This window comes from Pseudomonas sp. SORGH_AS_0199 (genome assembly GCF_031453735.1).
In the GTDB taxonomy this organism is placed as follows: Bacteria; Pseudomonadota; Gammaproteobacteria; order Pseudomonadales; family Pseudomonadaceae; genus Chryseomonas; species Chryseomonas aestiva.
Window position 1 is genome coordinate 3,854,823 of the sequence record NZ_JAVJAE010000001.1, and the last position, 57,671, is coordinate 3,912,493.

The window sequence follows — 57,671 nt, forward strand, 5'->3', positions numbered from 1 at the left end:
GCCTACTTGAGCGGCGGTCGCCTGCTCACACGACTGGACAAGGCCCTGGCCAGCATGTCGCGGCTGGAGCGTCATCGCCGCCACTTCTACAACTGGTACGACACCCAGACGCTGCAACCGCTGCCACCGCGTTACGTGTCTACGGTGGACAGCGGCAATCTGGCTGGCCTGCTACTGACGCTGCGCTCCGGGCTTTATGAATTGCCGCACGCGCCACTGCTCAGCGCAGATTGGTGCAATGGCCTGGCGGACTGCCTTGCCGTACTGCGAGAGGCAGTACGGGCGAGCGAACTGGATGAGCACCTGCTCGACGGTGCGCTTAGCGAATTGGCGTCCGCCCACACGCTTGAAGGTCTGCACGAGATCAGTACCGTCCTGCAGCGCCTCATTGTTTGGGCCGAAGCTCTGAAACCCGCACTGGAAGTGGCTCCCGAAGCCGACTACTGGCGCCAGGCGCTGTTTGCGCAATGCCAGGATCTCCACGGCGAGGTGGCCAGCCTTACCCTCCCTGGATCCCCCCTGGCATCAGCCAGTTGGCATGAGCTGGCGCAGCTGGAGGTCACGCAGTGGCCCATCGACGAACAGCCTCGGGTACGGGCGGTGATCGCCCAGGCCAAGGAGCGCATCGGCACCGCGCTGCGCCTGGCGGATATCACTGCCGACCTGGCCGACATGGACTTCACCTTTCTCTACAACCCGCAACGCGAGCTGCTGACCATTGGCTACAACGTCGAGGAACAACGCCTGGACGGCGGCTACTACGATCTCCTGGCATCGGAAGCACGTCTGACCAGTTTCCTGGCCATCGCGCAGGGCCAACTGCCACAGGAAAGCTGGTTCACCCTCGGCCGGCTGCTGACGAGCAACGGCGGCAATCCCGTGTTGCTGTCCTGGACCGGCTCGATGTTCGAGTACCTGATGCCGATGCTGGTCATGCCCACCTATGCCGGCACCCTGCTCGACCAGACCTGCCGCGCGGCCGTGGCGAGACAGATCGAATACGGCCAGCAACTGGGCCTGCCATGGGGCGTATCCGAGTCCGGCTACAGCACCCTGGACGCGCAACTCAACTACCAGTACCGGGCCTTCGGCGTGCCCGGGCTCGGTCTCAAGCGCGGGCTGGGCGAAGACCTGGTGATGGCACCCTATGCCTCGGTTCTGGCGCTGATGGTGGCGCCAGAAGCCGCATGCAAGAATCTCCAACGCCTGGCCGGCATGGGCATGGCTGGCCGCTATGGCCTGTATGAAGCCATCGACTTCACCAGCGCCCGCCTCCCTCCAGGGCAGCACGCCGGACTCATCCAGTCGTTCATGGCGCACCACCAGGGCATGAGCCTGCTGTCACTGACCCATGTCTTGCGCCAGCGGCCCATGCAGCGTCGCTTCGAAGCCAATCCGCAGTTCCAGGCCACGTCCCTGCTGCTGCAGGAGCGGGCGCCTAGAAGTGCCGCGCAGTACCTGCACACCGCCAATGCCGCGCTGGAAGGCCAGGTCTCCCGCGCCAGTGAAAACAAGCTGCGGGTCTACACCGATCCTTGCCGGCGGCACCCGGCCGTGCAGTTGCTTTCCAACGGCCGCTACCATGTGATGATCAGTAATGCCGGCGGCGGCTACAGCCGCCGCGACAACCTGGCCGTCACGCGTTGGCAGGAAGACATCACCTGCGACGACACCGGCACCTTCTGTTACCTCCGCGATGTGGACAGCGGCGATTTCTGGTCCTCGGCGCACCAGCCCACCTTACGCAGGACGGAGGGCTTCGAGGCAATCTTCACCGATGCCAGGGCCGAGTTTCGGGTCCGCGAACGTGATTTCGATGTCCATACCGAAATTGTCGTTTCGCCGGAAGACGACATCGAGTTACGGCGCCTGCACATCAGCAATCGCAGTGGACGGCGCCGAACCCTGGAGCTTACCAGCTACGCGGAAGTGGTCCTGGCCCCCGCCTTGAGCGACGCCTTGCACCCGGCCTTCAGCAAGCTATTCGTGCAAAGCGAACTGCTCACCCCGCTGCAGGCCATCCTGTGTAGCCGGCGGCCACGCTCCAGTGATGAAAAGGTGCCGTGGTTGTGTCACCTGCTGGCGGTCCACAATGCGGACATCGCGGCGATCTCCTACGAAACCGATCGAGCCCGCTTCATCGGTCGTGGGCGCAATTTGACGCACCCTGCCGCCATGGATGCCGAGGCGCTTTCCGGTACCGCCGGCGCGGTGATCGATCCCATCGTGGCCATCCGCTGCCGGATCACCTTCGATCCAGGCCAGATCGCCACCATCGATCTGGTGACCGGCGTGAGCGACAACCGTGAGGGTTGCCTCCAGCTGATCAACAAATACCGCGACCGCCGCCTCGCTGATCGCGTCTTCGACCTGAGCTGGACCCACAGCCAGGTGCTGCTGCGCCAGCTCAACACCTCCCACGCCGAGGCGCGGTTGTTCGAGCAGATGGCTGCGTCCATCATCTATACCAATCCCTCACTGCGGGCCGCACCGAATATCCTCGCGGCCAATCAGCGCAATCAAAGCGGCCTCTGGGGCCAGGCGATCTCGGGCGACCGACCCATAGTGCTGCTGCAGATTTCCACGGCTATCCATATCGATCTGGTGCGCAAGCTGGTGCAGGCTCACGCCTACTGGCGACACAAAGGGCTCAGTGTCGACTTGGTGATCTGGAACGAAGACCAAGCGGGTTATCGTCAGGAACTGCAGGATTCGATCATGGAGCTGGTCACCTCGGGCAGCGAGGCGCACTTGATCGATCGGCCAGGTGGCATCTTCGTCCGGCCGGCGCAACAGCTCTCCCATGAGGATCGTGTGCTGATGCTGGCGGTCGCTCACCTGGTGCTCAGCGACGAGCGCGGCAGTCTCGCCGAACAGGTCCACCGGCGCCGCGCGGAACCGAGGCTACCGGCTTTCGATGCCAAGCTATTGCCCAGCGTCGTTCCGACGGCTGCGACTCCGCTGGACGGTGCGTCCCTGATCCTCGGCAACCCCCATGGCGGCTTCAGCGCCGATGGCAAGGAATACGTCATTCACTCGCATGCTGGACAGCGCACGCCAGCGCCCTGGGTGAACGTGCTGGCAAACCCCAACTTCGGCAGCGTGATATCGGAAAGTGGCAACGCCTACACCTGGTATGAAAATGCCCACGAATTCCGCCTGACCCCATGGCGCAATGATCCGGTCAGCGACCCAGGCGACGAGACCTTCTACCTACGCGACGAAGACAGCGGCCACTACTGGTCGCCCACGCCCTTGCCCCGCCCTGGCAAGGGTACCTACGTGACCCGGCACGGCTTTGGCTATAGCGTGTTCGAACACGAAGAAGACGGTATTCGCAGCGAACTGTGGGTCTACGTATCGTTACAGGATCCGGTCAAGTTCTCACACCTGAAAATCCATAACACTTCAGATCGACCCCGGCGACTGTCGATCACCGGCTACGTGGCCTGGGTCCTCGGAGACCTTCGCGAGAAATCCTGCATGCACGTGGTCAGCGAGGCCGACCCGAACAGCGGCGCGCTCCTGGCACGCAACAGCTACTCCATCGAGTTCCCAGGCCGGGTGGCCTTCTTCGATGTCGATATGCCGATCGCCAGCAGTACCGCCGGCCGCTGTGACTTCATCGGCCGCAACGGACATCTCGCGGCGCCGGCAGCGATGGCTCAGCCCCACCTGTCCGGGCGCAGCGGCCCAGGGCTCGATCCTTGCGCTGCCCTACGGGTGGATATGCAACTGGCTCCTGGCGAGAAGCGCAGCGTCACCTTCCGGCTCGGCGCGGCGCAGGATGCCACCTCGGCATCGCATCTGGTGCTACGCATGCGGGGCAACGTCACTGCAGAAGCGGAATTGCAATGCGTCCGCGAGCACTGGCACGACACGCTGGGCAAGCTGCAGATCACTACGCCGGAGCCGGCCGTGGACGTACTGGTCAATGGCTGGCTGATGTATCAGGTGATCGCCTGCCGCTTCTGGGCCCGCAGTGGCTATTACCAATCCGGCGGGGCGTTCGGTTTCCGCGATCAGTTGCAGGACAGCATGGCTATGCTGCACGCCGACCCGGCCGCGGTTCGCCAGCACCTGCTGCTGTGTGCTGCCCATCAATTTATCGAAGGCGACGTGCAGCATTGGTGGCACCCGCCCCTGGATCGGGGTGTGCGTACCCGCTGCTCCGACGACTATCTCTGGCTGGCCTGGGCGACCAGCCGCTACGTCAAGGTCACAGGTGATGCCAGTGTCCTCTTGGAAAGCGTGGGTTACCTGGAAGGACGCGCGCTGAACAATGGTGAACAGTCCTATTACGACCTGCCGACCCGCTCCCCTTTACGAGAGACGCTGTACCAGCATTGCGTGAGGGCTATCGAGCATAGCTTGGCGCGTGGCGCTCACGGCTTGCCGCTGATGGGTGACGGCGACTGGAACGATGGCATGAATCGCGTCGGCGAAGGGGGCAAGGGTGAAAGCGTCTGGCTCGGTTTCTTTGGCTACGACGTGCTCCGCCGCTTCGCCACAACCGCCCTGCTCCATGACGATGCCGCCTTTGCCAAGCGCTGCAAAGAAGAGGCCGAGACGTTGCGCCTCAGCCTCGATGCGCACGCGTGGGACGGAGACTGGTATCGCCGCGCCTACTTCGATGATGGCAGGCCTCTGGGCTCGGCCAGCAATGATGAATGCCGCATCGACTCCATCGCCCAGAGCTGGTCGGTGCTGTCAGGCGCGGCGTCGGAGCCGCGCCAACGCGCGGCCATGGCGTCTCTGGAGCAGCACCTCATGCGTCGTGATCTCGGCTTAGTGCAGCTGCTTGATCCGCCCTTCGACCAGGGTGTACTCGATCCTGGCTACATCAAGGGCTATGTACCCGGTGTTCGCGAGAACGGTGGGCAGTACACCCATGCGGCGGTGTGGGCGGGCATGGCGTTTGCCGAGTTGGGAGACAGTGGCCGGGCATGGGAGCTACTGCGGATGATCAATCCAGTCGGCCACGGGAAAGATGCCACCGCCATCTACAAGGTCGAGCCCTATGTCGTGGCTGCCGATGTCTATGGCATGCCGCCCCACGAAGGACGGGGCGGTTGGAGCTGGTACACCGGCTCGGCCGGCTGGATGTATCAGCTGATCGTCGAGTCGCTCCTCGGCGTGCAACGCAGCGGCAGCCAGTTGCGCATCCGCCCGGTGCTGCCGGCAGAGTGGGCGACCTTCAGCATGGAGTACCGGTTCGGCACCACCCTCTACCGCATTGCGCTTTCCCGCGGTGACCTGCCCCGGCCGACCATTCAAATGGACGGCACGATGGTGCAAGGCGACAGCATCGATTTGATCGACGATGGCCTGGAGCATCAGGTCGATGTGCGCTGGCCGGACAACTAGAGCTGCGCAATGCCAGAGCGCTCCGAGCCCTTCGCAGCAGCGCGCGAGACAGAGGGACAGGACTTGACGACGCAGGACCGGCGAAAAGCCGCATCATGCAAGGATATCCCTGATATTCACGACTGGGACAGGGCCATCTGAACGAGCGGCTGGTCTGGTCTACGAACAAAAGCACGGCGACCTGCCTCGCGAACTCCCAGAAGGGCACTACACAGCAACATCGCTCATACACCCATGAGGAAGCCGTTATGCTTGCTTACTTCGTCGTTTCAAAAAGTTCGGGAAACATCATTCGGGTCACCAGGCGCGACGTCAGGCCAGCGGACTCCGCAACCGTCACCTTCCTCGAGGCGTTGCCCAGCGAACTGGCTAGCTACGAGTCTGCACACGCACGCGGCCAGGACCTGATCAACATCGCCGATACGGCGAGCCATCCCAGCAGCACCTGACACCAAGGGAGCATTCGTGGGTGACGCCAGGTGTATAGAACCGCCACCATTCGATAGACCAGCAGCTGTGTCGTTGGCTGTTATTGTCGCTGGATCGTCTGCCTGGCGATCAGCTGAACATGACCCAGGAATTGATCGCTAACATGCTCGGCGTACGTCGAGAAGAGATCACCGAGACCGCGGGGAAACTGCAGCGCCAGGGCGTTATCGAATACAGCCGCGGGCACATCACGGTACTCGAGCGCAGCACTGAATACGAGCACCGATAGGAGTCGCGGCATTCAAAGTCACATCCGGTTGCGCGTCCTCATCCGGGGCAGCCCGGAAAGAAACACGCATTTGGCCAGCAGTTGCAGTCTCGGTCTTGAATTTTGATTCGAATAAGCTCAGCTCGCCTTCATCAGCATGGATCTGCCTAACGAAGACGCTTCCCTGATTACGTGCTCGAAGTCGGCACGGTGAGAACACTGAAGGCAGCGCCGATAGAATGATTGCCACCACCGCCAATCCAATTCTGCTCGCCACTACCGTAAGCAAGCGACTCAGGCAGCTCACTACGAGTTTTTCTCCGACTTTTACACTACACCTGCAGGTTAGTGGCCGCCGGCAGGGCTCGTAACACCGTCGGTGGTAACCTCTTTCCCCTCCAGATACGCAAAAGCCGCGCACATTCGCGCGGCTTTTGTTTTAGAGCAGGCATAAAAAAGCCCGACTCAGTGGCCGGGCTTCAAAGTCGTCAGCATCTTCTTTACGCACAAAATTGGCAAGATAGGGAAATAATTGCTCAAGCGCTCGCTACCGTCGAGCGGCAATATGACCCAGTAACCCTTCTTCTGTTACCACGGTGTTAGTACGACTAAGCGCCTGGGTCACTAGATCCTCGCAGCGCTTACCGATGCCACCGTACCACCGGCAGCACGTCTGCTCGGGGCGTGCATCCGGGTCCCAGATATTCGTGCAGTAGAATGCTTTGAGCAAGACGACTATGTCTGTGGATCGGCGTCATTCTACCCCGCGTAGCTCAGGGATCGCCCAGGCGGTGACCGCCTTCCATACAAACAGCCGTGGCGATGGTGACTAAGTGCGCGGGATCAGGAATCCATGACATCGACCTTGCGTGCCTTGCCCGTGCTGTACTTGGCCACCAGTCCAGTCCAGGGAAGATAGCTGGCGGTGCAGCGGAGCGTGCAGCAGGCAGTCCAAGTCGCGCTGCTCCTGCGGGCTAAGGCGGCTGCCAGATTGCACTTCCAGGTAGCCGGCGTCATAGAGCTTATGTCAGGCCTGCTTGTTGGTGTTGTCGATGATCTGGGCGGACAGGCAGCGGACGACTGCACTCAGGGTGTCACAGTAGTAGCTTATGGTGAGTCTCCGGTGCAATGCGTGCCATGCGGGCCGCGGCGGTTGCTCGATTCGTCGTGCTGAATCCACTGCAGGGTGGCCAGCAGCTGTTCCAAGTGCAGGAGGCGGTGGCTCAGGGTGAAGACCAGATCCTCTGCGGGCAGCACCTGGCCAGGGGTGTAGTCAACCCAGCCGGTACCAGCACAGGCGTTGCACGCCCGCTCGTAGATGACGCCTTTGGTGACGCCTCGCCTGTGACCTATCATGCAACGCGAAATCGGCTTTGCCTCCCGAGTGAGGTCAGCGCCGTGCTACTTGCGCATTGGCCCTTCGGTCGATCTCATCAGTGATCAGGGCCTTCTCGCTCTGGGCGCGTGACATGTCACGCTGGTTTTTTTCCTGCGCCGCTCTGTCGATGGTGCTGCTGTCTTTCCCAGACAGGAACCGATCACCCTGATCTCGACCAGAGCGCTGACCCTGGGCGGTAGATATACGGACGAAGCATTGGCTGCGCTGCTCCTCCAGTACGCGGTACCTTCGGAGCAGCTCATCGTCCGTAGCAGTACCCATGCGAAGCGCAGCAATAGCGTGTACTTCGTCGACAAGCTCCTGAGCGTTATCAGGAGCAGCTACGTGCGCCTTATCGAGGTGGCTTGGCAGAACGACTAGGGACCGCCCCAAAATCTGGGCGGCTATGTCGTGGATTGTGTGCTGAATAGTGATCACTGGATGACCTCGATTCTGGACAGGCGCAAATAAGCGGTGATGGCTAGGCGCATCCTCAAAGCCAACGCAGACCCGAGCCAAGAAACCTGCTTCGCTCAGATGGTGCAGCGTCTCATGCTGCGCCGGGGAAACAGGGCTCTTGTGCACACGGTTCAGCTTGAACTCAATCCGCGTACCGAAATAGCCGCAGCGCGCTAGATCGATGCAGATATCCGGAATGCCGACCGTTACGCCCTGCCCCTGCAACTTCTTTGCCGTAGTGGCGTATCGTTTGGAGCCCTTAGGGACGTGATATATCAGTTTCGACTCTTTCGGGTACTGCAGGTAGAGCGAGTCGAATAGTTGTTTTTGCTCAATGGCTTCCCTGTCGTTCCGGCGGGTCTTTGGGCACGACTAGCACGGCGGGGCTCAGGGCATGAGGGCGGCGGTCATGCAGCACCCGCTTTGGCCAGCAGCCCATAGCAGTGCTGCAGCAGCTTGTCTTGGGCACCGTAACGGTTCTCGAATCGGCGATTACAAGGGTGGATGGCAATCAAGCCGGGCATGCCGGTTCAATCATGATGGCGGCCAGCGCGCAGCGGTAGCAGGCGGATGCTCACGAGTAGGTTCAGGCGGCCATCCAGCCGACGTACGATGCAGCCCAGGCTGGACACAGCATTATGAAAGCGCTTCTCTGCGGCGCTAAGTGTCTTACCCTTCATCGCCATCGACCAAAAGGTCGCCGATCGAGCGGCGTGGTGCCGGTGCCGGTGCCGGTGCCGGCGCATTGCGCTCGCGCTTCACCGACTGGGCCAGCTCCTGCTCGCGGAAGTGGATATGAGCCTCGGTCTGCTGAATCTAGGGGTCCGTGACGGAGCCACGATTGAATCCCTGGTCATAGGTCAGGCGGCGGGCTTCGGTCATCTTTTGCTTGGTGAACATCATGCTACGTCGGCCTCCGGCCAGATGATGCGAGCCGAGGTCAGCGCATCGTCGAGGGTTACTTGGGCGCCGACCTTTGCGAACGGCGGTCGGCCAGAGAACAGAACGAACCAGTAGGCCTTCCTGCGGCACCTCGGCGAGCGCTTTCCCACTCGAACAGGACGAAGCCGCCACCCGCGCGGAGCCGGTCAGAAGCGCGTTCCCCTACGCTCGCCTCGAACTTGGCAACCGAGAGGGACAGTCGGCTTCATCTCCTCGTAGCGCTTGTTCACAACTTCAAAGATGCTCATACGCTCGAAGTCGTTTTCACGACTGGCGCCTAAGTCGTCGATAACTAGCAGGACGGCCTGGAGCGGCAGGACTTCCACACCGAGGGTCGTGTACTCCCGCTCTGGAACGCACATAAGGCATAGCCGGCGCGAAGACAGCGTCCATAGTTCTCGGTCTGCATCCACGGACGACTTTGCTGCTGACTAGCGTGACCTTCATCTCGGCGCTGATTGCTAAGGTAGGCGCGAGACCCACCGGTCGGCCATGGAAGGAAAAAGAGATAATGAGCAGTCTAAGGAAAAGCCAGGAGTGAAATCCGTGAAGTCGGGGAGTTGTGGCACGGAAAATCTTGAGATCGAGAAAAAACATCGCCTACGTTGGTGTCCTGCTGTTCATCGCAGTTGCAGGAACGCTCGTCATTGTATTTTCGCCGTTTTTCCTATTTGATCCTTGGTAGATTGCGTACCCGCGGAGGCGCTGCCCGGGCATGCTGAATCCTACAGCTATCGCTGCCGCTAGAGTAGTTTGTCGTGGGATACTCACTACCGTATTGGGAATAGACGCACAGGAGGTGATCATGGTCCTTACGGTACGGTTTCAGCTCAGGCTCACCAACTTGGAAGCGGATTTGGCCAATCGTTTTGCTGAAACACTTCAAATCGCTCACGCCGCTGACCTCAAGCTCTAGGTTCAAACCGATCTTGAGCAAGCTCTCGCTGACGCAGGCAAACTCAGCAAAGAACAAGAGTTTTGTCTTGCATGGACTCGTACCAACGGTCCAGACCTATATACCAAGGAGTGCATGAAGATGACGGACTCTCTCGTCGGGCGTGACCCCTATAAAGCGCTTCCTATCGTAGACGGCCCTGTTCGAGGCCAAACCCATGCTTGGCCGCACCGCTCATTCCAAGTGGACTCATCTCCAGGAAGCCTTGGATCACTTCCCTCTATCGTTACCTACCACCTAAATCAGCATCAACAGCTTGGCTGGGTTTGGTCGTTAGCGCAGCCATCCTGACACCACTTGAACAGGGGCGTACCGGTACAGATATAAACGGTGATTAGGCATCCTTTGAAAGAATCCTCCAGTGGGTCTAGGCCCGAAGAGTAGATTTCCTTGCAGCAGTGTTTAACGGGTCTTGCAAGATGCTGAGCGAAGGCATCGGACGTGTCTCACTTCGCCTTTTGCGAGCCACACAGCAAGATAGCTCATACAGCCACGAGGAAGCCGTTATGCTCGCCTATTTCGTCGTTCCAAAAATCCGGGCAATATTATCCGGGCCACCAGGCACAACGTAAGGCCGGCGGACTCTGTAACCGTCACCTTCCTCGAGGCGTCGCGCAGCGAGCTGGATCGCTACAAGTCTGCACACGCCCGCGGTCAAAACCTGATTAACATCGCCAATACGGCGAGCCGTCCCAGCAGCACCTGAGGCCAAGGGAGCATGCGTGGGTGACGCCAGGCGTATAGTGACGGCTCAATCCGACCGCACTGCCGAAGAGAAGCCATGCCCGAAGACTCCAAGCCGCAGCGCAATAGCTTGTTGGCTGCTCTACCTGAAGACGTCCAGCAACGGCTATCTTCGCAGCTGGAGCTCGTCCATCTGGCGCTGGGTCAGGTGCTCTATGAATCTGGGGAGTCCGTACGCTACGTCTACTTCCCCACCGACTCGATCGTTTCGCTGCTCAACGTGATGGAAAACGGCGCCTCGGCGGAAATTGCCGTGGTGGGTAATGAAGGCTTGGTGGGCATCTCGTTATTCATGGGCGGCGAGAGCACACCTAGCCGTGCCGTGGTACAGAGCGGCGGCTATGCGTATCGGCTGCAAGGGCAGCGCCTGACGGAAGAATTCGATCGACATGGTGACATGCTGGTGCTGATGCTGCGATATACCCAGGCACTGATCACCCAAATGTCGCAAACCGCGGTCTGCAACCGCCACCATTCGATAGACCAGCAGCTGTGTCGTTGGCTGTTATTGTCGCTGGATCGTCTGCCTGGCAATCAGCTGAACATGACCCAGGAATTGATCGCCAACATGCTCGGCGTACGTCGCGAAGGGGTCACCGAAGCCGCGGGCAAACTGCAGCGCCGAGGCGTTATCGAATACAGCCGCGGGCACATCACGGTACTCGACCGTAAGCAACTCGAACAGCTGAGTTGCGAATGCTATGACGTAGTGAAAAAGGAAACCGATCGCCTGCTGTCATATCTGCCGATACGCAGTTAAGACACGTACAGCCCTTGCAGCGTGATTGGATCGTCAACATGCCTTTAGGCAAAAAAGCCCATCGAACATCCAGTCTGACTTTCCGAGCGGTGCCACGACCCAGCGCATTAGGCACAGGGCATTTCTGGAGAGATTAAGCGCTAGACAAGCGATGCTGGCTAAGAAAGTAGGACATATCCATGGCCTCCAAGGGTTTACTGAAGAAAAACCCTTGGGCCTGATCGCACCCGCTATTCATAAAAAAATCTGCTTCGGCAGAGGTTTCTATGCCTTCAGCTATGACCGTCAGGCCTAGGCTTTTCGCCATTGAGAGCATGGCACCGACCACCGCCACTCTGCCGCTATCCAATCCGATATCATGAACAAATGACCTGTCTATTTTTAGAAAATCAAAGGGCATACGGGTCAAGTATGAAAAGCTCGAATAACCGGTACCAAAATCATCGAGCGCAAGCAGAACGCCTGCCTCTTTCAGCACCTCCAACCTTATCAAGCACTCGCTCAAATCCTTTATAAAAATCGTCTCCGTTACTTCGAGCTGCAGTAGACCCGGATCCAGCTTACAATCGCGCAACACCGTAGAAACGAAGTCTGCGTAGGAGTCGTCTTCCAACTCCAACGCCGACACATTGACGGCGATTTTGATCTCCCCTAAACCCACCGACTTCCACTGGCCTATTTGGGTACAAGCTTCCTTTATCGCCCACCGACCTAACGCCACCACCAGTCTCGTCGCCTCAGCGACGGGAATAAAACTATTCGGCGCAACTTCTCCCAAAACGTCATTGCGCCATCTCATCAACGCTTCAACACCCACCACCGCACCGTTCGAAAGATCGATCTTAGGCTGATAGACAAGCCTGATCTCGTCAAGATCGATACACTGACGTAGACCCTCCTCGATTTTCCGCCGCTCCTGGGCCTGAGCGCCTATCTCATCGCTAAAGAAGGTATACCCGTTTCGGCCGTTCTGTTTCGTCCGGTACATGGCAGTGTCAGCCTGGGCAATGAGCGAATCTATATCGACATGCTCTTGCGGAGAAAACCCTACACCCATGCTGATCGTAATATGAACTTCTTGGTCATCTATGAAATGAGGCTCATTGCAACTGGATATAATTTTTTTCGCGACTTTTTCGGCAGCTTCGCGACTCTTGAGTCCTGCGAGCAACACTAAAAACTCATCGCCGCCCTGCCTGCTTACCGTATCCTCTTCCCGCACACATCCCGACAATCGAGCAGCAACCGAAACCAAAAGCTTATCGCCTAACGAGTGCCCAAAGGAATCGTTTATCCCCTTGAAGTTGTCCAAATCCAGAAAAATTATTGCGACGTTTGAACGGTTCCTAACGGCGGATCGCAATGATTGTGCTGCCCTGTCGCGGAACAACAGGCGATTGGGCAGATGGGTCAATTGATCATGCTCCGCCAGATAAGTCATCTTGGCTTTCATGGCGCGCTCCATCGAGACATCATGGAACACGATGACCGCACCCGTTACTGCCCCATTTTCATCAATCATCGGTGCGGTGGAGTCCTCGATATCTATTGCTCCACCGTTACGCCTCAGGAGGACAGCACCTGCACTCAATCCTGTAGGTGCACGCTTACTCAGCGCCAGTTCTACCGGATGAGGTATATCGCCAAATGCCCCATCAAGCTTGACTTTCATGACATCGCTGACAGGTTTCCCTTTTGCCAGCTCTTTCGGCCATCCGGTCAGCTTCTCAGCGGCGGGATTGATATATTCAACCTTTCCTGCACCGTCAGTACCTATAACTCCGTCACTAATGGAATCCAGGGTGATCTTTGCTCTCGCCAGAGCGCTATTGCGTACGCGGTATCCTTCAGAACCTGTCCAGACGTCTTGTAACACCTGTATCAGGAGGCGAGGATCGGATAAGTCATCACCTATATAGACGTGCACGCCTTCTTGAAGGGCGAAATCTACACGTTCGCGGAATGACTCCGGCACTAAAAGCAGAACAGGAATAGGAGACCTTTTTTTGGCAGCGGCGCTTAAGAGCTCTAGGATTTTAACGGGCTTAAAGGTGCTCTTTGTCAATACCAAGACGATAACATCTGCCCCCTCTTCACGCTTGAGCGTCTCAAGCGCAGAACCAACACTATTAAAATGGGAAACACCAAAGACAGTAGACGTAGAACCAATTCTTTTTATGAATCCAGTGGCTCGTGTCTTCGTAGAAACAATCATCAGATTGACGTCCATCACCACCTCTGTCTGGCCAGCCTGTTTTAATATATCCACCACACAATGGTGCCATGAATCACGTAGCGCGCCCGACTGAATCCATCTATAAAATAACAATCATCAAATTTTATTGAACCATACAAAGACCTCATAATCTTCAATACATCCTATACCTCACGCACATCCTGGCACGGAGTCAAGAGTACCATTCGGTGGAGTACCCACTAAAACCCTGCAGTCTACTTGCTTAAAAATCAACTTTATCTATTAAAATCAAAGACACTGCCAACAGGAGACCGTCGCAAAAAATAATAACCTAAGCATCCCCTTCAAAATCTAAAGTCACTTAGAACCCTTAAGGGTCTTCGATTACTGCCAATATCAGGGAGAGCCACTCCCCTCGTCTCAGAGAGATACTCAGGTCACTCAAGACGGTCCTCTACCAAAAATCGAAAACAAGACTGGACAACAGTACCAGCAAGACCACGCCGATCAGCAAAAAATACAATATACCTTCTGTAGACGCTGAATCTTTTGGCATATCATCCCTATTAACCCATGCGCGTGCCACACGCGACGCGTGAAGTCACAGAACAACCAAATGCAACAAATACCGCAACCACTGGCATTCGCATTTAATTCATAGCGGCTTAAACACCCAGCCATGAATACGGACAGAAAATGGCCTCTACAGCAATGCTGTCGACCACTACCACCGGCAGGAACAGCTAAATCTTGCAGACAGGATCAGCCCTGCATCCAATCATACTATTACAAAAGCACACCAAGCATTCCAATTGAAGGACACTTGGCTGCCACACGTCTTCATGGGCCATTCTTAGTTATTTATCCGCCCTCTACATCAAGAGCGGGACGCCTATGAGCGCCCTATCCATTACGCCGCGCCGATAAAACCGGGCAATAAGAGGGAATCCCCTCCCCCCCCTGACAGCGCCACCTAATTCCAGCCAACGAAGCCATTCACCGACGCCTTGGACTTGTTATGCCCAAGCCTTCGTGCCAATTACAGACTCGCCATAATAAAATTCTGCAACTAAACGCTTGCGTTCAGTGCTCACGGTATATTTTTAGCCGTATTATAAGTAAGAAAAAAGGAGCTTCCGCTACTCATATTTCCCTGCTATCAGTGACGCAAGCGGCAAACTTGAATGAGGCATTCGGCGTCTGGCCTTGGATATCTGATCACCAGACTCTGGTCATTACGACAGCCATGACGATGATGCGCCTCACAGCAAGGCTGGTCGGTGAGTAGCTGAGAGCCAGGCGGCCGTAGCCCGTCCGACCACTATTCGTGGTAGGTGCTTGAGCTCAAGGAGTCAACGTCCTTTGAGGGGATTCAGGGAGATCAAAGCTTCGGAAAGAGCCATATGCCAGTACAGAATAGGTCAATCGCCTGGCTCGCCTACGAACGCCTATCGGTAAAACGCCCACTCCCCAGAAAATCAACCAGCGCATCGACAGGATGAGCATTGAAGAAAAGCAGCTCTTTATTACCAAAAAAAGTAACTGACTCAGTTCGCCACGCTAGGGAACCAACTTGTCGTTCCTGTCAGCTGTTATCGAACGGTCCGACAGTTCTCGTTGGCGCTGCTTCGCCATTTTCTCTAAACGTAATTCAGCATTCATGGCTTGCGTTTCTTCCAGGGTAGGTCGTAAGTCTTCCGGCCGCGTTCCGGCGTTTGTCCGTGTGTTAGATTCATCAGCCATCTATGTTCTCCTGTATGCGACACTCGCCTACATCAGAAGTGTTACGATGCTCGCCGTTCAGTGGCCACTATTACCAGCGGTCTAAAGCAAGCAGTGACTGGTGACCGGATGCCTCTCTGCACACGTTCTCGGGTCCGGATCCCGCGGGTCAGCGAGCCCTGGCAAGAGCCAGGCACTACCTAGGCGGCCGAGGGGTTGCAGCACTCATTCAGACCGACTGCCCACAACGACCTCTCCACTCCAGAGCCGCCTTAACGGTATCGATCACTTCAGCAGTTGGGCCAAGCACGCCATTAGGCCAGTCAGAGCAATGCCACCGATCACGGGTAAGAGGATCCAGAACGGGTTCTTCTGTTGCCTACGAAATTGCGTCGATTTGGCGAGTTCGGCATTCATCTTGGTCTGGGAGGCATCGATGCGACGGCGTGACTCAGCGCGGGCTTGGGTATGAGTATTCACGCTCGACTCCTTTAGCGGCAGCGGCCTCCGCAGTCTCTTTGAAGAACGGGAACCGGTTGATAGTACCACCCGCCAAAAATTGACTATTAGGCGGGAGATCCAACACTTACGCCGGTGTCGACTAGGCGATCTCTATCGGAAAATTGACCGCCTACTCGCGGTTTGCTAGCCAACAAACTGGCACTTGAGCACATGCTGTTCCGGTGCCATGCGACACAGTATCCAATCACGGATGGCGGCGCGCGGGCTATGCTCCATATAGACCCGCAAGTTTCACGACTTCAGCACTGAACGCTGTCGGATGGCGATTTACGATAGCTTCGAAGATACTCCGCATCACCGCATCGGACTCGAAATCGGTGCGACACTGAAGCAGACCGGAATGGGAGACGCTGCGCTGCACCGCGGCAATTAGCCCACCAGCGCAGAGGCTCTTGATGATGTTATGCGGTAAACGCCCCGAGCGTCGCAACGTCGTTACGGCCTCGGCGAGGACATCGAGAATCTCCTCCTCCGCGGCTGAGAACGGTCCCTTACCGAGCCTGCCTTTTTTCAGCAAATAGCGGCGGGCCAGATTAAGCGCATGATGATCCAACTCGGCCTGGACCCTTGTGTTCATAACGCCACGCGCTTTAAGGCTGCTTTCCAGTGCGATGAGATAGTCCCAGTTGAGAGACTGAGGAATCTGTGCGACGACACGATCCATAGTGAATGTCCATGCAAGAGCTAGCCTCAATGGCAGTCTGATAGCATCCGATAGGTATCGTTCCCGACCGCCCGTCTCAACACACGGAGGCCGTCATAACCCTGGAGCGTACTGACCTCTCGCTCCGCCTCCGAGACAAATCTTTCGATCTCTCCACTCCCAACACGCATCAGTTTAGCGGAGCACCGGGATTGAAGCGGGCGGACCTACGTCGTAGTAATGCTCATGAAACGCTGTCTCGGATTGCACAAGGACGAAGCTTAAAGATACGCTTATAGAAAATTATGGAATGAAGATGTGTCTAGCTCAAGCGCGGTTGCAAAAAACTATTTATTAGCAATTGGCTGAAATGCCAGAGTTTAAGGCGAGTACGCAAATCATTCCATGTAATGCCCATAGAAGATCGTATTAGCTTAGAGCACATTGATAGACGTTCGGACGTCGGGGTTCGACACGCTGATCAGGACAGCGATCCATCGCACCAAACTATACTTAATCTATCGCAGCCTACTGCTGATCAGCAACACCGCCATCTATTAAAACGCCAGAAAAATTATTTCATCTTTGCTCTAGCCATTTACAGATGAAAAAGCTATAAAAACAGCCACTGACTAAATTTGGAGGAGATCAAAATGTCCTTGATCCAAGAATACCGTCAAACCGAAACTGCTATTGGAGAACTGAAGCAGCGCTTGGAACAGCTAGGCACCGATGAGCGCCTGCAGAAAGAGCTTGACTTCGAAAAGCAACTGCGTGCTTTGCTAGGCGAACACAACAAGTCGCTCCGTGACGTTATTGCCATCCTCGACACCGATGCCGGTACCACCAATAGCGTTGGTCGCAAGAGCAAATCTACGCTGGCAGCGAAGCAGCGCCGGTTCCGCCAGTTGAAACGCTATAAGCACCCGGAAACTGGCGAAGTCATCGAAACTAAGGGTGGCAACCACAAGATTTTGAAAGCCTGGAAGGCTAAGCACGGCGCCGACGCGGTCGAAGGTTGGCTTCAGAGCAAGTAATCACGCCCGCTGCCGAATCATGCAGCGACTCATACTTGGTCGAGTCGCTGCACTATCAGTACTTTCTCGGTCCCAGCGAGGAAAAGATCCAACGCATCATTAGCCACTGCTTCGCCTTTACCGTTCGCCGGGGTGAAGTTTGCTGGGAACCCTTTCGCTGATTACTGTCCAGCCATACAGTATCCTGAAAGGAGGTCTATCCCGTATTCATTTTGCGCCCCATCCCTCGTCTCTGCCACGGTTGTCCCGGTCGTTCTGCTGAGTATCAGAAGGTCATGGCTTCAGGGATTGAGCAGGTGGGCCGCTATGGACATGCTTGGTGATGAGCAGGACAGCTTCGAATAGCAGCAGTGCCTGTTCCGCCCTGTGGAGCTGATGTACTGCCGCAACCTCGTTGCTCTGCTGACCGAAGAGTTCGACCAGGTGCGTCAGTGTCTGGGGCAAGCCTAACGCGCCAATCGTGTTCTGGTCGCTGAGCGGTATGTCCTAACGGCGGAAGTACAGCGTCACCGCTTGCGCTACGTCCAGTTCTTACATGAGGAGAACCAGCGCCACGGGCCCTGCGGTGGCCGACTCATCCCGGACGACCGCGACGCCCCCTCTCGCGTGCTCAGCGTCATATCCTGCGGCTCGAGTCTATGCACTCCATCCTGCATATACCGCCACTTCCCAGCCAGCGGGGTAGCTCAGGTCCGGCAGCTGTAGCGGCTGCTAAGCGCCGGCTTCAGCCTTTTGAAGATTCGTGGCTTTCCGGATTGCATGCGGCTGATCGAAGACGCCCAGGCCTCGCCCAGGTCTGCCCGGGGACCTCAGCCACGCAGCGCTAGCGCCTGGAGAGCCTTGGAGCGTCAGATTGGCAAATTGGAAAGCCGCCGCGCTCGCCTGCTGCAGATTGTTAGAGAGAGCGAAGAGCCTGCGCCATAGCCGCCACATAGGAAAGCCGGAGGTTCGGCAGAGATCAGATTTCGCCTGCCTTTGCTGCGGTACGGGGCAACGCCCTAGACCGTCGTAGCATTGGATGTTTCTACAGTTTGCAGCCTCGAATGGAGCAGATCGGTGATCCATACCTGGCGGGACGAGCGGGCCTAGGGTGGGGCTTTCCCTTTTTCGCGCGCCCAAGGAGGTCGTATACGCACGCCTTCCGGGTAAAACGCCTGACCGCGACGCGGTGTTTAGCCCATCTAGATGTGCATCATCACTGCCCTTTCGGTTGCATGGAAAAGTCCCAGCACAGGCCAAATTTTAGGAGCGATTTATTTGTATATAACAAAGCCACAATCCACCTTATTCTTTCTTTAGACGGATATAAAAGCGAAATTTGACCCATTTTCTAGATATACACGAAGCGGACCTGACCCGCTGTCGCGATGTTGTTTCGCTGCCATTCCACCGCTAAACATTGGGTTCCCCATAAGTGGATTACAGCCTAACCACCGGGCGTATTCCTCGTCGCTCAACTGGAGCGTTACCGACTTCCAGGAGGCTCTAGCCTTCACAGTTGATTTCTCTATTCGATCAAAGACGTTCACGTTGTACCCTCTGATGATTGTTATACCAACTAATGCCGGACCTCACATAAAAGCCGGATTAATCTAGCTTGTAGCGCCAAATCTGGCGGGCTTTTATTATTTCTAGTATTTCTTGAAATTTAGACTCACCTATCACTATACCCCTAATTTTTATTCTAAATTAACGCGGCGCTATGAGTGTATTAAATCGGACCTCGGGGTAGCCTAATCCATTAATATAGCTTTTGAGAACTTCTGTCTCTAGAAACGAAAATTTCAGCACTATGATTGGGCTAATTTTCATCCTTTTACGAATTACCAGTGGGTTGGCGCTTGTTGTCATTCTCACCTATGACTGGTTCATCGAAAGCGTCTGAAACAACATTATTCTCACCGGCTGGATCTATCTGACCGAGCCTCAAAGGCTCGGCTGCATGCGTGCTCAGGAATACGGACGACATCACATATGGTCCATGCAATGCTCTTGCGAGCAGGCTGAGGGGGTCGGCGAACTGAATCTTTGCTACCTACTGACTGGGACAATCATTTACCACCTCACAAGGAGATCGCCAATGGCCTCAATAGTTAGAAGTGGACAAAAAGCAGGCGTTCAGTGGCCACTACTATCGGCAGTCTTTATTGTCACGTTTCCACCTTTTTCTGCATATCAGCTACCGGAGGTAAGCCTGATAGGAAATGCGGACGAAGCTTCTCGGCCTTTTGTCTCCGTATCTCAGCTTTCCGGAGTTACCTTTATTCTAGTGTAGACGGCACATATCCGAGATGCATGCCGCTATCCTTTAGCATCCTAAAATTTCCGCTAATTACAACTCTCATCTGCAAGACTGCCTGACATGATAAGCGCCCTAGAGCTTTCTGTTCAGTGGCCACTATCACCGTCGATCGGAACTTCTGCCGATCACCCGACCATCACGCTCGCTCATATCGGCTCGGTAGTTATGCAGCTCGCATTTTTACCTTTTGCGCGTGTGATTCTTGCTGTGATGTGCAATTATCGATGCGCGGCATGGTAAGGCGGAGGGGGCAGGAATGAAACGCGACGAGCAGAAGTGGATTCCTATTTCGTACATTCGGGAATTCTTTCCCTGTAATTTCGAAATGAGCCTAAGACAATCTGATGTTTTTTACAAAGGCTGGCGCATAGAGGTGATCGATTCCATAACACATCGCGCTGCCGCTTCCGAGAGCAATTCGAGAACCATCTTGGATGTATCTTCTATGATAGAAATCGCTGCCGATTTGATGGGGCGCATCAAGGCCGGTCCTACTCAGCTGCCGGAAACTCCTGAGCCAGTACCTTGCGCTTCGCAACGGGAAACCTATGGGCTGGCGAATGTGATTCCATTACATAAGAAAAAGAAAGCGCAAAGATAAATTCTACAATCATTAATTCGGTAGTCGCCACAGCGCTTTAGGCTATGGATACCCCGAGGACTAGTAACGTTGTCGGGATTATTTGGTGGAACTACCTTTTATGTGCCTAAAGGTCATTTAGCATGGTGCTGATTCCTTCTGACCGCCCTGCCACGAAGTTCAATATCTATCCACGCTTAACGTGTTACAGCTGCATGAATAGATAGAAGCACGCGCTGGACAAACGGGCAAAGTCAGCTCTAATAAGTACTTGAGCTAGTGAAGGGCACTTCATAGGGACCTCGCACAGAATGCCTTACGGTCGCAGAGGCGTTTTGACGGATCAGCATGAAACCTTAACCAGGTCTCTGGAGGTCAGTTTTCGAGCATGAATGTGCCAGAGTTGGGCGATTAACGGCATTTCGCAGGGCGCTGGCTTTGATGTCGCTAAGATACGGCTTGCGCTTTGCTCTTGGCCCAGGCACTGACGCACGTGGTTGAGCTCGTCCGTCAGCAAATCCACAGGATCACAACTTTACATCAGTGCGTCGGGACAAACAGAGAATGCTGCTGCACTAAGCGAGCGGATCGCCAAGGCCGGCCTGCAGGCTGACCATTCGCTGCTCTTCCCGGCCGCCGCCGGCGGCAATAAAGCCTTAGAAATGAACGACGCGTGCAGTGTCTCAGATGAACCTGGATTTCATAGCGGCGTTTTCCGGTAAGGGCTACGAAACGCGCCTGATCCGAGCGGGTTAGATCGCCAAGGCGAAGACAGCTGTGGCCCACAAATCCTCTTCGAGGATTGAACGGCTGCACGCACGGGTCCGCGAGTATCCAGTTAAGGTGGATGTCCATATATACGTAGCCAGGTTACTGGAATGTTCCAGCAACACAGCAAATCGGTCCCGACTTCCTTAGACCCGCGCTAGCCCTGCGGCTCCTTCGCCGGGAAGCTATTGACATAGATGGGCTGCAGCGGTCGCAAGACAGGTGGTGACTCGCAAGAGCTTATTTAAGCATGCCGGGTAGCGTTTTCCGTCCTTGATCTTGGGTGTCTAGGTGCGCTTGACCTCTATCACGCGCAATTGCAGGAATAGAGCACGCTGCCTAACCTCACTAGATATGCTCACAATGGTGCGGCGCAGATCAGGCGCTAGAGCGACCAATATCGCGGTATGCCATTGTTATAGCGTGTCCACCAGTCTGCTCAATTCTCGTGGTCTGCATAGTCGCGCTTACGCCAGCCCTAGGGCCTTACCATCAAATCCCGCCTAGGTGCTAGCGCCTGCTTATGTGCAGTTAGCAGTCACTCACTGGGTTCTATAACGGTGTCTTCGGCACTGTGGACTGGGCGCTCCTCCCAGTTTTCGGACTTCTTGCCGAGCACGTAGACGGCCATGCCGTACCCTGCTGCCGCCTGAGGATTTGGCATCACGGCAAGCAAGTGCCAGCCGTCGGAGAGAGCTGCCTCCGCATCACTACGAGTATTAACTTCTTTGAGATGTCTCACTTCGTGCAGCTGCATCGAGGAGCTCCAAGCCAGCGAAGCCGGCGGGATGGACGGCGGGAAGGGCTCAGCATTCCAGGTCAAAGGTAACATTTCTTCCAGGTTACATGCCGAAGACCTCAAGGGCGAAGTCTTGCTGCACGTCTAGCAGACAGATGTCTGGGAAGACTGTGCACTCATCGGCGTCATAGCGCAGCGGCTTGTCGAACTGGTGTTCTTCATCCCGCAGCTTTTGCTCGATATTGCCTTTCAGGTCTGAATCGAGCGCGATCCACTGTTCGCTAGCCGGCATCAGCGCCACCTCGGGCACATCCGCTTGATGAGCTTTGCCAAGGCGCTGAACGATCTGAGCGGTAGCGGTCGCTTGTCGACGTCCGCTTCTGGCTGCTAGCTGCCCTACGGTAACGGCTGCTTTGGGTCGATTGCAGCCGGTGGCAACGGGCTGTAATCGGTCCGAGGCGGCCGATAGGAACGAAAAGCCTGACCCGTGACCATTAAGACCGCCGGTAGTAGTGGCCCCTGAACATGTTCGGGTTTGCTACTTCCAAACTGGTGAGGCCATTTTCGGCCTCACTGTGAGGTACAAATGATCAATCCAACCAGTAGGTGGCAAAGATCCAGCTCGCCAAGTGCGGCAGCGTTAATTGCACGGTCCCTGCTCGGACCAGAGACGATTTCAGCAAGATCTCTACGAGCGCATGCAACTGAGCCCGACTCAGTTGAGCCTTTACCTCCGGACGACATAGATCCGGTCGTTCAGCCAGATGCAGATCCGAACGCTCCTGAAGATCCGGTGACGGGCGAAGACGACGACCAAGATCCTGCTCCTCGCTAACTCTGGTCCAATGTAAATCGAGCCCAGCCATAGCGCTGGGCTTCTTTTTCCGATGGCTACAGGAGATCAGAGAACCCAGCTTTAACTGGCAGGCCTTAAAAGGCCACCCCATCTGAAGATAGAGCGCTCAGAACGACGGAGACGGCATGACGGTAGGCTGGCTGTCCTCGGCTCGAGTAAAGGCGCGATGGGTAGCAGACTCCGCCTAGGCGTCTATTAAAAACTCAACCTCCAGCGACCTGGATATGGTTTCCACTGACCCAGCTCGTCTGATCACGTTTCCTGTACCAGCCATCCCTATACCTGGTACTTCGCATGTCCGCCCTACCCTCCTGCTCCCCTGCTGAGCCAGCGCTCCGCTGGCTGATCTGTGCCCTTGCCGCCTGCAGCGCACCTTTCGCTGCAGCGGACGTGCTTGCAATCTCCGACGCCACTCATCCCCTCACCAACAACATCGGCACCCGTGTGGTGCTCTTGGATGCCCCGGAGCGCCTGGAGCAGAAGCTCTCTGAAGGCCTGCCGGCAGACCCGCGTCAAGCCGCGGCCATCATGCAGCAACGGATGCGCTCGACGTCCGCGCAGCAGCTGGGTCGGGAGCTCGTCAAAGCCCACCAGGACGTCGCTGACGTCTGGAGCCTGGGCATCACAAAGCTCCCTGCAGTGGTAGTGGATCGCCGGTACGTGGTCTACGGCCGGCCTGACGTGGCGGCTGCCTTGGCCAGCATTGAGCGCTATCGGAGTAGTGGACGATGAGTCGGTCTCAGCAACGTCTGCGGCGCCTAACGTTGGCCATCCCGCTCGCTACCAGCCTGCAGGCCACCGCGACGGTCACCACCGCAACCATCGTGTCATCCTCGCTCTCTCCCGAGTGTCTTAAATACAAGGTGGTTGGCGTCTGCTACTGGTTGTTCTGCACCCCCTACGGCTGCAAGGTTAAGACCTCAGCCAAGGTGCGGCACTTCGTGCCCGATGCCGTGGTGTCCAGCTACGCCAATACAGGCGAGAACCCCTGGACGGAGATAGCTTCTTTCAGCCCCGTCATCAGCGTAGCCGCCGGCGGCAATGACCCGGGCGACAGCGCGACCCAAGCCAACACCACCGTTAGCGCTCGCTTCAAAAACGCAGATGTCATCGGCCACCCGGCGGCTACGCCTTCAGCCAGTTCGCCAGCGGCTCCGGCTATACCTGCAAAGGCGCAGATACCGCCTACATGCCTTATCTGCTGAGCAACTACGACTACCTGGCCTGGCGGTACGGCATCCCCGAGGCCGTTTATCCGGAGGCCCTCATCCCAGGCAAACGCGAAGTCGGCGGCACCCTGTCTGGCGACCTGTGGGGCAACGTCTACCCGCGCAGCGGCTTCTTGCATCAGCCAGATGACTACAAGGCCGCGGCGGTCATGGCCCAGCGCGCCGGCGACGTGGTCACGCACTCTGGCCAGACCCACGTCTACCAATCGCTGCTGGCCCAGGCCGAGGACGGCTACTGGCCTGCAGGCGAGCAGGTTGAGGGCGACGCCACCACCGGCAAGTGGCAGGAGCTCACACCCACGCTGAGCCAGAGCTGCCCAGCCTTCCCTAACCCGGGCCCACACGTCCAGGACGCCGTGGACGCCTATGCCTGGGCGCTGTGGCGCCCCTACAGCTGCTGCAAGCGTGAAGGCCAGGTCTTCCTGGGCAGCACCGACTTTCAATGATCAGGGAGCCGTCGATCATGAGTACCACTCGCCTCACCCTGCTGGCCAGCACCTGCCTGGCTAGCCTTCTCCTCGGCAGTGCTGTCCAGGCGGCTGAGCCCTACCGTGTGCAGTCCCAAGGCAGCGTCATCGGTGACGACGTGCTCTACAGCATCGGCGGCGGCAACGCAGTGTCGATGGGCAGCGTCGGCAACATGGACAGCATCCAGATTGGCGGAGGCTGGAACACCAACCTGATCTGCGGAAACATGAGCATCACCAACACCCTGCAGAACCAGCTCAACGGGGCCACTCAGGGCTTCCAGACCATCATGAGTTCGGTGATACAGAACGCCACCGCCGCGGTAGGCTCCCTTCCCGGCCTGATCCTGCAGCGTGCCAACCCGGGGCTGTACAACCTCATCACCAACGGCATTGGCCAGGCACGCCTGGACTTCGATCGCTCGAAGGGCACCTGCCGCGCGATCGCCGACAAGATGCTCGATGTCGCCGGCGGCCAGGTCGGCTGGAACAAGCTCGCCGAGGGTGAAGCGATGAAGTCGGCCGCTGCCGGCACCAGTGATGCGGTGGCCGCAATCAACCAGGTCGAGCAGAAGAGCGGGAATGAGGGCGTCACCTGGGTCGGTGGGAGCAAAGCCGGGGGCAGCGGCCAGCAGCCTATCAAGGTGATCGGCGACGTCACCAAGGCCGGCTACAACATGCTCAGTGGCCGCTCACCCACCGCCACTGGCTCGATCCCGGCCAGCAGTTGCAACGGCGGTCTCGTCTGCAGCACCTGCTCGTCGCCGCAGGAGGCCGCGACCTTCGCCACCCGCGTCCTGGGCGAGCAACAGCAGCAGACCTGCAACAACTGCCAGAAGACCGTGACCCAAGCTGGGGTCGGCCTCACCCCGCTGATTCAGGAAACCTACGACACCAAGCTCAAGGCGGTGAATGCGCTGATCGCCGGCACCCAACCGATGACAGCCGAGAACCTGGCCGCGGCCGGTAGCAACTCCATCCCGATTACCCGCGGCATCATCGAATCGCTGCGCACCGAGCAGGACCAGGACGTGCTGGCCAAGCGGCTTGTGTCCGAGGTCTCTCTGGCGGATGTCATCGAGAAGGCGCTGTCGCTGGTTCGTACCCTGGCCGCTGGCCGCCAGGAGCCCAACGTCGCCGCCAACCAGGTCGCCCAGACGCAGGTCGACCAGAACGCCGCCAACCTGCAGGCCGAGATCCAGAACCTCAAGACCGAGCTGGACATGCGCCGGGAGCTGGCCGGCAACTCGCCCACCACCATCCTGCAGCGCGCTGCGCTGCGCAAGGATGCTTCCAAGACCATCTTCCAGGGCGACCCCATGCCGAACCGACTGGATCGCGTCGAAAAACCCGTCAAGAAGGGCGAATAATCATGAGCAATGTTTCTTCGGAGAGCCGTCCGCAGATCAGCCGCGAGCGGAAGCAGAACTCGGTGTTGCGACTCGCCAAGGGCGGCCTGAAGGGCTTCGCATGGGTAGCGGTGATCTTGCTCACCACGGTGCTGCTGGCGCTGGCCTGCAGTCTGCTGATCCAACAGCTGTTTGGCGACGTTGCGGGTTACCGGCAGTGGGCGGAGGCCCACCGTAGCGGTCTGCAGGTCTGGAGATTGGTCGTGTATGCAGCCTTGGCGGCCGGCTGGTGGCCAGTTCGCCAGAGGTTGCGAATGCTGCCAGAAGGTGCCGGGCGCCTGGCCCGCTGTGAGTGGTTGGCGATCGCCGTCATTACGCTCTACGAACTGCAACTCCACCTGTAGCGCCACGCAGAGAAAGACACCCATGGTTCTCTACACCAACGACTACCTCGAGTATTACCTGACCCTGGTGGGCGGCTGATCTATGGCGCCATCTGGGATCTAATCGGGAGCACCGGCCTGTTCGCAGCGCCTTTTGCTGCAATCGTCATCCAGGAGCGGTTGCGCGCCCGCGGCGAAGGCCAGGATGACGGCAACAAGGGAGCGCTGAGCCTGGGGCGGATCGAAAACCGATTCTATGTCGCCATCTTCGTCATCATGCTCGGGCTCATGCCCTTGCCGAACTCGGTGCTGAGTTTCTCCACCCTTGAGTACGATAAGACACGCTCCAAGCAGTGTCAGGTTGACGTGCTGAAGCCATCTGAGACTGGATGGGGCACGAGCTTCAGCACCCTCAATGGCAAGAGCGCCCGGATTCCCATCTGGTGGGCAGTGGTACATGCTCTTTCAAAGGGCTTTACCGCGGGCGCGGCCGCCGGCATTCCATGCGGACTGGATCTGCAACAGCTACGCATGGAGGTGAACGCTACCCGGATCGGCAATCCGCTGCTGGCCCAAGAGGTCGCGGACTTCACAAATGACTGCTACGCCCAGGCCCGAGCCAAGCTGTTCATGACGCAGCCGAACCTGTCCGCCTCGCAGTTCGAAGATGTCAGCTGGATTGGCTCGAAGTTCTTTCTGAGCACCAGCGGCTACTACAGCGATAGTGCTTCAGGGTTTCGCTCACACACACCGCGCAAGGCCTGGTCCTATGACCAAACGCGGGATGCGGGACTGGCCGAGACCACCGGGGGCGGCGGCTACCCAACGTGCTCGCAGTGGTGGTCTGACGGCACAATCGGATTGCGTGCGCGGCTGTTGGCGGCGGTGGAGCCCAGCCTGATCACTCAGCTCGCCCAGTGGGCGAAACTGATGAACCAGCAAGAGGTAGAGGACCAGGTGATACGCGATCTGGTATCGCCCCGTAAGCAGGTGCTGCCCCAAGGGCAGGTCTATGGAGACTACGGTGGCCAGGTAGGCGGAAGCATTGGCAGCAGCATCTCACGCGTCACAGCCACTGCAGGTCAGGCAGTGGGATCGCTAGCGATGTACCCGGCCATCGACAGTGTTCGCCAGGCTGCGCCGATGGTCCTGGCCTTCCTGAAGATGGCGTTCATCGTCTGCATCCCCATCGTGCTGGTGCTGGGCACCTATGATCTGAAGGTTGCCATGACGCTGACCTTCGCCCAGTTCGCACTGATCTTTGTCGACTTCTGGCTGCAGCTGGCCCGCTGGGTCGACAGCACGATCCTCGACGCCCTGTACGGCAACATCATGGGTGCCTCACCCCATCTGAACTTCAACATCATGATGGGCATGAACAACGCCCAGGGCGACTTGCTGCTGGACTTCGTGATGGGGACGATGTTCTTGGTGCTGCCGGCGTTTTGGATTGCGGCACTTAGCTGGGCTGGCTACCAGCTTGGCGGCGTAATCAGCGGATTCAGTACCGATGCCGCATCGGCAAAGGATACAAGCGGCCGCGTAGCAAATTCATTTGTGAAGCGCGGAACGGGTGTTTAGCCGGACAGCACAATGGCTTCAATCGTGAACTTTCAGATTGGAGTCATTGTAGCAACCGTACCCAGTATGTCCTTCCCGAAGCTCGAGAATCTCATTTGGGCTCTCGGACTTAGAAACGTCCTCACCTCGCGGAGAATGAGTAATCACCCAAAGCGCTGCGCATACGAGAACGACGGGGATAAATAAGTAAATGGAATAGACTGCGGCAGCTGCCAATACAGCACCGCGCATCGACCATTTCAACACCTTGATGATGCCGGCCGGAACACCCACCCCAGCCAAACCGGTCCAAATGGCGCCTTCAGCCCGTACGAGCAAACGGCTCGTATCCAGCTTTCCAAGGTGAGTCCAATCTTCGGAAGATCCCGGTTTGCGAGTGGTCATGGCTACTGCCTCATTCCATGGAGCGCGATGGCTCTACGACGGCACTTATACGCCGCAATCGGTGACGCCGCAACCGCCATGGCATAAAATGCCATGCGCTGTCCTTGCTCTAACCCGGAGTCGCCATGCCTACCCGAAACATCGTCATTCCCGAGCCGCTCTCCCATGAAATTGACCGGCTGGTTGAGAGCGGTCGCTACCAAAATGCCAGCGAGGTAGTTCGAAACGGACTCCGTCTGCTGATTCAGCAAGAGGCAATGGTCTCGGCCAAGGTTGAAGCCTTGCGCAACGCTACGGGCTCAGCCCTCGAGCAGCTGGAGCAGGGAAGGTTCGACGAGGTGAGCGGGGGGGACCTGGAGCAGTACCTGGAAGGCTTGGCGGTTGAAGACAGCCGCATAGGCCACTGAACCGATGAAGTACCGTATCTCCGCCAAGGCCCGACAGGACCTGGCCGACATCCTGGTGTATTCCGCTCAGCAATTCGGCCCATCTGCCCGGAAGCGCTACCAGAGCTTGCTAGTACGCAGCTTCAATCTGATTGCAACCGATCTCTGCGGGCCTGTGAGTCGTGCCCGCGATGAGCTGCACGAGGGCCTGCGCAGCATCCACCTGGCCCATGCCCAAAGGGGTATTCCGTCCGAGCAGCGCGTCGGCCAGCCACGTCATGTAGTGTTCTACCGGATCGCGGCTGACGACGTCATCGAGATAGTGCGCCTGCTGCACGACCTAATGGAGCCCAAGGAACATCTGGCCAGCCCCAGTAACCGAAAGGGCCAAATGGGCTGGAGCAAAGGAGCGAATGGAAGGGGGCTCTAAGGGTAAAAGCCCTACCAGAAAGGGCTCCGCCTTCGGTGAAATGACCCCCAAATGTTGGACAGGGTTGGTTTCAAGCAACGAGCACTGGTCTGAACGGGAACTAGAGAGGTGGCCTCTGCGAGATCGCCTCACGCAAGGTATCAAACGATGCTTCGCTAGGACTCACCAACGCAAAGTTGTAGCCCTGTCCTGACCAATAGTCAGCCGTAACATCGCTTTCCCTACGAGATCCGTGGCCAACGTCGCGCTGGCTGTTGGGATGCCGCACATAGAAGATCACTTGGCGCCCTTTCGTATCCCGGTAGAGCACCATCGCGGCGGCGCCGGTGTCCGTGGCCATGAGACGACCACCCACTGGGATCAAGCCGAAGCGCTCCAGGTTAGGGAGGGCGGGCGCCTGCACAAATGTCCTTTCAAGCCAATGCTGAATCGCACCGTCCTGGCCGGTTACATCGACTGGCGGCCGCCCCTCGGCGCTCGCAAATAGTCGATAAGCCTCCACGGCATCCGCCATTGGAACGTGCGCCCGCCGCAGCATCGATTCCCGTGCCTGCCACCCTAAGCCGCTACCCAGGCCTAACGTCAGCACTAGCGAAGCGAGATAAGTCATACGTCTTTTACGTCTGGCGACTATCCGGTGTCGCACGACTGCTGGCATAAGGTGTGTCGGTAAAGGCTCAAGCACGGGAGAAAAAATCAGCCGTAGCCGACGATTCTGCTCGCGGATATCAGCTACCCGTGCGGCATCTTCCGGATGGGTTGCAAGATAGCGCATCACCTCCTCGTGCCGCAGCGCATCCAACTGATTGTCGGCATAAGCCATCAACTCTTCAGGAGTAGGAGGTCGATACATCATTTCAATACTCGCAAAGCGGCGGTAGCCAAAGGACTTTCGTGGATCTGTCTCAAGGCCGCGCGTGCCCGCGCCAAACGAGACATGACGGTTCCCAGTGGAATGCCAAGCGCCTGTGATACATCGCGATAGCTCATGCCTTCCACCGCGACCAACAGCAGCAGGGCACGCTGTTCGTCATTGAGTCTCTCAAGATTCGTCAACGCTTCTTGATCCAGATAGATCGTCTCAGCCGAAGGCTCAACCGGGACCTCTTGGAATCCCAGCCACTCCAACAGACGACCATAGCGGCGCTCACGACGTCGGCCATCAACGAATTGGCGGTACAGAATGGTGAAGAGCCAGGCTCGCACATCACCGTCGGGACAGCGCGTGTTCCCATGCGTAAGCGCCCTTTCTAGACAACTCTGGACCAAATCATCGGCGCTGGCTTCGTGACGAGTAAGCGATCTTGCGAAGCGACGCAGAGACGGTAGCAGCTGAGAAAGCATGGCGTCATCAAGCATGGACGTTCCCCTGGTATCGCTGACAGACGCTTGAGCTGACCTTTTATTCCCCACAATTTTTATTTTTGTAGGTATGGAATAACCCAGACCATACAAACGTCTGCACTGGAAACTCACCAATTGCTGGAGCGCCACGTGTTTTCAGTCAAGCACCCTTTGTTGGCAATCCCCCTTCTGGTGCTCGCGCTTCCCATTGCTTGGGCCGAACCTGACAGCAGCGCCGCCACGGCGCAGGCTGACAACCGCCAGGCCATGAACCAGATGATGGCCGCGATGCACATGCCCAGCAGTGGCGACGTAGACCGCGACTTTGTGACCCAGATGATGGCACATCACCAGGGTGCGATCGACATGGCGCGGATCCAATTGCGGTATGGCCATAACGAACGCCTACGCCGTCTGGCCCAAGAGATCATTGTTACCCAGCAACAAGAAATCGCCGTTATGCAGCAGGCGCTTTCTGAATTGCCCGCCTCTCCCACTCGGTAATCCTTATGCCTCGATTGTCGCTCACCCCGCTCGCCGCTGCGTTGTTGGTAATCTCCTGCACCGCTTCAGCTGGTCAAGTTCCGCGTGCTGCCGCACAAACGGACATCGCGATTAGCGCCCAAGACCGTGTGTATACGGCGGAGCAGTTTTCCAACACGGTATCGGTGATTGATCCCAGCACGGAAAAATTGCTCGGCGTCATCACCCTGGGCGACAGCCAACCCAAGAACCTGAGCCCTCTGTATAAGGGGGAGCTACTGGTGCATGGCTTAGGGTTTTCGCCAGATGGGCGAACCTTGGCCGTCGTAGCGATAGGCTCGAACTCCGTATCTTTCATCGACACCGCCAACAACCAGGTGAAGGGTAAAATCTATCTGGGTCGCGCGCCTCATGAAGCCTTCTTCACCCCTGACGGTAAAGAGCTTTGGGTCACGGTACGGGGCGAGGACTATATCGCCGTGATCGACCCGGTGACTTTCAAAGAGAAGACGCGTATTGGTGTACCGCCAGGCCCTGGCATGCAGATTTTCTCCCCTGATGGCCGCTATGGCTACGTCTGCTCCTCGTTCACTCCGGAAACCGTAGTGGTTTCGGTTGCCGAGCATCGAATTGTTGGCCGCGTCGCTCAGGCGAGTCCTTTCTGCCCCAACATCGCTGCGTCTGCAGATGGCCAACAGGTTTGGTTCACCCTAAAAGATGTCGGTAAGACCCAGGTATTCGCAGCCAAACCGCCGTTCGGCTTGATTAAGACGCTTGATACGGGCGCGATCACTAATCACGTCAACTTGGTTCGCAATGCTCACGGAAGCTTCGCCTATGTAACGGTAGGTGGGGAAAATCGAGTCAAGGTCTTCCGAACCGATGACTTCAGCCAAGTCGCCAGCATTCCTGTTGGCGCTTTGCCCCACGGTCTCTGGCCGTCAGGAGATGGCACCCGGCTGTACGTGGGACTGGAGAATGCTGACAGTGTGGCCGTCATCAATACGCTGACCAATAGCGTTGAAACCACTGTACCCGTGGGGCAGGCGCCTCAGGCTTTGGTCTACGTTCCCAACGCCGCTACCCAGGGCGCTGGGCTGGCAAATCTCAAGCCTCTAGGAAGCGCCGCCAAGAGTATTCAGATCGCCCTGGCTCCGCCGGGTGAGCACCCGCGTCATACCACTCAGGTGACACTTTTCGACCAGGGTTTGACACAGGTCCTGCAGGCCTCGGTTACGGGCCTGGTGGCCAAGCAGCCCTACGTACTAGCGTTGGCTCGTCATGCAGACGGTAGCGGCGCTCTTGAGTCTCTCGCCGCTTTTCAAACCAATCCCGCCGGCGCAGCTATCGTGAATGCGGTAGGACCGATACGACAATTGGTTCAGCAATCCCAGGCGGATGAACAGCGCTACCTCGTCATCGCACCTGGTGCAGCCGATGCGCCAGGTGCTCCCGTGCAAGTGCAAGTGCCCCAATCGAAATACCAATAACCAATAACCATCGAGGTCCAGCATGCTCAGACAAGTGTTGATTGCCACTGCCATTTTCTCCATGACAGGGCTGGCCGTGGCGGCCACGCCCGCCAAGGTTGGCGACACCACCTTGGGTAAGGTGCTTGTGGATGAAAAGGGTATGACGCTTTACACCTTCACCAAGGACAGCGAGGGTAAGTCCGCCTGCAACGGCCCGTGCGCCAAGAACTGGCCGCCGCTGATGGCACCGGCAGGGGCCAAGAGCGGTGACGGCTATACCGTAGTACAGCGTGAGGATGGTAGCCAGCAATGGGCCTATAAGGGGCAGCCACTCTATACCTGGGTAAAGGACAGCAAGCCCGGTGAAACGACCGGTGAAGGTGTCAATCAAGTCTGGCACGTCGCGAAGCCTTGATCGTGGAGCAGTCCCTGCGGACAGCGGGGACTGCTTATCTATTTAGTAGATTACTTTTTTTATCATATTCAATTTTTCAGATAATCGAGCCGGGCTAGACTGTTTGCATTCCTCAGCGGAGCTCACCTCATGACATTAAAGGATGCTATAGCCCTGCGCACCGGCGGCAAGCCGCTCAGCCAGCTCAAGCAGCCGCTCGAAGTCGTTCGCCAGTTCACCCCCAACTGGTTTGCGGCAACGATGGGCACCGGTATTTTGGCAATCGCCTTAGCGAGTTTTCCCGCGTCGGTACCCGGCTTGCGTCTGATCGCCGAAGGACTGTGGCTGTTCAACATTTTGCTTTTCGTTCTATTCAGCGGCTTGTATGCCGCTCGCTGGATCTTGTTCTACAACGAAGCCAAGCAAATTTTTGCCCACTCCACCGTATCGATGTTCTTCGGCACCATTCCGATGGGGTTGGCAACAATCATCAACGGGATGCTGATCTTTGGGCTGCCACGATGGGGTGAGGTGGCTGTCACGATTGCCACCGGACTTTGGTGGGTCGATGCGGCCATGGCACTGGTTTGCGGAGTAGCGATTCCGTACCTGATGTTTACTCGTCAGCAGCACAGCATCGATCAAATGACGGCGGTATGGTTGCTACCTGTGGTAGCCGCCGAAGTGGCCGCTGCCAGTGGCGGGCTGTTGGCACCGCACCTAGCCGATGGCGGGCACCAATTCACCGTGCTGGTGACCAGCTATGTGCTTTGGGCCTATTCGGTACCTGTCGCCCTAAGTGTCCTCGTGATCCTGCTATTGCGGATGGCACTGCACAAGCTGCCTCACGAGAACATGGCTGCATCGAGCTGGTTATCGCTTGGCCCCATTGGTACAGGTGCGTTGGGTCTGCTCGTGATGGGCAGCGACGCGCCGGTCATCTTCGCTGCTCACGGTATGGCCGGAATTGGCGCCGTCGCGCAGGGGCTAGGCGTAATTGGCGGGATCCTACTATGGGGACTCGGCTTGTGGTGGATGAGCCTTGCCATACTGATCACGCTGAAGTACGCGCGCCACGGCATCCCTTTCAACCTGGGATGGTGGGGTTTTACTTTTCCACTGGGCGTCTATGCCGTCACGACGCTACGTTTGGGAAGCACGCTTGGGTCAGGTTTCCTTACCGTCTTCGGTGCCTTTTTGGTCGTCGCCTTGACTGCTCTGTGGGCGGTGGTCGCGGGACGCACCCTAGCCGGTGCCTACCGCGGGACGCTGTTCGTCTCGCCTTGCATTGCTCATCTGCAACCACGCAAATGAGGTCGATTAGGTGGCGCCTCGCTGAGCAACGCTACCAAGCTAGGACCATCAGCCCACTCTCTACGACGAGTGAGCTGATGAGTCCGCAAATGGGGCTCAGTGAAAGCCATCCCTTGATGCCGTTGGTTACCGCGGCCGCCTTAACCGATTCAAAGGTGCGTCAGCTCAGGACGAGGATGACTCTGTCTCTTGGGAAGGGCGGTGGCGTCCTACCGTGCCAATCTCGGCAGGCGTCTTGATGTAGAACAGTGCCAAGTCTTCCGATTCGAGGCGTTGAAACAGCATGTCGTGTTGAATTTGAGTCAGCGCCATCGTTACCTGGATGGGCTGATCGGCAAGCTCAAAAAAATGAGCGGAGTGGCGTTTTCCATCTTGGCCAAAGCCTTCAGCCGCCACTGACAACGTTGCGCCACTTAGGTGAAGCTCTTTAGCAAGATCCAGAAGCCAATCTCCAATCTGCTGATGTTCATGGCGACGATTTTGTTCGGTATAGAACGTAACGAGATAGTCGTTCATGCTATTGCCTTTAGCGTGGGTGCAGCAGGTTGATGGTCAAGATACCCAGGGCTGTCATGCACAGGGACCCCACGACATGAACGCTGATTGCAGTCAGCGCCATGAGCAGCCTTCCTTGCTGGATTAGCATCAGTGTCTCAGCAGAAAACGTCGAGAAGGTGGTTAAGCCGCCGCAAAATCCGGTGATCAGAAACAGCCGCCATTCAGGCGCAATCCCGGGCCAAGCAGCGAAGATGGCTACGGCCATTCCGATGATGTAGCCACCTACAAGATTCGCAACGACCGTCCCAGGCGGGAGCGACGGGAACCAGGCATTTAGCTTCAAGCCCAGTATCCAACGGAGCCAGGCACCCAAGGTCGCACCGAGTGCGATGGCTATGAGCGGCTTCAGCATGGAACGTCTCCCAAGGGGAATGGAAGACTAGGGGCCGGGGAGGGATATGGTCGGTGCATAGCGCTGTCCTCGAAAAAGACAGGGCGCACCTACGCACCCTGCCAAGGGGTTACGTAGGCATCATCAGCACGAGGCGGTTTGAGGAGGAATGCCATCTCCTTAGCGGATCATAGCAGCGCAGCAGATGACTTTGAAGATGGCTCGTTCTTGAAGCCGACATGCCTGCCACTGCTTATTGAGACCCGGAGCATGCCTGCACTCCTCAAACGCCGAGGGTCTAGAAACCGATCGACTCTGCGGTAGCTATGAGGCAAACGTCCTATTCGTCACAGGTATTCACAGCTTTCGCTATTGCCAGACGATATTCAGCTGGACTGCGCCCACCCAGTGCCAATTTGATTCGCTCCTTATTGTAGTAGTCGATATAGGCCCGAATTGCTACTGCCAGCTCCTCTACGCTTGAGAACCTGTTGCAGTGGAAAAGCTCAGATTTTAGTACTGCAAAAAAGCTTTCCATTGCCGCATTGTCGAGGCAATTGGCTCGCCTTGACATACTCTGAGTCAGTCCATGCTGACGGATCAGCTGTTGGTAGGCAGGGTATTGATAGTGCCAGCCTTGATCGGAATGGATGAGCGGTTTCTCATGAGGCCGAAGGGTCTTCAATCCGTCTTTCAACATACGTAAGACCATCTCGAACGATGGGCGCTCACTTATCTCGAAAGCCACAATTTCCTTATTGAAGAGGTCAAGAATCGGTGACAGGTATAGCCGGTTTTGATTGACACGAAACTCCGTTATGTCAGTCGCCCACCGCTGATTGGGCTGCGGTGCGGTAAAGCGGCGTTCCAGCAGGTTAGGCGCCACGCAGGACTCCGGCCCTGTGAATGGACGATAGCGACGGCGTCGCAGCGTGCACTTTAACGACATTTCGCCCATCAGCCGCTGTACTGCCTTGTGATTGATCTGCTGCCCCTGATTGCGTAGCGCCTGCGTGATGCGGCGATAGCCATAGCGACCCCGATGATGCGCGAACATCGTCCGGATGCTCTCTTTGCGGGCACCTTGTTTGTCTGGTTGGCGAGTGACCTTGAGGTGGTAGTAGAAGCTGCTTCGAGGAAGACATGCTCCCTGAAGAAGCGCATCAAGTGGATATCGTGACCGCAACTCCTGCACGATAAGTGCTTTCTGCTGATTGTCCAGGTCACTGTCCTTGAGACCCAAGCTCATGGCTTTGCGCAGAAAGGCGTTTTTGACCTGCAGATAGGCAACCTGCTTTTCCAGCTCTCGGACTGGGTTTGCGATGTGGGGCTTGAAAGCGGATGGATCTGGAACGGGAAGAAGGGGCAAGGAGTCACCTCTGCGTTTGCTGGCCAACCCCTCGATACCATACCTCTGCCACGCATCGACCCAGCGCTGCATTTGGGAGCGATTGAGACTAAATCGCTCACTAGCCCGTCGGATTGATAGGCCTTCGACGATCTGTCGCACCACCTCGATCTTGAAATCGATGCTGTGATAACGATAACGCTTTTGTAGAGCCGCTTTTCCGTGATTGGCATAGGCGCCAATCCATCCTTTTACCTGCACCACGCTGACGTCATGCACCCTAGCGAGGTGGCCGTAGCTGCAATCGCCCTTTTGGTACTGAGCGACGATCTTCAATTTGAACGCTAGAGAGTACTTGGGCATGGTACGCCTTCAAGGCAGCGTCCAACTTTCGGGGGTCATTTCACCGCTTCGAACAGCAAAGGGTGCCCAGGCTCCTGACCATAGTAGCCATCCGCCTTCCCAACCTTCCGAGCCGTGATAGCGGTTTACCATTGTTCGCTCACCGCTGCTGATCGACAACGCAGGCCCAAGAACTACCAAGGGCATGCCATGTTCGATCTCTTTTTCAGGAAGAAAGCCCCACCCTCCGCGCCTGCAGGGTCCAGCAAACAGGGCTTCACCCAGCCGTCTGCAGGCCAGGATATCCTGGTGCTCCCCCGCCGGCAGAAGCTCATCGAGAACATCTGGCAGCGGACGTCGCTGTCCCGCGAGCAGTTCGCCTCACTCTATCGAGATCCTCTCGGGCGCTACGCTGATCTGGTCCAGCAGCTTCCAGCTTCGGAAAACCACCACCATGCCTATCCCGAAGGCCTGCTCGACCACGGGTTGGAGATCGTCGCCTACGCACTGAAGATCAGGCAGAACTACCTCCTCCCCATTGGCGCACCGCCTGAGTCACAAGCAGCCCAGGCCGAAGCGTGGTCAGCAGCGGTAGCCTACGGCGCCCTCCTCCACGACTTGGGCAAGATTGCCGTCGACATCGAAGTCGTCCTCGAGGATGGCAAGCCATGGCACCCCTGGCACGGTCGCATTGAGCAGCCCTACCGCTTCAGATACGTCAAAGGTCGCGATTACCAGCTTCATGGCGCTGCCTCAGCACTCGTCTATTTCCAGGTGCTGCCTCCCCACGTGCTGGACTGGCTCAGTGAGTACCGTGAGCTATGGTCATCGCTGATCTTCGTGTTGGCCGGGCAATATCAGCACGCTGGCGTACTGGGCGAGATGATCGTCCAGGCCGACCAGGCGAGTGTCGCCCAGGAGCTCGGCGCCAACCCGCAACGTGCGATGGAGGCCCCCAAGAATACGATCCAGCGTCAACTGGCTAAAGGGTTGCGCACCTTGGTCATTGAGAAGTTCAAGCTGAACCAGCCAGATGGGTCCTCGGACGGGTGGCTGACCCAAGATGCGCTATGGCTCGTCAGCAAGCCTGCCTCAGACCAGCTGCGGGCACTGATGCTCTCCCAAGGCGTGGAAGGTATGCCCACCTCGAATGCACCGTTCTTCAACCTGATCCAAGACCAGGCCATCATCCAGGTCAACGCTCAGGACAAGGCTATCTGGAAGGCAACGATCGACACCGGCCACGGCTGGAAGAACACCTTCACCTTACTCAAGGTCTCCCCCACGTTGATTTGGCCAGATCCTGCGGATCGACCAGCTCCATTTACCGGCACTTTCACACTCGAGCCGCCGGAAGACACCGAGCTAGATCAGCAGCGGCCTGCATCCGCGAGTGATATCGCTACGCCATCACTCCCAATACCACAAAGCGTGACACATATCACATCTTCACAGGAGGTACCCTCATCCGAAACACTGCCGCCGCCCGCATTCCAGACCGGTTTGGACCCCATGGACGAGACCCTTGCACTAGCAGATGAGCTCTTTGGTGAAGCGGCTCCATCTTCAGAAATTCCAACTTCTCAGCTGCTCCCCGACGTCACGCGAAACAGCTTCACTGATTGCATCGCCGAGCACTCAGCTGAAGAGGCAATTTCGGCCAAGGACACAGCGATCTCGGCCAAGCTTTCATAGCTTGGGCGCGGCAGGGCGTGCTTTCACACACGCTTGTGATCACGACGCCAAAGCACTGATTCACACAGTGGATGGCACTGCGTTTCTCGTCAGCCTCAGATTATTCAAGCGCTATGCCTTGGAGCATCCTCACCTACAGAGGGAAGCCAAGGCGAGAGGGATTGAATCCTGACAGCTAGTTCAACGCGGATTTGAAAAACTCAAAACTAACCGCAAGACACCGGACAATCTAAATATATGGACATGCGAGGTCATCGGCCCGCGGAAATCCAAACTGCTCAAAGGCTATATTTTGAAGGACCCCGGTGCAATCCTCACGCATCCGCCATTCGATAATATTAGCCTGCGATTGCAGGATATGGGAGCTAGCGAAAATTGAATATCATCGATATCGCTAGCGAATACAATGATACTCACGATCTCAGGCCAGCAACTAGAGTTATCTACCTAGCAGCAGCCCGGGCATTAAGCAGAAGATTTGGCAATGACGTCGAACTCGAAAAACTCCATCATAGGGATGTTCTAATCTGGCGCAAGGAGGCCTTGGATTCTGGCCTAGCCAAGCGCAGCTGGAACACCTATGCAAGTCATCTCAAAACCCTTTTCGGCTACGCCATTTCTCAAGACTTATTGTCGCTTCGCAAAAATCCTTTCACTGACACCTCAGTAGTGCCACCCAGAAAGCAGAAAAAAACTGTGCCTCACGAGGCTATTATCCAGGGTCGCAACCAGCTTATCAGGCTACAAGAGATCGAACGGGTATCAGGCGAACGAAGCAGCATAACCCCAGCTTGGCTCTGGCTATCTGTCTACGAGACCTTTCACTACACCGGAATCCGTCTGAACTCTTTATTGAGTATACAGAAACGAGACATCTGCCTGAGACGTAGAACCATTAATATTCGAAGTGAAGGAGACAAGACTCATAAAGAGTTTCTTTTACCGATTCCTGGGCCTCTCTATGAGTCCATAGACCGCGTTGTAGCGCGGGCAGATTCTTTGCATTTCAAAGCCACGGATCAGCTATTTAACGTCAATAGGTTCTCCTCGCACTACAGACGAGAAACTATGGATATAAATCAGATTGAGGCAATGTACAGAAAGCTGACGGGGATAGTAGGAACCCGGATGACTCCGCATCAGTTCCGGCACACATTAGCGTCTGACCTAATGCGACAAGCTGATCGCAACATTCACGTAGCCAAAGCCCTGCTGAACCACTCGAGCATCGCTACCACGATGGAATACATCGAGAGGGATCCACACCAGATGCGTCATGTCCTCGAAGAGCGTGCTGAGAAGGTACCAAAGAGCCTGATCGCTCGAGTTGATTACAGCACCCGGCAACACCAGGAACAGCGACTGGATCCATCCATGCAATCCGCCTCGCTGCCCTTTCAGCAGCCGACGAGCATCTCCGGACCTTCGACGTCTGAGGCGTTTGATCAGCTTGCAGAATGGATCAGCAATGGCGCGCGTCCGCTTACAGCGGTAGTGAGGCGTGGATACCAGAGCAGAAGGGAAACAGATGTCCTGCCTAAACCAGACGGAATAGGCCTAGGAAGCGAGATGATTCAATTTGACATCATCAAACCGCGGGGCTAGATTCCGCCCCAGACGGCTGCTTGTTTTTAGCTGCGAGGACGCAAAAACCCTCCATTGCGGAGGGTTTCTGGTGAAGATGGTGGGTCGTGTGGGATTCGAACCTACGACCAATTGGTTAAAAGCCAACTGCTCTACCGACTGAGCTAACGACCCGTTAGTGGGCGCCATTCTAGCGATTTTCTCAGGAGAATCAACACCCTAGATGAAAAATTTTTACTGGTAGCGCGTAGGGTCCGAAATTCCCGCCGCCCTGAAGCCTTCGGCGCGCAGGCGGCAGCTGTCGCAGCGCCCGCAGGCCTTACCTTCGTCGTCGGCCTGGTAGCAGGAGACGGTCAGGCCATAGTCCACGCCCAGCTGGCTGCCGGCCTGGACAATCTGCGCCTTGGAGAGGAATTGCAGCGGGGCTTCGATCTTGAAGCTATCCCCTTCCACACCCGGCCTTGGTGGCGAGATTGGCCAGGCGCTCGAAGGCTTCGACGAATTCCGGCCGACAATCCGGATAACCGGAGTAGTCCACCGCGTTCACCCCGATGAAGAGATGACGGGCGCTAAGCACCTCGGCCCAACCCAGTGCCAGCGACAGGAACACGGTGTTGCGCGCCGGCACGTAGGTGACGGGGATGCCCTCGCCCGGGGTCTCCGGGACGGCGATATCCGGATCGGTAAGTGCCGAGCCGCCGATGCCGTTGAGATCCAGGCCGATCACCTTGTGCTCGACGACCCCCAGTTGACGCGCCACGCGCTCGGCGGCCTGCAGCTCGGCTCTATGGCGCTGGCCGTAGTCAAAACTCATGGTGTAGCAGGCGAAGCCCTGAGCCTTGGCCATGGCGACGATGGTGGCGGAATCCAGGCCGCCAGAGAGAAGGATGACCGCTTTAGGCTGATTCATGCTCAGTGTCCCGGCTCGTCGTTCCAGAGAATCTTGTGCAACTGCAGCTGGAAGCGCACCGGCAGATTGTCCGTCACGATCCACTCCGCCAACTCACGCGGCACCACCTGGCCATGGCTGGGCGAGAACAGTACCTCGCCCGCACGCTGTTCCAGGCGATACTCGATCAGCTTGGAAACCGCCCAGTCATAGTCCTCGCGGGAACAGATGACGAACTTGATCTGATCATTGGGCGTCAGGTGGTCAAGGTTGGCGTACAGGTTGCGCCCCACCTCCCCCGACCCTGGCGTCTTGAGGTCGACGACCTTGCTCACGCGCACATCCACGCCACTGACATCCAGGGCGCCACTGGTTTCCAGGGACACCCGGTAGCCGGCATCGCACAGTTGTTCGAGCAGCTTGAGGCAATTGGGCTGGGCCAGTGGCTCGCCACCGGTCACGCAGATGTGCCGCGGCCGGTAGCTCGCGACCTGCTCCAGGATGGCATCCAGGTGATGGATCTCGCCGCCGGTGAAGGCATAGGCCGTGTCGCAATAGTGGCAGCGCAGGGGACAGCCGGTGAGGCGGACAAAGACGGTGGGAAGACCGGCAGTGCGGGCTTCACCCTGGAGCGAATAGAAGATTTCGGTAAGACGTAGGGTATCTTTTTGCATGAAAGCCACGGGCGTGACAGCTACACAGGCCATCCGCCTCCGTTGCGGTAGATAGAAGAAAAAAGCCTGCGCTAGGGCAGGCTTTTCAGATCCCGCTGCGCCAGTTGCGCAGCGGAGGTTCCGGGATACTGGCTGATGACCTGCTGGTACATGCCCTTGGCCCGATCGGTGCGGCCGAGCTTCTGCTCGACCCCACCCAGTTTGTAGAGCGAATCCGGCACCTTGTTGCTGGTGGGATAGGCCTGACTGACCTTGGCGAAAGCCTGGCCTGCGGCCTGCAGATCGCCCTTGGCCAGATTCACTTCACCCAGCCAGTATTGGGCGTTGCCGGCGTACTGACTGTTGGGATATTTGCGCAGAAAGGCGTTGAACGCCTGACTGGCCTTGTCGAAATCCTTGGCTTTGATCAGATCGAAGGCAGCGTCGTAGTACAGCTTTTCCTTCGCTGGATCGCCCGGTTCGCTACTGGCGGCAGGTGCTCCTGCGGAAGCAGGTGGGGTCGGCGTATTGTTGGCCGCGATGGCACCCCCTTGGGCGGCACCCGCAGCGGCTCCGGCACCTGCATTGGCAGGAGCGGAAGAAAGCTGGGAAATACGGCCATCCAGATCCTGGTAACGATCCAATCCTTCCTGCTTGAGCTGGCGGATCTCGTTTTCCTGAACCTCGACCTGGCCACGCAGGCGCGCGATATCGTCCTGCATCTGCTGCAACTGCATGAACAGTTGACCCATGCCGGAAACGGGAGCCCCGTTTCCGGCACTGGCCGCGCCTGCGTTGCCATAGCCTTGCCCAGCGGACTGGGCAACGCCATAACTACCATCCTGTACGGGAACCTGAGCCCCGGCGACAACCGGTACACCAAGGGTCAGGGCGATCAAGAACTGCAGGCGCTTGGACATCGTTTATTACTTCTTCAGCTCGACGCGACGGTTCTGAGCCCAGGAAGCCTCGTCGTGACCGACGGCAACCGGACGCTCTTTACCGTAGGACACCAGCTCCAGCTGAGCCGGGGACACGCCCTGCAGCACCAGGTAGCGCTGAACGGCCTTGGCACGACGCTCGCCCAGCGCCAGGTTGTACTCGCGGGTACCGCGTTCGTCGGTGTTGCCTTCCAGAACGACGCGCTGGCCGCTGGCCTTCAGGTCACGGGCGTGAACGTCCAGAGCGCGCATGGCTTCCGGCTTCAGGTCGGAGCTGTCGTACTCGAAGTAGAAGGTGGTGATGGCGCGCAGAGCGGCTTCGTCACCCATGCTGCCGTCGACGGCACCCGAGTTGGCGCCGTAGCCAGCGTTCGGGTCGACAGCACCGGCGCCAGCGCCAGCACCAGCGCCTTCACCGGAGGCGTCGCCGCCCTTGGAGGAACAGCCTACGGCCACGGCCATGGCCAGAGCCAGCGCAGCGAACTTGCCGAATTTCAGCATTTCCATCATGTAACTCCTAAAAGAACCGCAATGTTGGTGTAACTAAGGACTTTTCTAATTAGCCGTCAGTTCAGGTAAGGAGACCAGGAAGGCTCGCGCACGTCACCCTGGGCGGTGGGAATAGGAATCCTGACGCGACCATTGATGGAGACAAGCATCAGTACGCCTCGGTCCTGCTGGCGGGTGGCGTAGATTAGCATGGTGCCATTGGGCGCAACAGTGGGCGAATCGTTGAGGCTGGTGTTGGAAAGTACCCGCACAGAGCCGCGCTGGAGGTCCTGCGCAGCGATCTGGAAGTTGGTGAAACCTTCCTGACGATGCACCATGACCAGGGTCTTTTCATCCGCCGAAAGTTTCGGGTTGGCATTGTAGTTACCGACGAAAGTCACGCGCTCAGCACCCCCGCCATTGGCGCTGGTCTTGTAGATCTGCGGCTTGCCGGAACGGTCGGAGGTGAAATAGATGGTCTGGCCATCCTTGCCCCAGAAGGGCTCGGTATCGATGGCGGAGTCATTCGTCACACGACGAATGGCACGCGAGCCGAGATCCATCACATAGATCTCGGGGTTGCCATCCTTGGACAGCACGAATGCCAGGCGATTGCCATCGGGCGAAAACGCTGGCGCGCCATTCAGGCCTTCGAAGTTGGTCAGCTGCTCGCGGCGACCGGTGTCGATGTACTGCATGAAGATGCGCGGGCGCTGCTGCTCGAAGGAAACGTAGGCGATGCGCTTGCCATCCGGCGCGAAACGCGGCGACAGGATCGGCTCACGCGACTGCAGCAGGGTAACGGCACGCGCACCGTCATAGTCGGCGCGCTGCAGGGTGTACCGGGTGTTGGTGGCGGAGAAGCGCTCGGCGGTCACATAGAGGATGCGCGTCGAGAAGGCACCTTTCACCCCGGTCAGCTTTTCATAGGCCTGGTCCGAAATGAAGTGCGCCATGTCGCGCAGCTGATCGGTGCTGCCGCCGACGTTGCCGGTCAGGACCTGCTGTTCGGTGGAGACGTTGAAGAGGGCGTAGCTGATCTGCAGGCGGCCACCGTTGGGCACGACATTGCCTACCAGCACGTAATTGGCGCCCAGCGCCTTCCAGTCACGGAAGATGACTTCGCTGGCCTGGCTCGGCTGACTCAGCATGTTCTGGCGTGGAATCGGCGAGAACACCCCGGAGTTGCGCAGGTCATCGCTGACGATATTGCCCAGGTCTTCCGGCAGCGGCTGACCACCCTGCCAGCCGAAGGGCACGACGGCGATCGGAATGGCACGATCACTACCGCTGGAGATCACCAGCGGATCGGCCGCCTGGGCGGAGCCCACCACCAGGACCAGGCCCAGCAGGATGTAACGGATCAGGGTGTTCACAGACTCAGGTCCTCCGGTTTGAAGATCATGCGGCGCTGACGGTACAGCTGATCGAAGGTCTTGCGATCCAGCTGCTGCAGCTCACGGATACGACCGACGTTACGCACGGCCGATACCGCTGAATTATCGAATTCCTTGTTGCCACTGGAGCGGGTAACCGTCGCGCTGGTAATGGTGCCGTCTGGCAGCATGTTGATCTGCACCTCGACGCTCATACCGTTGCGCGCCGACTGCGGTCGCGTCCACTGCTCGCTGACCAGACGCACGATCAGGTCATCGAAGCTCGATGCCACCTCGTCGCCCTGCTCTTCGGCCAGTGCCTGCTGCCGCTGGGTATCATCGGACAGCAATTCGGCCAACGCCTGTGCCTTCTTGTCTTCCGCCGCCTTGCGTGCAGCTGCCTGGGCAGCCTTCTTCTTGGCGTCGTCTGCCGCTTTCTTCTTGGCAGCCTCGGCTGCAGCCTCTTTCTTGGCCGCTTCTGCCGCCGCCTTCTGCTTGGCCTCTTCCGCCGATTTCTGCTTGGCTGCTTCGGCCGCCGCCTTCTTGGCCGCTTCGTCGGCTGCCTTCTGCTTGGCGGCTTCGTCGGCCTTCTTCTTGGCGATATCCGCCTGCTTCTTCTGCTCGACAGCCTGCTTGGCTTCCGCAGCCGCCTTGGCGGCCTCGGACTGTTTCTCGGCCTCAGCCTTGGCTTCGGCGGCTTTGGCCGCCGCTTCCGCTTGCTGCGCCTTTCGAGCGTCGTCGGCTTTCTTTTGTTCCGCGGCCTGTTGCTGGGCTTCCTTCTGTTGCTGAGCCGCCTTGGCCGCCGCCGCTTCGCGCTGGGCTTCCTGTTGCTCGCGGCGCTGCTCCAGCTGCTCCTGCTCGTACTGTTTGGCCGCGGTCTTCTTCGCCTCCCCCGCCAGTTTCTGCTCGGTCTGCACCTGCGCGGAACTCTTGGACTTGAGCTGGACCAGCGTGGCCTGGACGACCGGACGCGACTGGGGCAATTCAGGGGTGAAGGCGAAGCTGACAAACAGCAGGCCGAAAATCAGCACATGCAGGGCGACTGCCCAGATGACCGGCCAGAAATAACTTTCGGACGACGAACGCTCGCGGTGTCGCATCAAGGCGCCTCGGTAATCAACCCGACGTTGGGCACGCCGGCCTGTTGCAAGGCACCCATGGCGCCGGCCACGACACCGTAGTTGGCAGCCTTGTCACCCCGGATGAACACCTGGGTGTCCGCCCGCTGACGCATGATGGCACCGACCTGCTGACTCAGTTGGGGCAGCGACACCGCGGTCTCGGACTTGGCCTTCTGATCGGTATCCACCTCGGAACCGACGTTCCAGTAGTAGGTACCGTTGGCCTTCACCGAGACGGTGAGGATCTGCTTGTCGTTGTCTTGCGGCAGGGCCTGACTGTCGACCTTGGGCAGGTCGACCTTGACGCCCTGGTTGAGCATGGGCGCCGTCACCATGAAGATGACGAGGAGCACCAACATCACGTCGATGTAGGGCACCACGTTCATCTCGGCGACGGGCTTGCGTTTCTTGCGGCGAGGGACCATGGGATACCTCTTTATTCGTCGCTGGTGTGGACTTTGCGGTGCAGGATGGCCTGGAATTCGTCCGCAAAGGTGTAGTAGCGGTTGATCAGCATTTCCGAGCGGGCAGCGAAGCGGTTGTAGGCCACGACGGCGGGAATGGCGGCGAACAGACCGATGGCGGTGGCGATCAGGGCTTCGGCGATGCCGGGAGCCACGGTGGCCAGGGTCGCCTGCTGGGCAGTGGACAGGCCGCGGAAGGAGTTCATGATGCCCCAGACGGTACCGAACAGACCCACATAGGGGCTGGTGGAACCGACGGTGGCCAGGAACGGCAGGGCCTGATCGAGTTTTTCTTCCTCACGGGAGATGGCGACGCGCATGGCGCGCGAGACGCCTTCCATCACGGCATCGGGATCCACGCCGGGCTGCTGACGCAGGCGGGAGAATTCCTTGAAGCCGGCGCGGAAGATCTGCTCGACGCCGGAGTCCGGATCGGGGTTGCTGCCGGCCTGGCGATACAGCTTGGACAGATCGATGCCCGACCAGAATTTCTCTTCGAAGGCATCCAGGGAACGCTTGGCGGCGCGCATGGCATTGCCGCGCTGGATGATCATGATCCAGGACGTGACAGAGGCTGCGACCAGGATGAGCATCACCAGTTGCACCACCAAGCTGGCGTTGGCAATGAGGCTCCACATGGACGTATGGTCGACGTTGGGTTGCACGCTTAATCTCCTGATTGAATTGACGCCGGATTTCCGGCAAGAACCGTTCGCATGGCTGCAGGGATAGCCCTGGGCCTGAAGCTGTCAGCACGCACACAGGCGACCGTCACCCACCCTTCACAGAGCAGGACAGCGTCCCTGGCGCGCCGGACCTCTTGGTGAAACCTGAGGCTGACGCGCTTCGCCTCGACCACCTCGGCACCGATCAGCAGCTCGTCATCCAGTCGCGCGGGCGCATGGTAGCGCGCTTCGCTGCTATGGACGACGAACAGCAGACCATCCCGGGCGAGTTCGGACTGGGCATAGCCCAGCGCGCGCAGTCGCTCGGTGCGGGCGCGTTCCATGAACTTGAGGTAGTTGACGTAATAGACGATGCCGCCGGCATCGGTATCTTCGTAGTAGACACGACACCTGAGGACGGACGGCGACGGGCTCCGCGATTGCGCGTGCATACTCTAGAACCTAGCCTCGCCGTTGCCAATCAGAAATGTTCGCAACTGCATTTAATTACCATTGACCTCGAACAGATCGGGTGTACCACCCTGGGCCAGACGCGTCGGCAGATTGAGCCCGAAGTGCAGATAGGCATGGCGGGTCACCACCCGTCCGCGCGGCGTGCGCATGATATAGCCTTGCTGGATCAAATAGGGTTCCAGCACGTCTTCGATGGTGTGACGCTCTTCGCTGATGGCGGCAGCGAGACTGTCGACGCCCACCGGACCACCGTCGAACTTGTCGATCATGGTCAGCAGCAGACGGCGATCCTGGTGATCGAAACCCTGGGCGTCGACGTCCAGCAGATCGAGGGCACGACTGGCGATGTCGTGGCTGATGTGACCCTGCCCGCGCACCTCGGCGAAGTCCCGCACCCGCCGCAGCAGGCGATTGGCGATCCGCGGCGTGCCACGCGCCCGGCGGGCGATTTCCATGGCTCCCTCGGCCTCGATGGCGAGACCGAGAATGCCGGCCGAGCGGGTGACGATGGTGGCCAGATCCGCGGTGCCGTAGAACTCCAGACGCTGGACGATCCCGAAGCGGTCGCGCAGCGGATTGGTCAGCATGCCGGCGCGGGTGGTCGCGCCGACCAGGGTGAAGGGCGGCAGATCCAGCTTGATGGAGCGAGCCGCCGGACCCTCGCCGATCATGATGTCGAGCTGGTAGTCCTCCATCGCCGGATAGAGCACCTCCTCGACGATGGGTGAGAGTCGATGGATCTCGTCGATGAAGAGCACATCACCGGCTTCCAGGTTGGTCAACAGCGCGGCGAGATCGCCCGGGCGTTCCAGCACGGGGCCCGAGGTGCTCTTCAGGGAAACCTGCATTTCCTGGGCGATGATGTTGGCCAGAGTGGTCTTGCCCAGGCCGGGTGGGCCGAAGATCAGGGTGTGGTCGAGGGCCTCGCCCCTGCCCTTCGCGGCCTGGATGAACAGCCCCATCTGGTCGCGCACCACCGGCTGGCCGATGTAGTCGGCCAGACGCACCGGACGGATGGCGCGATCCTGGAATTCCTCACGGTCGCGGCCAGTGCCCGAGATGAGGCGATCGGTTTCTATCATGGGATCAGACCATGCCCTTCAGGGCGCGACGGATGAGTTCCTCGCTGGAAAGGTCTTCCCCCTCCACGGCGGCGACGGCGCGGCTGGCTTCCTGGGGCTTGAAGCCCAGGGCGACCAGGGCGCTGACCGCATCGGCCTCGGCGCTGGCCACGACGGCGGCCTGGTTCGGCAGGACCAGGGGAGCGATGCCGGGCAGGCTTTCCCAGGCCTTGAAGCGGTCCTTCAGCTCGACCAGCAGGCGCTCGGCAGTCTTCTTGCCCACCCCTGGTACCTTGACCAGGGCGGCCGTGTCCTGGGCTTGCACGCAGCGAACCAATTCATCCACCTCGAGACTGGACATCAACGCCAGGGCCAGCTTGGGGCCGACACCATTGAGCCGGATCAGCTCGCGAAACAGCTCACGCTCGCGCTTTTCCCCGAACCCATACAGCAGGTGCGCATCTTCCCGTACCACGAGGTGGGTATGCAATGTGACGATTTCACCCTGGGCCGGCAGCCGATAAAGGGTCGTCATGGGCACTTCGACCTCGTAGCCGACTCCGCCCACGTCGAGCAGGAGATGCGGCGGCTGCTTTTCCGCCAGGGTGCCACGTAGACGACCGATCACAGGGTTACCTTCCTAACGTTGGAGCGAGAGGGTTGAGCGAATAGGACTAGAGCCGCAGACGACCGCCGCGGCGGCGGGTGGCCAGCAGGCCATGAGGCACCAGGCTCTGCCGGGTATGGGCATGGCACAGGGCGATGGCCAGGGCATCGGAGGCGTCGATCTGCGGCTTTTCGGTCAGCCGCAGCAGGTGCATGACCATCAGCATTACCTGCTGCTTGTCCGCCCCGCCGTTGCCGACCACGGCCTGCTTGACCTGGCTCGCGGTGTACTCGGAGATCTCCAGGCCACCCTCGGCACCGGCGACGATGGCCGCCCCCCGGGCCTGACCCAACTTGAGCGCCGAATCGGCGTTGCGCGCCATGAACACCTGCTCGATGCCCATGGTGACCGGCCCGTACTGGGCGATGACGTCGCGCACCCCGCGATAGACGATCTGTAACCGCTCGGGCAACGGACCGTTTCCCGTACGGATGCAGCCGGAGGCCACGTATTCGCAGCCCCGCCCGGTGTCGCGCACCACGCCAAAGCCGGTCAGCCGCGAGCCCGGGTCGATGCCCAGCACCAGGGTGCCGGGCGCATCGGGCGGCAGGCGCTCGTAGAGGGACATCAGCCGAGCTGCTCCATGACATCCTCGGGGATGTCGGCGTTGGAATAGACGTTCTGCACGTCATCCAAGTCTTCGAGCATGTCGATCAGCTTGAGCACCTTCTGCGCGGTGTCCAGATCCAGGGTCGCGGAGGTCGAGGGGATCATGGTCACCTCGGCTTCGTCGGCCTTATAGCCGGCGGCGGTCAGGGCTTCGTTGACGGCGATGAAGTCGGCGAAGCTGGTGAAGACGTCGATGGAGCCATCGTCGTTGGCCACCACGTCGTCGGCACCGGCTTCCAGGGCCGCTTCCATCAGGGCGTCTTCGTCCAGGCCGGGGGCATAGCTGATCTGGCCCTTGCGCTCGAACAGATAGGCCACCGAACCGTCGGTACCCAGGTTGCCACCGCACTTGTTGAAGGCGTGGCGGACTTCGGCCGCGGTACGGTTGCGGTTGTCGGTCATGGCTTCGACGATGATGGCGACACCGCTCGGGGCGTAGCCTTCATAGGTCAGTTCCTCGACGTTCTCGCCTTCGCCGGCACCCACGCCACGGGCGATGGCCCGGTCGATGGTGTCGCGGGTCATGTTGGCGGTCAGCGCCTTGTCCACCGCCAGACGCAGGCGGGGATTGTCGGCAGGAGCGCCGCCGCCCTGGCGCGCGGCCACGGTCAGCTCACGGATGATCTTGGTGAAGATCTTGCCTTTCTTGGCATCCTGGCGTTCTTTGCGATGCTTGATGTTGGCCCACTTGGAATGACCGGCCATAAGCTACTCCAATCTCTTGACGAAGACGGCACCGGCGGCGAGGGCCGCGGCGCACTGAAAAGGGAAACGGAGGGCATCCACCTGGGCGCCCTCCTCCGATAGGACCTATTCCGCCTTGGGCTGCTCGCGCAGGCGGATGTGCAGCTCGCGCAGGGCCTTGGCATCCACGGCGCCGGGCGCCTGGGTCATGACGTCGGCCGCGCTCTGGGTCTTCGGGAAGGCGATGACTTCGCGAATCGAGGAGGCGCCGGTCATCAGCATCACCAGGCGATCCAGACCGAAGGCCAGGCCACCGTGGGGCGGTGCACCGAACTTGAGGGCGTCCAGCAGGAAGCCGAATTTCTCTTCCTGTTCCTCGGCGCTGATGCCGAGAACCTCGAAGACCGCCTGCTGCATCTTCTTGTCGTGGATACGGATGGAACCGCCACCCAGCTCGGTGCCGTTGAGCACCATGTCGTAGGCCCGCGACAGGGCTGCGCCCGGATTGGCCTTGAGCGCCTGCGGGTCGCACTTGGGCGAGGTGAAGGGGTGGTGCATGGCGGTCAGGCTGCCATCGTCGTTTTCCTCGAACATCGGGAAGTCGACCACCCACAGCGGCGCCCACTGGCAGGTCAGCAGGTTGAGGTCGTGGCCGAGCTTGATGCGCAGCGCGCCCAGGGCTTCGGAGACGACCTTGGTCTTGTCCGCGCCAAAGAACACGATGTCGCCATCCACCGCACCGACGCGGTCGAGGATGACGTTGATGTTGTCCAGCGGGATGTTCTTGACGATGGGCGACTGCAGGCCCTCGACGCCGGCGGCGCGCTCGTTGACCTTGATGTAGGCCAGGCCCTTGGCGCCATAGATGCCGACGAACTTGGTGTAGTCGTCGATCTGCTTGCGCGGCATGCTCGCCCCGCCCGGTACCCGCAGGGCGGCGACGCGGCACTTGGGATCGTTGGCCGGACCGGCGAAGACCTTGAAGTCGACGTCCTTGAGCTGGTCTTCCACGTCCACCAGCTCCAGCGGGATGCGCAGGTCCGGCTTGTCGGAACCGAAGCGACGCATGGCTTCGGCCAGGGTCATGTGCGGCAGCTCGCCGAATTCGACGTCCAGCACTTCCTTGAACAGGTTGCGCACCATGGTCTCGGTGATGTCCATGATGTCTTTTTCATCGAGGAAGCTGGTCTCGATGTCGATCTGGGTGAATTCCGGCTGGCGGTCGGCACGCAGGTCTTCGTCACGGAAGCACTTGGCGATCTGGTAGTAGCGATCGAAGCCGGCGACCATCAGCAGCTGCTTGAACAGCTGGGGCGACTGCGGCAGGGCGAAGAAGCTGCCGGGATGGGTCCGGCTGGGCACCAGGTAGTCGCGGGCACCCTCGGGGGTAGCGCGGGTCAGGATCGGGGTTTCCACGTCGAGGAAACCGTTTTCGTCCAGGTAGCGGCGGATGCTGGAGGTGATGCGCGAGCGCAGCTTGAGCTTCTCGGCCATCTCCGGACGGCGCAGGTCGATGAAGCGATAGCGCAGGCGGGTCTCTTCACCGACGTCGGTGTACTCGTTGAGCGGGAACGGCGGGGTCTCCGCTTCGTTGAGCACTTCCAGCTCGTAGCCCAGCACCTCGATGGCGCCGGAGGCCATGTTGGCATTGCGCGCGCCTTCGGGACGCAGGCGCACCTTGCCGGTGAGCCTGACGACATATTCGCTGCGCACGCGGTCGGCCTTGGCGAAGGTTTCGGCGCGATCCGGATCGAACACCACCTGGGCCAGGCCTTCGCGATCGCGGATGTCGAGGAAGATGACCCCGCCGTGGTCACGGCGGCGGTGGACCCAACCGCAGAGGGTGATTTCCTGGCCGTCCAGGCTCTCGTTCAACTGGCCGCAATAGTGGCTGCGCATCATGGTCGTGGTTTCGCTTCTCTAGAACAGGCTGAATGCGTGGAGGCACCGGGCCGCCAGGGCCGGGTGCTCGACTGAACGGGAGATTCTATATCATCCGTCACGATTTTACCGTAGCCGGGCGCGCAGCTCGACACGCGAACACTGGCTAAACGGCCAGCAGTTCTGTGATAGCCTCGGAGCCCTTCGCAACCGACGCACAGGAGCCGTCAGCATGGAAATCAACATCGGAATCGCCGAACAGGATCGTGCCCAGATCGCCGAGGGCCTGTCGCGCCTCCTGGCCGACACCTACACCCTGTATCTGAAGACCCACAACTTCCACTGGAACGTGACCGGGCCGATGTTCAACACCCTGCACCTGATGTTCGAGACCCAGTACACCGAGCTGGCGGTCGCCGTGGACGACATCGCCGAGCGCATTCGCGCCCTCGGCTTCCCGGCGCCGGGCACCTATGCCGCCTACGCCCGGCTGTCGAGCATCAAGGAAGAGGAAGGCGTACCGGACGCCCAGGAGATGATCCGGCTGCTGGTGCAGGGCCAGGAAGCCGTGGTGCGGACCGCCCGGGGCATCTTCCCGCTGCTGGACAAGGTCAGCGACGAGCCCACCGCCGATCTGCTGACCCAGCGCATGCAGACCCACGAAAAGACCGCCTGGATGCTGCGCAGCCTGCTGGCCGCCTGAGTCCGGCTACCGTCGCGGGCCACGGCCCGCGACGGTGCCATGATTGAGCGGCCCTCACCTTTTGGGTTTAATAAGGACGCGCTTTTCGCGCCGGGTCATTCCGCTGTCGGGCACCGCTCCGGCAGTTTCGGCAGACCCGTGCTATCTATCCCAAGGTGATTTCACATTGAACACGTTATCTACTGTCCATGTCGTGGTGGGCGCTGCTGCGCTCCTGTTATCGGCGATTCCCGGACTGCAGTCCGATACCTCGTCCTTCGATCAACCCGAGTCCATCCACCTGGCCCTGCTGGGTCTTGCCACCCTCCTCTTCACACCCTTCTCCCGTAGCCGCAGCAGCGGCGCCCAGAAACTCGCCAGTGTCCTGCTGGTGCTCGCCGTCGTGGCCCAGACCTTCATCCTGCTGGCGCCCCTCGAGCAGATCGGCGGCCTGCCGGCCGAGCTGCTGCCGCTGGCGCTGACCCTGGTCGCCGCCCTGGCCAGCCTGCCGGAGAAGTTTCGCGGCCAGGCCGGCAGCGCGCCGGTGGTCGATGCCGAGGCACGCCCGCGCCAGGCGGCGCGTCCGGCGCCCGTTGCGGCCGCCCCGGCACGCCCGCTGGCCGATGACCGCGAGCGCGGCACGGTGAAGTGGTTCAACACCTCCAAGGGCTTCGGCTTCATCTCCCGCGATACCGGCGACGATATCTTCGTGCACTTCCGCGCGATCCGTGGCGAAGGCCATCGGGTGCTGATGGAAGGCCAGCGCGTGGAGTTCTCGGTGATCCAGCGCGACAAGGGTCTGCAGGCCGAGGACGTGATCATCGCGGCCTGATCCGTACCAGCCAAAAGAAAGGCCGCCCATGGGCGGCCTTTTTCATGGGCGCGCGAGGCTACTGCCGCTGGGCGGCCGCTGCCTTGCTGTCGTTCATGCCAGTGGTGTTGCCGAGCAGGCTTGCCGTGGCGATCTGGATGAAGGCCTCCAGGCGCTTCTGCAGCTCGGGCGCGCTGGCGTCGCCCTTGAGCACCTCGCCACCGGCCTGGGTGCCCAGGTGATAGCGATAGAGCACGGCATCGCGATCACGCGGCTTGACCAGGATGCGATCGCCGGTGACCAGGGCCACGGTCTGGTCACTGCCCGAGGGCTTGATCACCGCCACACCCGGATCGCCCTGGGGCAGGCCCAGCAGGTCGCGGCCCCAGCACTGGTGCTGGGTCGGCTTGCCGAAGCGGGCCAGTACCGTGGGTACCACGTCGATCTGGCTGCCCACGGTGTCGCGACGGGCGCCAAAGGTTTCCTGCACGCCCGGACCGATCAGCAGCAGCGGCACGTTGAAGCGCGACAGGTCCATCTCGGTGATCTGCTCGTTGTTGCCGAAGCCATGGTCACCAACGATGACGAACAGGGTGTCCTGGTACCAGGGTTCCTGCTTGACCTTGGCGAAGAACTGCCCCAGCGACCAGTCGGCATAGCGCATGGCGGTGAGGTGCTCGTCGAGCGAGCCGTGGCCGGTGACCGGCGTGACCGGCAGGTCCTTGGGCAGTGCATAGGGGGTGTGGTTGGACAGGGTCTGCAGCAGCGCATAGAAGGGCTTGCCGTCCGGCGCCTTGGCCAGGGCGTCCAGTTCCTGCACGGAGCGGTCGAACATGTCCTGGTCGGAGACACCCCAGGTCGGGTCCATGAACACCGGATTGACGAAGTCTTCGCGACCGACGAAGCGGGTCATGCCCTGGTTGCTGAAGAAGCCGGACTGGTTGTCCCACTGGAAGTTGCCGTTGTAGACGTAGACATCGTCGAAACCGCGGGTGCTGAGCAGTTGCGGCAAACCGGAGAACTGGTGGGCGCCCTCGGGCATGCGCATCAGGTACTCGAAGGCCGGCAGATTGGGGAAGCAGGCCATGGTGGCGAACATGCCCTGGTGGGTATGGGTGCCGTTGGAAAAGAAGCGGGTGAACAGGGTGCCCTGCTTGGCCAGGGCGTCGAAGTTGGGGGTGATGCCGTCTTCGTTGCCCAGGGCGCCGATATAGCGACCGGCCATGCTTTCCATGAGGATCACCACCACGTTGCGCACCTTGGGCAGTTGGCCGTCGGTGGGCGGGGTGTAGATCCGGCGGACGGCAGCCTTGTCGGCGTCGATCAGTTCGTCACGCGGGGTCAGCAGCAGCTGCCGGGTGGTGGCCAGCGCCTCGGCGGCCGGCATGGTGGCCTTCCAGCTGTTGTCGCGATGATCGGAGAAGCTGTTCTCGGCGGCATTGATCAGCGTCAGGGTGCCGTTCAGACCCAGATGGTTGGCGAACATCGAATCGGTGGTATAGGCGTCGCCCCAGCGCAGCGGCGGCCCGGACCTCAGGGTGCCACGGGCGGCGATGACGGCTACCACCAGGCAGAGCATGAAGACCGCGCCCCGGCGATACCAGGCGGCCGGTCGCGCCGCGCCATGACGCCGTGTGGCCCGCTCGACGCCAAAGAACACCAGGCCCAGCAGCAGGGTCGCCACGGCCCAGGCCAGCAGCAGGCGCACCACCGGGAAGCCGTTCCAGATCATGCTGGTGACGGTGTGCAGGTCTTCCTGCATGTATTGGAACACCAGGCTGTTCAGGCGCTGGTGGAATTCGCGATAGAAATTCAGCTCGCCGACGCCCAGCAGCAGGCAGAGGCTGGCAGCCAGGGTGAACCAGCCGGCCTGCAACCGGCGCGCGGCCATGGCTCTGGCACTCAACAGGCAGAGCAGCGAGGGCACGCAGATATAGACCACCAGGCGCAGGTCGAAGCGGGCGCCGTTGAAGAAGGCCTCGGCGAAGGTGGCGAAGGGCGAATCACCGATCAGGTCGGTGTTGTAGGCCAGCAATGCCAGGCGCAGCAGGGTGAACATGACCAGCAGCGCCAGGCCGCAGCCCAGGACGAAGCTCAGGTGGCTGCCCAGCGTCGGCACCGGGCGGATGCCGGGGGTGCGCGGGGATTGGGGGACTTCCGTTTGCGACATGAAAACACCTTGTCAAAAGCAGCAGGGATTCGCGGCGCGTGGCCAGCGGCTCGGGATCGGCCACGCAGAGGCCTCGGGCGCGGTCGGCAGGCGTGGGAGTTTAACCCTCCGGCGCGATCGCGCCAGTCTTGGCCGCTCGGGCTTGGCCGAAGCGAGACCTCCACCGCGCCGTCAATCGCCCAGCCTGAGCAGGAGCTCGTCAAAATTTCGTCAAGGACTGCTCTGGTTGCGACGTCAGCACAGGCATGGGCGGCAGCCGCCGCTTGCAGTAAAATCCAGCACCCTTGACCGCTCCAGTGCCGTATTCAGGATGTCCCATGGCTCACCGTGACGCTCTGCAGATGCTTCGCACCTACCTGACCAGCCAGATCCTTGGCCAGGAAACCCTGGTGGAGCGCCTGCTCATCGCGGTGCTGGCGGATGGTCATCTGCTGGTGGAAGGTGCCCCGGGGCTGGCCAAGACCAAGGCCATCAAGGACCTGGCGGAAGGCCTGGAGGCCGATTTCCACCGCATCCAGTTCACGCCCGACCTGCTGCCGGCCGACATCACCGGCACCGAGATCTATCGCCCGGACACGGCGACCTTCTCCTTTCAGCAGGGGCCGATCTTTCACAATCTGGTGCTCGCCGACGAGATCAACCGGGCGCCGGCCAAGGTGCAGTCCGCGCTGCTGGAAGCCATGGCCGAACGCCAGGTGAGCATCGGCCGCACCTCCTATGCCCTGCCCGACCTCTTCCTGGTGATGGCCACCCAGAATCCCATCGAGCAGGAAGGCACCTATCCGCTGCCCGAGGCCCAGCTCGATCGCTTCCTGATGCACGTCAAGATCGGCTACCCCGACGCCTCCGTGGAGCGTCGCATCCTGGCCCAGGCCCGTGGCGAGGCCCTGGACGGCGAGACCCTGCCAACCGAGCGCGTCACCCAGGCGGAGATCAATGCGGCTCGTCGCGAGGTGCTCGGGCTGTACATGGCCGATGCCGTGGAGGAATACCTGGTCCAGCTGATCATGGCGACCCGCACCCCGGGGCGCTTCGACCAGGACCTGGCGCACTGGATCACCTATGGCGCCAGCCCGCGTGGTTCCATCGCCCTGGATCGCTGCGCCCGCGCCCATGCCTGGCTGGCCGGGCGGGACTTCGTCAGCCCGGAGGATATCCAGGCGGTGGTCTTCGACGTCCTGCGCCACCGCGTCATCCTGTCCTTCGAGGCGGAAGCCGCCGGCATTGATCACGACCGGGTGGTGCAGCGCATCCTCGATCTGGTGGCCGTGGCCTGAGATGGCCGAGCGCAACGGCGTGACCCTGAGCCTGGCCGAGCTCATCGAAATGCGCCACCGGGTGGTCGAGGTGCAGCTGTTTTCCGCCGCCGGACGCCGCAGCCCGCTGATCGGCCTGCACCATTCGCGCCTGCGCGGCCGCGGGGTGGATTTCGACCAGGTGCGCGCCTATCAGCCCGGCGACGATGTCCGGGCCATCGACTGGCGCGTCACCGCCCGCACCCGCGAACCCCATACCAAGCTGTTCCATGAAGAGCGCGAGCGCCCGGTCTATCTCCTGCTGGAGCAGAGTCCGCGCACCTTCTTCGGCACCCGCCAGCAATTCAAGTCGGTGCTGGCCGGGCGGCTGGCCGCGCTGATCGGCTGGGCGGTGCTGGAGCACAACGACCGTATCGGCGGCATGATCTTCGGCGGCGAACGCCTGCACGAGGTGCGCCCGCGACGCAGCAAGCAGAATCTGCTGCGCTTCTTCGATCACCTGATCAACGCCAATCGGGCGCTGCAGGACCCGGCCCTGGCCCAGGTGCCGCGCATCACCTTCAACCAGGTCCTGCGCCGTGCTCGCGAGGTGCTGCGTCCCGGCAGCCTGGCGCTGGTGATCTGCGACGAGCGCAGCCTGGACGTGGCCACCGAGCAGCACCTCACCCTGCTCTCGCGGCACAGCGACCTGGTCCTGCTGCCGCTTTCCGATCCGCTGGATCATGCATTGCCCCAGGCCGGCCTGCTGCGTTTCACCAGCGGCCAGGCCGCGGTCGAGCTGGATACCGATCGCGCCGACGTCCGCCAGGGCTATGCCGAGCAGGCCGCGCAGCGCCGCGAACGCTGGACCGAACTCAGCCTGCGCCTGGGCATTCCGCTGCTGCCGCTGTCCACGGCGGACGATCTGGTCGAACAGCTGCGGCACCTGTTGCGGCAACATCGCCCGGGGTACACCTCGTGACCCCCGGCCTGCCGACGCTGGAGCCGCTGCGGCTGCCAGCGGAACCGGCCTGGTGGCCACCGGCGCCGGGCTGGT

Annotated in this window: 47 protein-coding genes, 1 tRNA gene, 6 pseudogenes and 1 riboswitch (2 of these 55 cut by a window edge); of the genes and pseudogenes, 25 read left to right on the plus strand and 29 right to left on the minus strand. The window is 59.3% G+C overall.

Features of this window, described 5'->3' with window-relative positions; all coding sequences use genetic code 11:
- The 3 genes and pseudogenes from QE444_RS18050 to QE444_RS18060 form a co-directional block, all read left to right on the plus strand.
- On the plus strand, window positions 1-5,367 hold the 3' portion of the coding sequence (locus QE444_RS18050) for a GH36-type glycosyl hydrolase domain-containing protein (RefSeq protein WP_309742029.1). Its footprint begins 3,192 nt before the window's first position; 5,367 of the gene's 8,559 nt are visible here — the last part of the coding sequence; its start codon lies beyond the left edge, outside the window; its stop codon occupies window positions 5,365-5,367.
- A gap of 248 nt (window positions 5,368-5,615) precedes the next feature.
- Window positions 5,616-5,816, plus strand: a complete 201-nt coding sequence (locus QE444_RS18055; protein ID WP_133861203.1) for a hypothetical protein — start codon at window positions 5,616-5,618, stop codon at window positions 5,814-5,816.
- A 38-nt stretch (window positions 5,817-5,854) separates the two neighbouring features.
- A pseudogene (locus tag QE444_RS18060) lies at window positions 5,855-6,061 on the plus strand (Crp/Fnr family transcriptional regulator); the annotation flags it as partial.
- A gap of 1,393 nt (window positions 6,062-7,454) precedes the next feature.
- On the opposite strand, the gene QE444_RS18065 reads toward QE444_RS18060, so the two are convergent.
- The gene (locus QE444_RS18065; protein ID WP_309740511.1) at window positions 7,455-8,126 is read right to left on the minus strand and encodes a hypothetical protein; all 672 of its coding nucleotides are present in this window, start codon (window positions 8,124-8,126) and stop codon (window positions 7,455-7,457) included.
- Window positions 8,127-10,579: 2,453 nt separating this feature from the next.
- Here QE444_RS18065 and QE444_RS18070 point away from each other — a divergent pair.
- Window positions 10,580-11,302: a Crp/Fnr family transcriptional regulator gene (locus tag QE444_RS18070; RefSeq protein ID WP_309740513.1), complete on the plus strand. Its 723-nt coding sequence runs from the start codon at window positions 10,580-10,582 to the stop codon at window positions 11,300-11,302.
- Window positions 11,303-11,435: 133 nt separating this feature from the next.
- On the opposite strand, the gene QE444_RS18075 is transcribed toward QE444_RS18070, so the two are convergent.
- The 4 genes from QE444_RS18075 to QE444_RS18090 form a co-directional block, all read right to left on the minus strand.
- Window positions 11,436-13,532 carry an EAL domain-containing protein gene (locus tag QE444_RS18075; protein ID WP_309740516.1) on the minus strand — a complete coding sequence of 699 codons (2,097 nt, stop codon included), beginning with the start codon at window positions 13,530-13,532 and terminating at the stop codon, window positions 11,436-11,438.
- Window positions 13,533-15,059: 1,527 nt separating this feature from the next.
- Window positions 15,060-15,242, minus strand: coding sequence for a hypothetical protein (locus QE444_RS18080; protein WP_133861208.1), 183 nt, complete (start codon window positions 15,240-15,242; stop codon window positions 15,060-15,062).
- A gap of 264 nt (window positions 15,243-15,506) precedes the next feature.
- Window positions 15,507-15,701 carry a hypothetical protein gene (locus tag QE444_RS18085; RefSeq protein ID WP_133861209.1) on the minus strand — a complete coding sequence of 65 codons (195 nt, stop codon included), beginning with the start codon at window positions 15,699-15,701 and terminating at the stop codon, window positions 15,507-15,509.
- 247 nt (window positions 15,702-15,948) lie between these two features.
- Window positions 15,949-16,407 carry a hypothetical protein gene (locus QE444_RS18090; RefSeq protein ID WP_309740519.1) on the minus strand — a complete coding sequence of 153 codons (459 nt, stop codon included), beginning with the start codon at window positions 16,405-16,407 and terminating at the stop codon, window positions 15,949-15,951.
- Window positions 16,408-17,039: 632 nt separating this feature from the next.
- On the opposite strand from QE444_RS18090, the gene QE444_RS18095 reads away from it, so the two are divergent.
- Together QE444_RS18095 and QE444_RS18100 are read left to right on the plus strand one after the other, a co-directional pair.
- Window positions 17,040-17,423, plus strand: coding sequence for a histone-like nucleoid-structuring protein, MvaT/MvaU family (locus QE444_RS18095; protein WP_309740522.1), 384 nt, complete (start codon window positions 17,040-17,042; stop codon window positions 17,421-17,423).
- Between the two features lie 2,558 nt (window positions 17,424-19,981).
- On the plus strand, window positions 19,982-20,326 hold the full coding sequence (locus QE444_RS18100) for a hypothetical protein (protein ID WP_309740523.1): 345 nt from the start codon (window positions 19,982-19,984) through the stop codon (window positions 20,324-20,326).
- A 1,285-nt stretch (window positions 20,327-21,611) separates the two neighbouring features.
- Here the strand turns inward: QE444_RS18100 and QE444_RS18105 are convergent.
- Together QE444_RS18105 and QE444_RS18110 are read right to left on the minus strand one after the other, a co-directional pair.
- Window positions 21,612-21,830, minus strand: coding sequence for a hypothetical protein (locus QE444_RS18105; RefSeq protein WP_309740525.1), 219 nt, complete (start codon window positions 21,828-21,830; stop codon window positions 21,612-21,614).
- Between the two features lie 85 nt (window positions 21,831-21,915).
- On the minus strand, window positions 21,916-22,104 hold the full coding sequence (locus QE444_RS18110) for a DUF1173 family protein (protein WP_309740527.1): 189 nt from the start codon (window positions 22,102-22,104) through the stop codon (window positions 21,916-21,918).
- An 858-nt stretch (window positions 22,105-22,962) separates the two neighbouring features.
- On the opposite strand from QE444_RS18110, the gene QE444_RS18115 reads away from it, so the two are divergent.
- From QE444_RS18115 to QE444_RS18135, 5 genes and pseudogenes are all read left to right on the plus strand, one after another.
- The gene (locus tag QE444_RS18115; RefSeq protein ID WP_309740529.1) at window positions 22,963-23,400 is read left to right on the plus strand and encodes a TIGR03757 family integrating conjugative element protein; all 438 of its coding nucleotides are present in this window, start codon (window positions 22,963-22,965) and stop codon (window positions 23,398-23,400) included.
- Window positions 23,397-24,343, plus strand: a pseudogene (locus QE444_RS18120) (TIGR03756 family integrating conjugative element protein). The gene QE444_RS18115 and the pseudogene QE444_RS18120 overlap by 4 nt, the downstream one beginning before the upstream one ends.
- Before the next feature lie 17 nt (window positions 24,344-24,360).
- Window positions 24,361-25,734, plus strand: a complete 1,374-nt coding sequence (locus QE444_RS18125; protein WP_309740531.1) for an integrating conjugative element protein — start codon at window positions 24,361-24,363, stop codon at window positions 25,732-25,734.
- A 2-nt stretch (window positions 25,735-25,736) separates the two neighbouring features.
- Complete coding sequence (locus QE444_RS18130; RefSeq protein ID WP_133861216.1) at window positions 25,737-26,117, plus strand: hypothetical protein; 381 nt, start codon at window positions 25,737-25,739, stop codon at window positions 26,115-26,117.
- 22 nt (window positions 26,118-26,139) lie between these two features.
- A pseudogene (locus QE444_RS18135) lies at window positions 26,140-27,677 on the plus strand (conjugal transfer protein TraG N-terminal domain-containing protein).
- A gap of 18 nt (window positions 27,678-27,695) precedes the next feature.
- Here the strand turns inward: QE444_RS18135 and QE444_RS18140 are convergent.
- Window positions 27,696-28,061: a DUF3742 family protein gene (locus QE444_RS18140; RefSeq protein ID WP_133861217.1), complete on the minus strand. Its 366-nt coding sequence runs from the start codon at window positions 28,059-28,061 to the stop codon at window positions 27,696-27,698.
- Window positions 28,062-28,186: 125 nt separating this feature from the next.
- Between QE444_RS18140 and QE444_RS18145 the strand changes: the two genes are divergently transcribed.
- Window positions 28,187-28,468 (plus strand): type II toxin-antitoxin system ParD family antitoxin, encoded by a 282-nt coding sequence (locus tag QE444_RS18145; protein WP_133861218.1) that lies wholly within the window; start codon window positions 28,187-28,189, stop codon window positions 28,466-28,468.
- A 4-nt stretch (window positions 28,469-28,472) separates the two neighbouring features.
- Complete coding sequence (locus QE444_RS18150; RefSeq protein WP_309740535.1) at window positions 28,473-28,877, plus strand: type II toxin-antitoxin system RelE/ParE family toxin; 405 nt, start codon at window positions 28,473-28,475, stop codon at window positions 28,875-28,877.
- A 100-nt stretch (window positions 28,878-28,977) separates the two neighbouring features.
- On the opposite strand, the gene QE444_RS18155 is transcribed toward QE444_RS18150, so the two are convergent.
- Window positions 28,978-29,700, minus strand: coding sequence for an anti-sigma factor (locus tag QE444_RS18155; protein WP_108576350.1), 723 nt, complete (start codon window positions 29,698-29,700; stop codon window positions 28,978-28,980).
- Between the two features lie 29 nt (window positions 29,701-29,729).
- The gene (locus QE444_RS18160) at window positions 29,730-30,236 is read right to left on the minus strand and encodes a sigma-70 family RNA polymerase sigma factor (protein WP_309740539.1); all 507 of its coding nucleotides are present in this window, start codon (window positions 30,234-30,236) and stop codon (window positions 29,730-29,732) included.
- Window positions 30,237-30,371: 135 nt separating this feature from the next.
- On the opposite strand from QE444_RS18160, the gene QE444_RS18165 reads away from it, so the two are divergent.
- The 4 genes from QE444_RS18165 to QE444_RS18180 all read left to right on the plus strand — a co-directional run bounded on the left by QE444_RS18165 (window position 30,372) and on the right by QE444_RS18180 (window position 33,884).
- A complete protein-coding gene (locus QE444_RS18165; RefSeq protein WP_309740541.1) occupies window positions 30,372-30,725 on the plus strand; it encodes a DUF305 domain-containing protein in 354 nt (117 codons plus the stop codon).
- A gap of 5 nt (window positions 30,726-30,730) precedes the next feature.
- Window positions 30,731-32,194, plus strand: coding sequence for a YncE family protein (locus QE444_RS18170; RefSeq protein ID WP_309740543.1), 1,464 nt, complete (start codon window positions 30,731-30,733; stop codon window positions 32,192-32,194).
- A gap of 22 nt (window positions 32,195-32,216) precedes the next feature.
- Entirely contained in the window at window positions 32,217-32,591 is a 375-nt protein-coding gene (locus tag QE444_RS18175; RefSeq protein ID WP_027597935.1) for a hypothetical protein, read from the plus strand.
- Between the two features lie 129 nt (window positions 32,592-32,720).
- A complete protein-coding gene (locus QE444_RS18180; RefSeq protein WP_027597934.1) occupies window positions 32,721-33,884 on the plus strand; it encodes a TDT family transporter in 1,164 nt (387 codons plus the stop codon).
- A 165-nt stretch (window positions 33,885-34,049) separates the two neighbouring features.
- On the opposite strand, the gene QE444_RS18185 is transcribed toward QE444_RS18180, so the two are convergent.
- From QE444_RS18185 to QE444_RS18195, 3 genes are all read right to left on the minus strand, one after another.
- Window positions 34,050-34,400, minus strand: a complete 351-nt coding sequence (locus QE444_RS18185; RefSeq protein ID WP_027597933.1) for a DUF190 domain-containing protein — start codon at window positions 34,398-34,400, stop codon at window positions 34,050-34,052.
- 10 nt (window positions 34,401-34,410) lie between these two features.
- On the minus strand, window positions 34,411-34,794 hold the full coding sequence (gene crcB, locus QE444_RS18190) for a fluoride efflux transporter CrcB (RefSeq protein WP_027597932.1): 384 nt from the start codon (window positions 34,792-34,794) through the stop codon (window positions 34,411-34,413).
- A 107-nt stretch (window positions 34,795-34,901) separates the two neighbouring features.
- Window positions 34,902-34,962, minus strand: a riboswitch (Fluoride riboswitch).
- A gap of 151 nt (window positions 34,963-35,113) precedes the next feature.
- Complete coding sequence (locus tag QE444_RS18195; RefSeq protein ID WP_081049679.1) at window positions 35,114-36,484, minus strand: IS3 family transposase; 1,371 nt, start codon at window positions 36,482-36,484, stop codon at window positions 35,114-35,116.
- Window positions 36,485-36,673: 189 nt separating this feature from the next.
- On the opposite strand from QE444_RS18195, the pseudogene mobH reads away from it, so the two are divergent.
- Together mobH and xerC are read left to right on the plus strand one after the other, a co-directional pair.
- Window positions 36,674-38,537 (plus strand): annotated as a pseudogene (mobH, locus tag QE444_RS18200) (MobH family relaxase).
- Entirely contained in the window at window positions 38,534-39,763 is a 1,230-nt protein-coding gene (gene xerC / locus QE444_RS18205) for a site-specific integrase (RefSeq protein WP_309740568.1), read from the plus strand. Before mobH ends, xerC begins: the two are co-directional and overlap by 4 nt.
- Window positions 39,764-39,840: 77 nt before the next feature.
- Here xerC and QE444_RS18210 read toward each other — a convergent pair.
- The 15 genes and pseudogenes from QE444_RS18210 to aspS all read right to left on the minus strand — a co-directional run bounded on the left by QE444_RS18210 (window position 39,841) and on the right by aspS (window position 51,737).
- A tRNA-Lys gene (locus tag QE444_RS18210) sits at window positions 39,841-39,916 on the minus strand.
- Window positions 39,917-39,976: 60 nt separating this feature from the next.
- A pseudogene (gene queC / locus QE444_RS18215) lies at window positions 39,977-40,652 on the minus strand (7-cyano-7-deazaguanine synthase QueC).
- A 2-nt stretch (window positions 40,653-40,654) separates the two neighbouring features.
- Window positions 40,655-41,305: a 7-carboxy-7-deazaguanine synthase QueE gene (queE, locus tag QE444_RS18220; protein ID WP_309740570.1), complete on the minus strand. Its 651-nt coding sequence runs from the start codon at window positions 41,303-41,305 to the stop codon at window positions 40,655-40,657.
- A 71-nt stretch (window positions 41,306-41,376) separates the two neighbouring features.
- Complete coding sequence (gene ybgF, locus QE444_RS18225; protein WP_133861223.1) at window positions 41,377-42,204, minus strand: tol-pal system protein YbgF; 828 nt, start codon at window positions 42,202-42,204, stop codon at window positions 41,377-41,379.
- A 6-nt stretch (window positions 42,205-42,210) separates the two neighbouring features.
- Window positions 42,211-42,732 (minus strand): peptidoglycan-associated lipoprotein Pal, encoded by a 522-nt coding sequence (gene pal, locus QE444_RS18230; RefSeq protein WP_007160328.1) that lies wholly within the window; start codon window positions 42,730-42,732, stop codon window positions 42,211-42,213.
- 59 nt (window positions 42,733-42,791) lie between these two features.
- Complete coding sequence (gene tolB, locus QE444_RS18235) at window positions 42,792-44,090, minus strand: Tol-Pal system beta propeller repeat protein TolB (protein WP_133861224.1); 1,299 nt, start codon at window positions 44,088-44,090, stop codon at window positions 42,792-42,794.
- Window positions 44,087-45,193: a cell envelope integrity protein TolA gene (gene tolA, locus QE444_RS18240; RefSeq protein WP_252977172.1), complete on the minus strand. Its 1,107-nt coding sequence runs from the start codon at window positions 45,191-45,193 to the stop codon at window positions 44,087-44,089. The genes tolB and tolA overlap by 4 nt, the downstream gene beginning before the upstream one ends.
- On the minus strand, window positions 45,190-45,636 hold the full coding sequence (gene tolR, locus QE444_RS18245) for a protein TolR (RefSeq protein ID WP_133861225.1): 447 nt from the start codon (window positions 45,634-45,636) through the stop codon (window positions 45,190-45,192). Before tolR ends, tolA begins: the two co-directional genes overlap by 4 nt.
- A gap of 11 nt (window positions 45,637-45,647) precedes the next feature.
- Window positions 45,648-46,340, minus strand: a complete 693-nt coding sequence (gene tolQ / locus QE444_RS18250) for a protein TolQ (protein WP_133861226.1) — start codon at window positions 46,338-46,340, stop codon at window positions 45,648-45,650.
- A 2-nt stretch (window positions 46,341-46,342) separates the two neighbouring features.
- Window positions 46,343-46,792, minus strand: a complete 450-nt coding sequence (ybgC, locus tag QE444_RS18255; RefSeq protein ID WP_309740585.1) for a tol-pal system-associated acyl-CoA thioesterase — start codon at window positions 46,790-46,792, stop codon at window positions 46,343-46,345.
- Between the two features lie 51 nt (window positions 46,793-46,843).
- Window positions 46,844-47,896 (minus strand): Holliday junction branch migration DNA helicase RuvB, encoded by a 1,053-nt coding sequence (gene ruvB / locus QE444_RS18260; protein ID WP_133861228.1) that lies wholly within the window; start codon window positions 47,894-47,896, stop codon window positions 46,844-46,846.
- Between the two features lie 4 nt (window positions 47,897-47,900).
- Window positions 47,901-48,503, minus strand: coding sequence for a Holliday junction branch migration protein RuvA (gene ruvA / locus QE444_RS18265; protein WP_133861229.1), 603 nt, complete (start codon window positions 48,501-48,503; stop codon window positions 47,901-47,903).
- 46 nt (window positions 48,504-48,549) lie between these two features.
- Window positions 48,550-49,110 (minus strand): crossover junction endodeoxyribonuclease RuvC, encoded by a 561-nt coding sequence (gene ruvC, locus QE444_RS18270; protein ID WP_007160336.1) that lies wholly within the window; start codon window positions 49,108-49,110, stop codon window positions 48,550-48,552.
- Window positions 49,110-49,856, minus strand: a complete 747-nt coding sequence (locus QE444_RS18275; RefSeq protein WP_309740595.1) for a YebC/PmpR family DNA-binding transcriptional regulator — start codon at window positions 49,854-49,856, stop codon at window positions 49,110-49,112. The genes ruvC and QE444_RS18275 overlap by 1 nt, the downstream gene beginning before the upstream one ends.
- A gap of 105 nt (window positions 49,857-49,961) precedes the next feature.
- A complete protein-coding gene (gene aspS, locus QE444_RS18280) occupies window positions 49,962-51,737 on the minus strand; it encodes an aspartate--tRNA ligase (RefSeq protein ID WP_133861231.1) in 1,776 nt (591 codons plus the stop codon).
- A 211-nt stretch (window positions 51,738-51,948) separates the two neighbouring features.
- Here aspS and QE444_RS18285 point away from each other — a divergent pair, with 211 nt between their 5' ends.
- The 3 genes and pseudogenes from QE444_RS18285 to QE444_RS18295 all read left to right on the plus strand — a co-directional run bounded on the left by QE444_RS18285 (window position 51,949) and on the right by QE444_RS18295 (window position 53,230).
- Entirely contained in the window at window positions 51,949-52,419 is a 471-nt protein-coding gene (locus QE444_RS18285) for a Dps family protein (RefSeq protein ID WP_132832088.1), read from the plus strand.
- A gap of 166 nt (window positions 52,420-52,585) precedes the next feature.
- Window positions 52,586-52,894 (plus strand): annotated as a pseudogene (locus QE444_RS18290) (cold shock domain-containing protein membrane protein); the annotation flags it as partial.
- A gap of 120 nt (window positions 52,895-53,014) precedes the next feature.
- Complete coding sequence (locus tag QE444_RS18295; protein WP_166655908.1) at window positions 53,015-53,230, plus strand: cold shock domain-containing protein; 216 nt, start codon at window positions 53,015-53,017, stop codon at window positions 53,228-53,230.
- Between the two features lie 58 nt (window positions 53,231-53,288).
- On the opposite strand, the gene QE444_RS18300 is transcribed toward QE444_RS18295, so the two are convergent.
- Window positions 53,289-55,379, minus strand: a complete 2,091-nt coding sequence (locus QE444_RS18300; RefSeq protein ID WP_309740601.1) for an LTA synthase family protein — start codon at window positions 55,377-55,379, stop codon at window positions 53,289-53,291.
- 317 nt (window positions 55,380-55,696) lie between these two features.
- On the opposite strand from QE444_RS18300, the gene QE444_RS18305 reads away from it, so the two are divergent.
- The 3 genes in view from QE444_RS18305 to QE444_RS18315 are tightly spaced (at most 1 nt apart) and all read left to right on the plus strand, a layout consistent with a single transcriptional unit that may run on beyond the window.
- Window positions 55,697-56,656, plus strand: a complete 960-nt coding sequence (locus QE444_RS18305) for a MoxR family ATPase (protein ID WP_133862363.1) — start codon at window positions 55,697-55,699, stop codon at window positions 56,654-56,656.
- 1 nt (window position 56,657) lies between these two features.
- Window positions 56,658-57,596 carry a DUF58 domain-containing protein gene (locus QE444_RS18310; RefSeq protein ID WP_309740606.1) on the plus strand — a complete coding sequence of 313 codons (939 nt, stop codon included), beginning with the start codon at window positions 56,658-56,660 and terminating at the stop codon, window positions 57,594-57,596.
- Window positions 57,593-57,671, plus strand: the 5' end (the start) of a protein-coding gene (locus QE444_RS18315; protein WP_273861487.1) for a DUF4381 domain-containing protein. The gene runs 416 nt beyond the window's last position; the window shows 79 of its 495 coding nt (coding positions 1-79); it begins with the start codon at window positions 57,593-57,595; its stop codon lies beyond the right edge, outside the window. The genes QE444_RS18310 and QE444_RS18315 overlap by 4 nt, the downstream gene beginning before the upstream one ends.

Excerpts from the sequence above, each read along its gene's own strand:
- QE444_RS18195 (WP_081049679.1), bottom strand. The coding sequence starts at position 36,484 with ATGCCCAAGTACTCTCTAGCGTTCAAATTGAAGATCGTCGCTCAGTAC.
- QE444_RS18105 (WP_309740525.1), bottom strand. The coding sequence starts at position 21,830 with ATGCAGCTGCACGAAGTGAGACATCTCAAAGAAGTTAATACTCGTAGT.
- QE444_RS18115 (WP_309740529.1), top strand. The coding sequence starts at position 22,963 with ATGTCCGCCCTACCCTCCTGCTCCCCTGCTGAGCCAGCGCTCCGCTGG.
- QE444_RS18110 (WP_309740527.1), bottom strand. The coding sequence starts at position 22,104 with ATGCCGGCTAGCGAACAGTGGATCGCGCTCGATTCAGACCTGAAAGGC.
- QE444_RS18145 (WP_133861218.1), top strand. The coding sequence starts at position 28,187 with ATGCCTACCCGAAACATCGTCATTCCCGAGCCGCTCTCCCATGAAATT.
- QE444_RS18155 (WP_108576350.1), bottom strand. The coding sequence starts at position 29,700 with ATGGCTTATGCCGACAATCAGTTGGATGCGCTGCGGCACGAGGAGGTG.
- QE444_RS18180 (WP_027597934.1), top strand. The coding sequence starts at position 32,721 with ATGACATTAAAGGATGCTATAGCCCTGCGCACCGGCGGCAAGCCGCTC.
- QE444_RS18310 (WP_309740606.1), top strand. The coding sequence starts at position 56,658 with ATGGCCGAGCGCAACGGCGTGACCCTGAGCCTGGCCGAGCTCATCGAA.
- QE444_RS18095 (WP_309740522.1), top strand. The coding sequence starts at position 17,040 with ATGTCCTTGATCCAAGAATACCGTCAAACCGAAACTGCTATTGGAGAA.
- QE444_RS18075 (WP_309740516.1), bottom strand. The coding sequence starts at position 13,532 with ATGGACGTCAATCTGATGATTGTTTCTACGAAGACACGAGCCACTGGA.
- QE444_RS18275 (WP_309740595.1), bottom strand. The coding sequence starts at position 49,856 with ATGGCCGGTCATTCCAAGTGGGCCAACATCAAGCATCGCAAAGAACGC.
- QE444_RS18300 (WP_309740601.1), bottom strand. The coding sequence starts at position 55,379 with ATGTCGCAAACGGAAGTCCCCCAATCCCCGCGCACCCCCGGCATCCGC.
- QE444_RS18070 (WP_309740513.1), top strand. The coding sequence starts at position 10,580 with ATGCCCGAAGACTCCAAGCCGCAGCGCAATAGCTTGTTGGCTGCTCTA.
- ruvB (WP_133861228.1), bottom strand. The coding sequence starts at position 47,896 with ATGATAGAAACCGATCGCCTCATCTCGGGCACTGGCCGCGACCGTGAG.
- QE444_RS18100 (WP_309740523.1), top strand. The coding sequence starts at position 19,982 with ATGAAACGCGACGAGCAGAAGTGGATTCCTATTTCGTACATTCGGGAA.
- ruvC (WP_007160336.1), bottom strand. The coding sequence starts at position 49,110 with ATGTCCCTCTACGAGCGCCTGCCGCCCGATGCGCCCGGCACCCTGGTG.
- QE444_RS18090 (WP_309740519.1), bottom strand. The coding sequence starts at position 16,407 with ATGGATCGTGTCGTCGCACAGATTCCTCAGTCTCTCAACTGGGACTAT.
- QE444_RS18305 (WP_133862363.1), top strand. The coding sequence starts at position 55,697 with ATGGCTCACCGTGACGCTCTGCAGATGCTTCGCACCTACCTGACCAGC.
- ybgF (WP_133861223.1), bottom strand. The coding sequence starts at position 42,204 with ATGTCCAAGCGCCTGCAGTTCTTGATCGCCCTGACCCTTGGTGTACCG.
- queE (WP_309740570.1), bottom strand. The coding sequence starts at position 41,305 with ATGCAAAAAGATACCCTACGTCTTACCGAAATCTTCTATTCGCTCCAG.
- QE444_RS18175 (WP_027597935.1), top strand. The coding sequence starts at position 32,217 with ATGCTCAGACAAGTGTTGATTGCCACTGCCATTTTCTCCATGACAGGG.
- QE444_RS18080 (WP_133861208.1), bottom strand. The coding sequence starts at position 15,242 with ATGGCTGATGAATCTAACACACGGACAAACGCCGGAACGCGGCCGGAA.
- QE444_RS18055 (WP_133861203.1), top strand. The coding sequence starts at position 5,616 with ATGCTTGCTTACTTCGTCGTTTCAAAAAGTTCGGGAAACATCATTCGG.
- QE444_RS18140 (WP_133861217.1), bottom strand. The coding sequence starts at position 28,061 with ATGACCACTCGCAAACCGGGATCTTCCGAAGATTGGACTCACCTTGGA.
- QE444_RS18130 (WP_133861216.1), top strand. The coding sequence starts at position 25,737 with ATGAGCAATGTTTCTTCGGAGAGCCGTCCGCAGATCAGCCGCGAGCGG.
- QE444_RS18160 (WP_309740539.1), bottom strand. The coding sequence starts at position 30,236 with ATGCTTGATGACGCCATGCTTTCTCAGCTGCTACCGTCTCTGCGTCGC.
- QE444_RS18125 (WP_309740531.1), top strand. The coding sequence starts at position 24,361 with ATGAGTACCACTCGCCTCACCCTGCTGGCCAGCACCTGCCTGGCTAGC.
- crcB (WP_027597932.1), bottom strand. The coding sequence starts at position 34,794 with ATGCTGAAGCCGCTCATAGCCATCGCACTCGGTGCGACCTTGGGTGCC.
- QE444_RS18185 (WP_027597933.1), bottom strand. The coding sequence starts at position 34,400 with ATGAACGACTATCTCGTTACGTTCTATACCGAACAAAATCGTCGCCAT.
- tolR (WP_133861225.1), bottom strand. The coding sequence starts at position 45,636 with ATGGTCCCTCGCCGCAAGAAACGCAAGCCCGTCGCCGAGATGAACGTG.
- aspS (WP_133861231.1), bottom strand. The coding sequence starts at position 51,737 with ATGATGCGCAGCCACTATTGCGGCCAGTTGAACGAGAGCCTGGACGGC.
- QE444_RS18150 (WP_309740535.1), top strand. The coding sequence starts at position 28,473 with ATGAAGTACCGTATCTCCGCCAAGGCCCGACAGGACCTGGCCGACATC.
- QE444_RS18285 (WP_132832088.1), top strand. The coding sequence starts at position 51,949 with ATGGAAATCAACATCGGAATCGCCGAACAGGATCGTGCCCAGATCGCC.
- ybgC (WP_309740585.1), bottom strand. The coding sequence starts at position 46,792 with ATGCACGCGCAATCGCGGAGCCCGTCGCCGTCCGTCCTCAGGTGTCGT.
- QE444_RS18170 (WP_309740543.1), top strand. The coding sequence starts at position 30,731 with ATGCCTCGATTGTCGCTCACCCCGCTCGCCGCTGCGTTGTTGGTAATC.
- pal (WP_007160328.1), bottom strand. The coding sequence starts at position 42,732 with ATGGAAATGCTGAAATTCGGCAAGTTCGCTGCGCTGGCTCTGGCCATG.